The following is a 56,641-nucleotide window of genomic DNA, read 5'->3' on the forward strand; positions in this document are numbered from 1 at the left end:
CCATCCTTTCAAATGATGCTAGTGCACATGCACAACAGCAAGCATTAGTTCAAACATCTGCCTATTTAGTTCATTTAATTAAACAAGGGCATCGGTTGATTGTTTCACATGGCAATGGTCCACAAGTCGGTAATCTATTATTGCAACAACAAGCAGCTGATTCTGAAAAAAATCCAGCGATGCCGTTAGATACATGTGTTGCTATGACACAAGGCAGTATCGGCTACTGGTTGTCCAATGCACTTAATCAAGAATTAAACAAAGCAGGCATCAAGAAACAAGTGGCTACTGTTTTAACACAGGTGGTGGTGGATCCAGAAGATGAGGCATTCAAAAATCCAACAAAACCGATCGGTCCATTTTTAACAGAAGCTGAAGCCAAAGAAGCAATGCAAGCAGGTGCTATTTTTAAAGAAGATGCAGGACGTGGCTGGCGCAAAGTCGTTCCCAGTCCTAAGCCAATTGACATCCACGAGGCTGAGACTATTAATACCTTAATAAAAAATGATATAATTACTATTTCATGTGGGGGTGGCGGCATCCCTGTCGTAGGACAAGCATTAACAGGCGTCGAAGCAGTAATCGATAAAGATTTTGCTTCTGAAAAACTAGCAGAATTAGTGGATGCGGATGCACTAGTTATTTTAACTGGCGTGGATTATGTGTGCATTAATTATGGCAAACCAGATGAAAAACAATTAACCAATGTCACTGTAGCAGAGTTGGAAGAATACAAACAAGCGGGCCATTTTGCACCAGGCAGTATGTTACCGAAAATTGAAGCCGCCATTCAGTTTGTAGAAAGCCAACCTAATAAACAAGCAATTATTACTTCTTTGGAAAACTTAGGAAGTATGAGCGGCGATGAAATCGTAGGAACGGTTGTGACAAAATAAAGTATAGTATTTAGGAGAATTAAGATGATGATAGAGAAAATAATCACTAAAAATAATCAAGATTTTCAATACTTTTCTGAATCAGAACTAACAGAATTGCGCAACGAGAGTTTCGTTCGCTCCTATAAAAAAGGCCAAGTTCTTTTTTATCCAGGTGACCCGAGAAATCATTTGATTTTATTGGTTTCAGGTGTCATTAAAATTGAAAAAAATGATCGCAGTGGTAATTTTTCCTATCTGCATTTTATGAAAAAGCAGGCGCTTTTTCCGAGAATCGGACTGTTTCAAGATGAGGTTCATTACGACTCTGCGATTGCCTATACGGATATTGAGGTTGTGTTTGTGCCAGTTAAACTGTTTGAGCGTTTTCTCCAAAATAATCCCCAGCAATTGATTCATTGGATTCAAGAACAATCGATCCTTTTAAAAGAAAGCATGATAAAAATCCAAAAAGGAACAACCAATGATGCATGTGAACGGATTGTGACATCACTGGCGATGTTATTAAATGATTTAGGAGAACGAATTGACAACAGAGAACGCGTTGCAATTGCTTGTCCAATTACCATTAATGACATTGCACGGATGAGTGGAACCACGCGGGAAACAGCAAGCAGTGTTATGAAAAAATTAGTCCAAATGAACCGTATTAGCTACAGTCATAAATTCTTAACTTTTCTAGATACGCCATTCTTTATTGATCGATTGAGTAATTAATCATAGAGAAGGGAGATACAGGAAAGTAGGTTCCTGTATGAAAGGATATGGCAGAAAAAAAGAAGAAAAACAAAAAACAGCTTTCGTCTTTTAGTATTTTATTTATTATTTTAATTGTTTTAGGTATCGTAACGGTCTTGCTAAATGGCCAGCCATTTACCCCAAGAGAAATTGACGGCAAAATGGTTGACCACGTGGTAGGAGCAAAATTATCGGATATTATCATGGCTCCATTCAATGGGTTTAAAGATGCCATTGAAATTAATATTTTTATTTTAGTACTCGGTGGCTTTTTAAATATTGTGACACAAACTGGGGCTCTTGAAGCAGGCATTCAATCAGTCGTTAAAAAGTTAAAAGGGAACGAATTGAAAATCATTCCGATTTTAATGATTTTATTTTCTATTGGTGGTTCGACTTATGGAATGGCAGAAGAAACAATTCCTTTTTATGGTTTATTAAGTGCCACCATGGTCGCCGCTGGTTTTGATACGTTTGTCGCAGTGGGTACTGTGCTATTGGGTGCAGGATCAGGTGTTATCGGTTCAACGGTTAACCCCTTCTCAACAGGGGTAGCGATGGACGCGTTACGAGGTATTGGCATTCAACCGAATACAGGAATTATTTTAATTGTCGGTGCCATTTTGTGGGTGGCCTCTATCAGCTATTCTATTTTCATTGTGATGCGTTATGCGAAAAAAGTGAAGGCTGACAAAGGTTCAACAATTTTATCTTTACAAGAACAAGAGGATATGGAAAAAACGTATGGACAAGCAGCGTCGAAAGAAATGCCCTTTACGAATCGTCATAAAAAAATCTTAATGGTATTCGCTTTCTGTTTTGTCATTATGATTGTTTCCTTAATTCCATGGAACGACTTTGGAGTGACGATTTTCAAAGGATGGACGTCTGTTTTAACAGGCAACAGTTTCGGTGACTGGTACTTTGGCGACTTAGCGATGTGGTTCTTCCTTTTAGGGATCATTGCTGCCTTGATTGGTCGCTTTACTGAAAAAGAAACCATTGAAGCATTTATCGATGGTGCCAAAGATATGTTATCCGTTGTTTTAATCATTGTAGTTGCTCGTGGGGCATCTGTTTTGATGTCTAAAACGTATTTAGATTCATTTATCCTTGATAAAGCGGCAGGCTTATTACAAGGGCTTTCCCCAGTCTTATTTGTCATCGGTGCCTTTGTTTTATACTTAGGTTTATCTTTCCTAATTCCTTCAACTTCTGGCTTAGCGTACGTTTCCATTCCTGTAATGGGTGCGTTAGCTAAAAACATTGGTTTAAGTCCAGAAGTGATGGTTATGATTTTTGCTTCAGGTTGTGGCTTGATTAATTTGATCACGCCAACATCTGGTGTCGTAATGGGTGGTTTGGAAATTTCCAAAGTTCAATATGCCACTTGGACCAAATTCATGGCCAAACCAATGATTGTCTTAGGCTTAATTAACCTAATTATCTTAATTGGCGCGATGTTACTCTTTAGCTAATCAAAAATTTTTTATGTTAGGGCTTCGGCTTTCGGAAAAAAGAAGAAGCAATGAAACAACAGCGACTACCTAAAAGTAGTCGCTGTTGTTTCATGTTGATAATTGTTGAATTAACAATCTTGCAACAGCGCGGACAGAAAAAGGATTTTGCCCAGTGATTATACGGCCATCTTGATACGCAAATTCTTTATAGGGGCGTTTCTTCGCAAAAGTAGCACCATGTTCTTTGGCAATTGTTTCGTTTAAGAAAGGAACAACTGCTTTTTTCATGGCTAAAATTTCTTCTGCCGTAGTGAAGCCAGTAATGGTTTTATCTGCAATCAAATAATTTCCTGATGCATCTTTGACATTTAAAAGACCAGCAATTCCGTGACAAACAGAAGTTAGGTATTTGCCCTGTTCGTAAAGGCTGCGAGTGATTGCTTGCAACTGAGGATTATCAGGAAAGTCCCACATAACGCCATGGCCTCCTGTAAAGTAAATTGCTGCGTATTCATCTGGCTCAATTTCTTCAAGAGAGAGGGAATGCGCTAGCGCTCGTTCTTGAAAATCAGCACTTTCGTAAACCGCCATAATGGATGAATCTACATATTTCATACTCCGGGGGTCCAAGGGGACATAGCCTCCTTGGGGACTAACATAGTCAACTGAAAATCCTGCTTTGGTTACTTCTTCCACGAACTCCGTGGCTTCACCAAGCCAGAGGCCAGTCGGTTCTTCGGTGCCGTGATAACGAGAAACGTTTGTAAGGACTATGAGAATTTTTTTCATGCTTGCTTCCTCCCTGGCATAATCGACGTAATGTGGGTCAATAGTTGTTGGAGTTGCTTAATTTTGGTGATATCGTGAGAAAGTGAGTAATAATTTTTAGTTCCTTCACTGCGACAATCAATTAATTTGGCTTGTTTCAAAATTTTTAAGTGGTGAGAAACCGCGGGCCGTGAGAGCTGTGTCGCCTCTGTTAACTCAGTGACACGACGGCCAACACAGGCTTGGTCTTCTAGCAGTGCAATAATAATTGCTTGACGTTTTTCATCACCCAACGCGATTAAAAAATCACTAAGCGCAGTAAATTCTGTTTGAATTTCTTCTAACTCTTTCATATTTTCCCGCCTCTTTGGTTCGTATTTTTAAACGATTAAACCATTTTTCGTGTTTTTTGTCAATGAAATACGCTGAGGGCTGAAACTTGACGTGGATTCCATTCTTCGTTAAGATACTAATTGATTAAAGGTTTAAACTTTTAAACCAATAAAAGTGATAGAAAGAGAGGAAAGATTCAATGATGAAAGCCGCTTTAATTCATAAATACGGGCAAAAAGAATTAGCAATCGAGGAGGTGCCCTTACCCACCATTCATGACAATGATGTTTTGGTCAAAATTATCGCTGCCAGTATTAATCCGATTGATTTAAAAACAAAAGATGGCAAAGTAAAGATGCTTTTAAATTATCAAATGCCACTGATTTTAGGCAGTGATTTTGCTGGGATTGTTGTCTCTGTTGGAAAAAATGTTCAAAATTTTAGGCTGGGCGATGCAGTTTACGGGCGAGTACCCAAAAATCGCGTGGGAACTTTTGCTGAATATATTGCAGTGGATCAAGCGGCTGTAGCTATGAAGCCGAAAAATTTGACGTTTGAAGAAGCTGCGGCCATTCCGTTAGTCGGTTTGACAAGTTATCAAGCGCTACATGATATTATGCATGTGCAGCTAGGCCAGAAAGTCCTGATTCAAGCAGGTTCAGGAGGGATTGGAACCATTGCGATTCAATTAGCAAAACTAGCGGGCGCTTACGTTGCCACCACAACGAGTAGTAGAAATAAAGAATGGGTTCAAGCGTTGGGAGCAGATGAAGTGATTGACTATCGGACGCAAAATTTTGAAGAAGTTTTATCCGACTACGATTATGTGTTTGATACAATGGGGGGTACAATCTTAGAAAAAGCTTTCTCAGTGGTTAAACCTCAGGGAAAAGTCGTTACATTGTCAGGCATTCCTAATGAACGTTTTGCTAAAGAGTATGGCTTGCCGCTTTGGAAACAATGGGCCTTTAAAATAGCCACTCGCAAGATTCATCGCTTGGAGCAAGCCACAGATGTTAGTTATCATTTTTTATTTATGCGTCCAGATGGCGATCAATTAGCTTTACTCACTGAGTTCATTGAACAGGGAAAATTACAGCCGATAATTGACCGAGTCGTTCCTTTTAGCCAAATTCAAGAAGCGGTAGATTATTCATTGACAGGACGAGCGCAAGGGAAAATTGTTGTGAAAATCGCCGATGTTGATCACGACTAAGTAAAGGAGACTTGCAAGAAAAACAGGCCTATTTTTCTTGCAAGTCTCAAAGTTTACCATTTAAACGCCGTCTAACGAAAGTGATTTTAGACGGGGAAAGATTTTTATAGAAAATCCTCATTTTTCCAGTTTCTATTTTGCAAATTCGTTATTTTTTGTTATTCTATTGATGGTTGTGTATGCGCTTTCTTTTTGGGCGGATACACAAAAATGAACGGAGTGCAGAAAGGAATGGTGTTCAAAGTGGGGAACAATTTATCGACAAGAAGAGGAGAAAACAGAGAAACAATTGTCAGTTGGCTGGGTCTTTCGTTATTGGTTGGCTTGGCGTTTATCTTATTTAGTTTGTTTCATCAACCGATGGTCAGCCAAGCCAATGAGCCGACCCAAGAGAAACATTTTATGGTTTACTATCGGGCCTGGCGTGACAAAACGATGCAAGGGGTTAATACAACATTGCCAGATGAAAATTGGCTAACGATGCACGATATTCCTTATGGTATTGACATTGTGAATGTCTTTAGTTATGTGCCAAAAGGACAAGAAGCACTTGCACAGCCATTTTATGATACGTTAAAAAATGAGTATGCGCCAGCACTGCATGCACGAGGTGTTCGTTTAGTTCGTGGAATTGATTACAGCGAACTATTAAAAGTTCCTTATGCAGGAGCAACGCCTACAGAAGCAGAATTTGATGCTTATGCGAAAGAGTTGTTAACCAAATTTGTCGATGATTTAGGAATTGATGGGTTAGATATTGACATGGAAACTCGTCCAAGTGAAAAAGATATTGTTCTATCTAATGGTGTCATTCGTGCATTATCAAAATACATTGGACCGAAGTCGGGAACGGATCGTCCATTTTTGTATGATACCAATGCAGAATATTTACCACCTTTACAAGATGTCAGTGACTGTTTCGATTTTCTCGCGTATCAACAGTATGGTAGCGATGACCAACGCACGCAACGAGCATTAAATAATTTAAGTCCGGTTCTCAATGGGGAACGATTTGTTCCAGGATTAACTTTCCCAGAAGAGCAAGATCGCAACCGCTGGTATGACACAAAAGAGCCGTATATGGAAAGTAACATGTATAAAGTAGCTCGTTATTCTTATGAAAATAATTTAGGGGGCATGTTCCTCTATGCCTTAGATCGCGATGGTCGCACCTATAATGAAGACGATTTAAATCAGATAAAACCTTCCAATTTACTTTGGACAAAAACGGCCATTGCAGAGAGTAAAGGCGTTTCTCTTGCAGAGATGAAAGCGGCTGCGCAACACTATTTAAAACGAATTAGCTACGCCAACACAGACCTTGAAGCACAAAATAAAGCCGCAGAAGCAGTGACACAAGCAACAACGCTTTATGATGTGAATAAAGCTATTTTAGGTGGCGATTATGGCCAAGGGATTTCAAATACCTATGATGCTGAATTAGAAAAAGGCCTGTTAGCCATTGACTTAACCACTTTATATCGTGCGTTGGATCAAGCAGTTACAGCCATTGAAAAGGCAGAAAACTATACACCAGAAACGATTCAAGCACTACAAACAACAAAAGAGACAGTCGCAACAGAACTTGCGGGAAAAACGTATACAGCCGCACAAGTGACTACTTGGCAAACGGAGGTCCAAACAGCTTTGGATAATTTAAAAGAGAAACAAACACAACCTTTAAAAAGTGTCTTTTCCATTGATGCGGGAAGAAAATATTTTTCCGTGGAACAACTGGAAGAATTAGTGGCCAAAGCCAGTCAAAATGGGTACACAGATGTCCAATTAATTTTAGGTAATGATGGCTTACGGTTTATCTTGGATGATATGTCGGTCAATGTGAATGGTAAAAAATACAACCACAACCGGGTTTCAAAAGCAATCCAACGAGGCAACAACGCGTATTACAATGATCCTAATGGCAACGCGTTAACACAAAAAGAAATGGATCGGTTGTTGGCTTTTGCGAAAGCGCGCAACATCAACATCATTCCCGTGATTAACAGTCCAGGACATATGGATGCGTTGTTAGTGGCTATGGAAAAACTAGCGATTAAAAAGCCCGCTTTTGATGGCTCAAAACGAACAGTAGATTTAGGGAACCAAAAGGCAGTGAATTTCACAAAGGCGATTATCAGTAAGTACGTGGCTTATTTTTCCGCGCATAGTGAAATTTTCAATTTTGGTGGCGATGAGTATGCAAATGATGTCGACACAGGCGGCTGGGCAAAACTGCAATCTTCTGGGCGCTACAAAGATTTTGTCGCTTATGCGAATGATTTAGCTAAAATAATTAAAGATGCGGGCATGCAGCCAATGAGCTTTAATGATGGCATTTATTACAACAGCGACGATTCTTTCGGTACATTTGACCCAGAGATTATTATTTCTTACTGGACAGCAGGTTGGAGTGGATATGACGTAGCCAAACCTGAGTACTTTGTTCAAAAAGGACACAAAATTTTTAATACCAATGATGCGTGGTATTGGGTAGCTGGCAATGTTGATTCTGGCATTTATCAATATGACGATGCTTTAGCAAATATGTCGAAAAAAGCGTTTACGGATGTGCCAGCAGGTAGCCCAAATCTTCCAATTATTGGAAGTATTCAATGTGTTTGGTATGATGACCCTCGTCGTGACTATGATTTTGAACGAATTTATACGCTAATGGATACGTTCTCGGAAAATTATCGTGAGTATATGGTTGTTAAATAAAACTAGTTAAAGGCAACGAGTTATCTATAAAGACTGATCCTGGGACAAAACCTGATAAACGGCGGGAACAGAACCAACACTACGCGTTGCTCCGATCTCAACAACTTCTAAGAGCTAAAGCTCTAAGAGTTGAAGGTCCTTCGGAAATAAGCCGAAATTGACTTTCTCACACAAGTGTTCGGCGCATCTTAATCCTTCCAAGTGTTGAGAATCACGAAGAACGTAGTGATTCGATGATGAACAATACCTACTTCGCAGAGCTCCGATCTCATCAATCTCTAAGTGATAAATCACTAAGAATTGAAGGACTTGGTCTCCAAAAATTAAAGAACACAGGGTCCTTCAATTCTAGCATGTTCCATGCGTAGAAATTGATGCGAACGAAACGGAGTGTAGTGTATCATGCAACATCAACTCGTACCTCGTTGTGTTTTATGACAATTTTCGGAAATTTCTTCTTATTTCTCGGAGCTAAACGGTTCTTTCCCGACCTCAGCCTTCTTTAACTGAAGAAGATTTGTTTGAGTGCCAACAATCAATTTAGGAATGCCTTATTGAAATGTTCCTGTTCTTATTGTAGACTGAAAGAAGTGGTGGTGGAAAGCTATCACCACTAATAGAAAAGCAGGAAAATAAAAAGGAGCTTGTTGGAAGTTTAATGTTTGAAAATGTAAGCGGAATCATTTTTGTTGGAATGCTAAAAAAGGAGTAGAGTTATGAGTAATGAAAATATCGTCTTAGCAAGAAATACAGAGCGTGCACCAAAGCATCCTCTCGCAGCCCAAACAGTCGCATTTTCCCACTATAATCATTTGTCGGCACAGTTACCTATTGAGCCAACCTCTGGACAATTGGTAGAAGGTGGCATTCGGGCCCAAGCGACACAATGTTTGAAAAATATCCAAGCGGTTGTTGAAAGTATCAACCATGTGATGAGTGACATTGTCAGAATGACCATTTTTGTCAAAGATATGCGGGATGCTGCCGCAGTTGAGGAGGTCTATGCGGCCTTTTTTACCCATTATTATCCAGCTAAAACAGTGGTCGCCGTCGCAGATTTGCCGTTAGGCGCTTCTATTCAAATGGAGGCACTTGTTTCAAATGGGGAAGGAACTATCCCTAATGCACCTCAAGCTGGGGATTTAATTAAATTAACAAATCAGACTGTTCAGGCACCAATTGATGCTCTAGCCAGTCAAACGGTCGCGTTTTCTCACTATAACAATCTGTCTGCACAATTGCCTATAGATCCTCAAACGGGCAGAGTTGTGGCTGGCTGTGTTAAAACGCAAACAAAACAATGTTTGAAAAACATAAAAGCCATTTTAACCAGTATTGATGTGCCTTTTGATGATATTGTGAAGGTCAATATTTATTTAAAAGATTTATCTAAGCTAGAAGCTGTCAATCAAGTATATGCCGCTTTTTTCCCAGATTCAGGAATTGCGCGTACGGTCAATTACATGCCAGCACGAACAGTGATTGCTGTTGCTGATTTACCAATGGGCGCGGTGGTTCAAGTAGAAGCGGTGGTTTCTCATGGGGATGGTACGCCACCACAAGCGATTGAAGATCGACATGGATTAATTATTGAAGCAAATAATACAGATCACGCACCGAAGTGTCCATTTTCGACACAAACTGTTGCTTTTTCTCATTACAACCATCTATCAGCTCAGCTACCATTGGACCCTAAAAAAAATGCGTTAGTCGCTGGCGGAATCAAGGAACAAACGACGCAATGTTTAGAAAACATCAAAGCGACTATTGAAAGTGTGGATCACAGCTTAGCTGATCTGGTGAAAGTGAATATTTTTGTGAAAGAGATTGAAGAGCTGGCGGCAGTGGATGACGTCTACCAAACGTACTTCCCTGAAGGCACGCCTGCCAGAAGAGTGATTGGTGTGACGGATTTACCAAAAGGTGCCCAGATTCAAATCGAAGCGATTGCTGGGAACGCAGAAGGTACGCCACCAATTGGCTAAACAGTAAAATAAACGAGGTCGGGACAGAAGCGTTTAACTCCGAGAAATAAGAAGGAATTTTCGAAAATTGTTCTGTAATTTTTGGAGAATTTCGGCTTATTTCCGAAGGACCTTCAACTCTTAGAGCTTTAGCTCTTAGAAGTTGTTGAGATCGAAGCAACGCGTAGTGTTGCTTCTGTTCCCGCCGTTTATAAGTTTTTGAGCGTGGAGCAAAAATCCAAAGTGATTTTTGTCCCACGCTCTTAGTATTTAGATAAATCAGTAAAGTAAGTTAGTTGCCATTTTTGTGTTTTTTTCGCGGTTTGATTAAGATTTTGGCACCAAGAAGGATAAAAACGGGCCGCCATTTTGCCTTTTTGTTGGTGCGTTTTGAGAATTTTTTGTTGGATTAAACATTCTTTCGGCAGAAGAAAGAGACCTTGCTTTTCTTGGTCGTCAATGACAATTGCTAACATTTCAGGGGCTTCCGTTGCATCAAAGGCTTCGTTCTGATTTTGTTGATTTTTTTCCCAGAAGGCTACAAAATAGCCTTCTTTTTTCGGCGTTTTTTTGGCTAAGCGACTGCGGATAAGTTGTTGCGATTCATTAACTTGGCATAAAAAGCCTTCATATTCGGCATTTTGTTGTTCTTCGGAAAGCAGCGTGATTGCGCCCACGGCTTTTTCTAGTATTGGCAATGAATTCATAGTGAGTGTCCTTTCTTTTCGTTTAACGTTGGTAAGAGTTCTTGAATAATGGTTAATCCTTTCGCCAATACTTCAAGCTGATTGGAGGCCAAGGAAATTCGTAAAAAAGCATCTGGCTGATTTTGCACAGTAAAGCGGCTCGAGTGAAAAAGACGCACTCCATTTTGAAGAAATACTTGTTCAATTTGCGGCGCCGTTTTTTTGGTAGAAAGGGGAATAATTCGGTAGTACGGCAAAGGATTGCTAGGTCTAGCTAACCCAAAAATGGTATCAAATAAGTCATTAGCTTGTTTTGTTAAAGCCAATTTTTCTATCGCCAATTCTTCTGCAACTGGTGAGCGTAAGACTTGGGTGACAATTTCAGCATCAAAGCCAGAAGTTTTAACATTAATGTTAAAAATCGCACGCTCGATTTCTTGACGAAGAAGTGGGGGGAAAACAAGGTATGCAATGCGTAAGCCTGTACAGACAAATTTTGTCATCCCCGCTAAGTAAATCGTTTGTTGAGGTAAGAGTTCTTGAAACGTTGGTAAAACTGCTTGCTGCGCATAAGTTGTTAAAAAAGAATGAATGTCATCTTCAATTACCCATAAGTGTTCTTGCTGAATGATTTCAGCTAACGTCATTCGGCGGGCGCTAGACATTTGGAAACCAATCGGATTATTACATGCGGGCATTAAGAAAATGCCGTGTATTTTTTTCTTTTTGCATTCTTGCAGTAAATGCTCTGGGTCCATCCCCTCGGAATCATAGCCAATCGGGACGATTTCTAGGTGATAAAGCTGGGCGAGTTCAATAAAATTTGAATATGTGTATCGATCTACGGCAATCCGCTGACCTGGAGAAAAAGCAGCGGCTAACGTCACGGCTAGCCCATTCTGGACACCAGATACAATGGCAATCTCTTCAGCATTGGTTCGAACGCCTTGTGTCTGAAGCCATTCGGCAGCGGTTGCTCGTTGAAAGTACGTACCTAAAGGATCGCGATAATTTAGCAAACTGTTAAGGGCCGCATTTTTACTAACGGATTCAACAAAAGGCAAAATCCGCTGATTACACATATCAAAGGAACTAACCAGCCCTAAATCAATTAGATGATCCGCTACTTGGTTGGTAGAGATTGTAATTGAGTGAAACGCGTTGGGAGAAACGAAAGTGCCGCTACCGATGTTGGTATAAAGTAAGCCTTTTTCCATAGCGTGTTTATAGGCTTGACCAATCGTCGTGAAATTCAGATCCAAGTAATCAGCTAATTCTCTTTGCGAAGGCAATTTCACATTTTTTTGAAGTGCACCAGATAAGATATCTGCTTCTAATTGTTGAACCAATGATTGGTAATAAGGTCTTGTTAAACGTTCTTTAACAGGGCGCCATGACAACGCATAGTTCTCATAGGAATTAATCGGCATGAGGGGAACTTCCTTTCTATAAAATTGTATTCCATACAATTATAGCATTGAGTGTATTGTTTGTCTGGTTTATGATAGCGCAAAGGGAGGAATTCAGATGGACATTATTTCTTACGAGAGGGTTATTCAACAATTGTCGTTTTCCGAAGCAATTCAAGTGATGAAACGTTGCTTTGCTGAGTTGGAAAAAGGCAAAATTTCGCAAAGTGAGCGCCATGTAGAGGTTTTACCAGATGGAGAAAATCAGAATCTTTTTGCATTAATGCCTGCTTACTTAGGGAAAAATCGCTTTTTTGGGGCAAAAATCATTACAGCTTTTCCAGAAAATCCGCAAAAAAATTTGGCCTCACATCTTGGTCAAATTCTATTGTTTGATAGTTCTACTGGAAGTCCAGTCGCGATGATGGATGCCAATGCGATTACGTGGCTTCGCACAGCAGCTGTTTCTGCTTTGGCAACTGATTATTTAGCAGCTCCAAGGGCAAAAAGTATCGCTTTGATTGGTGCGGGCCAACAAGCTTCGTCTCATCTCGCAGCGCTACAAAGCGTTCGGGCGATTGAAAAGGTTTTTATATATGACCGAACGGCAGAACGCGCACGAAAATTAATCGCTAAGCAACAGCACAATTACCCCGCATGTACCTTTATTGGTTGTTCTTCTGTCCAAGAAGCCGTCCAGGAAGCAGAAATTATCTGTACACTAACTTCCAGTCAGGATGCCTTTTTAGAAGAAAAAGACGTTTTGCCGAACGCACATATCAATGCGATTGGTACATTCACGCCGACTTCCAGAGAATTAACAAGTGACCTTGTTAAAAACAGTCAAGTGTTTGTAGATGAGTACGCGGCTGCATTAAAAGAAAGCGGGGATCTTTTAATTCCGATTTCAGAAGGTGCCTTTTCAGCTGAAAAAATTGTAGGTTCTCTCGGCGAATTAGTGACTGGCAAAGTTAAACTAAAGGCGGAGCAGAAAGGCCTCACGATTTTTGATGCGGTTGGCTTAGCAGTTGAGGATTTATGTTGCGCGGAATATATTTATCAAAAAATGCAAGGAGAGAAATAAAATGAGTTATCCCTATTATATTGTCGATGCTTTTGCGGAGGAAGTTTTTAAAGGCAATCCCGCAGCTGTGTATGTTTTGGAAAAATGGTTACCAGAAGCGGTGATGCAAAACATTGCGATTGAAAATAATTTGTCAGAGACTGCTTTTACGGTCAAAGAGGGACAGAGTTATGCCTTGCGTTGGTTTACGCCGGAACGAGAAATCGATCTGTGCGGGCATGCTACATTAGCGACGGCTTTTGTGTTATTTAATTATTATTCTGTTGCGGAAGAAACGCTTCATTTTATTAGTCAAAGCGGACCGCTCGCAGTGACTAAAAAAGAGGAATACTATTATCTAGATTTTCCTTATATCCTGCCGGAAAGAATTCCAATTTTGCCAGAGTATGAAGCCGCTTTAGGAGCGGAAGTTTATGAAGCTTATTTAGGCCGCGATTTATTTTTTGTCTTAAAAGACGAAGAGACAGTGGCAAAAATCACACCAGATTTTTCTGCATTAAAAGCATTGGATTTAGGCGTAGGAGTCATTATAACGGCACCAGGGGACTCGGTGGATTTTGTTTCACGGACTTTTTTCCCGAAACTAAGAATTAATGAAGATCCAGTTTGTGGTTCTGCGCACGCCAATTTAATTCCTTATTGGGGAAAACGGCTCAATCAAACGACCCTTTCGGCCTATCAAGTGTCCCCAAGAGGCGGCTTTTTAACTTGTGAAATGAAAGAAGACCGAGTGATTATTGGGGGTACTGCTAAACTATTTGCAAAAGGGGAAGCTTACTTGCTTGTATAAAAATACACCGTCCGCTAGCAATTCGTCGTTAGCGGACGGTGTACTTTTTAAACAGAATAGTTGCGAGAAACAAAGGGGACTTCTTCACCATTTTCGAGCTGATTTAGATACAAAGCTAACATGAAAAAATAACCTGAGAGTAAGTTGACTACATCATACAGCTGCGGATCAATTTTTTTACCACCATAGTCCATGCGATAAAGTAAACGAACAATATCTTTGGCTTTGGCCCTTAAAATGTGTGCATAAGAGGAACAGATCGTACCCATCGGTAAAACAAAAGGACGATTTTCTTCGTATGTCAGTTCATTCATAGCATTGACACGTTCCAAAAGCCAGGCTATTTCTTCCTCTGTGACTGTTAATTTTGTTCGGGTCGTTGGATTGACATGGTAGATTAACTCGCAAATTTTGGCTAGTTCTTCTGTTAGTGCAGGCTGTTCAGGGACGTCTAATTGTTGCACATATCCTCGTAGAAGACCTGTCATCGAGGCCAATTCATCAGTCATTAACTCAAAATCACATCGTAAATCTTCTGGTTTAGAAGATAGATACGGGTATGCTTCATACGGACTGCGGTACATTTTTTTCATTCAATTTCCCTACTTTCTAAAAAATAAAAAGCCCTCAAAAAGAATGCACGAAAGCCAATCTTTTTGAGCGCCGTTGCTCGACTGTTCACAGTACGCCATTGTACTTGCTAAGGTAATCATAGCCAAGAGTGAAGGGAGAGTCAAGGGGGAATCAAAGTTGGAGAAAGAAAATGAAGCTAAGAATTACCAGAAGTAAACCAATCAATAAACTGACAAGACCAGAGATTTGACCTACTCGTTGTTGGGTAGAAGAAGACTGGTCGGTAACTGTGAGCAAATTTGAGAAAAAGTTCATTTTTTTCACGAGTATTAAATACGCAACAATAAGCAAAAGAACACCCGAAAAAAAGTACGAAAGGGGCTCAGAAATAACTTTTTGGGCACGAAGTAAAAAAATTCCTATGAAGAGGACGACAAAACTATACTTAAGAAAAGTTTCTTTTGACATGTTGAAATCGCTTCCTTTTTATTGATGAATTTTATTAATAGCCACTATTCTTATGATTAAATTATAGGACTTTGAGGGCGGTGGAGCAAAGGAAAAATGGAGAATGGCGGGAGGAAAGTGTGACCAAGCAGTGATCAATAAAAAATAAAACCTCTAGAAAACCTATTATATAGGCGTTTCTAGAGGGTTGGTTGTTATTCCCATTCCACAGTTGCAGGTGGTTTTGAAGTAATATCGTACACGATACGGTTTACATGTGCAACTTCGTTCACGATGCGCACAGAGATTTTTTGTAAAACATCCCAAGGGATACGGGCAAAGTCAGCGGTCATACCGTCGATAGAAGTCACAGCACGGATACCAACGGTGTAATCGTAGGTACGGCCGTCACCCATAACGCCTACTGAGCGGATGCCAGGTAAGACAGTAAAGTACTGCCAAATGTCACGATCTAAGCCAGCTGCCGCGATTTCTTCACGAAGGATAGCATCTGAATCACGAACGATTTGTAATTTATCTTCTGTAATTTCACCAAGCACCCGAATACCTAATCCTGGTCCTGGGAATGGTTGGCGCCAAACGATTGCATCAGGCATGCCAAGTTCAGTTCCTAAGGCACGAACTTCGTCTTTAAATAATGTATTTAAAGGTTCAATTAATTCAAATTGCATGTCTTCAGGAAGACCACCAACGTTGTGATGTGATTTAATTGTTTGCGCAGTTTCTGTACCAGATTCGATGACGTCTGTGTAAAGAGTTCCTTGTGCTAGGAATGAAACGCCTTCTTCCCCGGCAAGTTTAGTTGCTTCGTCATCAAAAACATACACAAATTCGTTACCGATGATTTTACGTTTTTGTTCAGGGTCAGAAACGCCTGCTAATTTGCTTAAGAAGCGTTCTTTCGCATCTACTTTAATAATGTTTAAGCCAAATTTACCGCCTAAACTTTCCATTACTTGTTCCGCTTCACCTTTACGTAGTAATCCGTGGTCAACGAAGATACAAGTTAATTGGTCGCCAATGGCTTTTTGTAAAAGCACACCGACAACGCTTGAGTCAACGCCACCTGATAAACCAAGTAAGACTTTTTTATCGCCTACTTGTTCACGGATTTTAGCGACTTCCATATCGATGAAGTTTTCCATGCTCCAGTCACCAGTACAGCCACACACATCAAAAGCAAAGTGACGTAATAAGTCGTTACCATATTCTGAATGACGAACTTCTGGGTGAAATTGTACACCGTAGAATTTGCGGTTGGCATCTTCGATAGAAGCGATTGGACAGTCGTTGCTTGTCCCAACTTTTTCGAATCCAGGAGCGATTTCTGTTACTAAATCACCGTGGCTCATCCAAACGGTTTGTTTCGCAGGTGTTCCTTGGAATAAGGTCGCATCACCAAGGATTTCTAATTCTGCTTTTCCGTATTCACGGTTTGCGGCAGGTTCTACTTTTCCGCCTAAGTTATGAGTCATTAATTGCATACCGTAGCAGATGCCAAGAATGGGAATTCCTAACTCATAAATTTCTGGATCAATGCTAAAAGCATCTTTGTCATACACGCTGTTTGGTCCACCTGAGAAGATGATTCCTTTAGGCGCGATTTTGCGAATTTCTTCTGCCGTAGTTCGGTGGCTTAATAACTCAGAGAATACGCCAAATTCACGAATACGACGAGTAATCAATTGGTTAAACTGACTACCAAAGTCTAAAACAATAATTTTTTCGACAGATGTCAAATCGGCAACGTTAGTCACGTCTATTACCCCTTATCCATTTAAATTTATCTAAAGAAAAGGCGGTTAAAAAGTGGTCAGCGCCAAGAATTAAGAAAGGATTTTCAAAAATTGTTTTATGATTTTTAGAAAATTTGGGCTTAATTCCGCAGGGGCTACTTTCAAACAGCCGAAAATCAGGCGGTTAAAAAGTGGTTCACTTTTGTTCCGTACTCTTCTTTGTCTAGCTATACTTATTAAAACATTTTACTCCTTGAAAGTCATGCATTCTGCTGAAAATTTTCAAGGATATTTCTACAAAAGATACAGGATATTTCTTAGCTCGTCAACCCTTAATATTTACGTAGATAGATTTGGTCAATCAAATGATTTTCCGTTTTATGCAAAATAATGTCCGCACGTCCGCGCGTTGGCAAGATATATTCCTCCAAGTTCGGCAAGTTCACGGTTTTCCAAACATTCCGTGCCATGGCGAAAGCATCTTCTCGTTTGCCAATTGCATATTGGTAATAATAATTATTAGGATCTAAGAAAGCCGTATCTAATAAGGCCCCAAAACGTTCTAGGTACCATTTTTCAATTAAGGCTGGATCGGCATCCACAAAAATAGAAAAATCAAAAAAATCACTCACATAAATTTGTTGATTGGCGGGCAACTGTAATGTGTTAATGCCTTCAACAATCAAAATATCTGGTTGTTGAATCAACTCATATTCGCCTTCGATAACATCGTAGACACTGTGAGAATAGACGGGTGCTTTAATTTCGTCTTTGCCGCTTTTGACTTCGTTTAAGAAATTAATTAGCTTCTCCATGTCATAACTTTCAGGAAACCCTTTTCGGTCCATAATTCCCTGTTCTTCTAACACTTTATTGGGATACAAAAATCCATCCGTTGTAATGAGTTGAACGTTTCTTCGTTTAAACGTTCGGGCCAGAATTCTTTGCAAAAGACGAGCGGTGGTGCTTTTACCAACGGCGACACTGCCGGCAATTCCAATGATGAATGGTGGTACAGAGACATATTCATGTAGGAATAATCCTTTGCTAAGTGTGAGCGATTCAAATTCTTTCATGTATAAATGAATAAGATGCGTTAAGGGCACATAAATTTCTTGTACATCTTTTAGTGAAATTTGGTCGTTCACACTTTTAATGTTATCCAATTCTGCTTCGGTTAACGGTGCTTTGCCGTCATGATAAAACCCATGCCATTCTTCTCTGGAAATTGGGTAGTAATTCATTTTATCGTCCATTGTTCCTCCACCAAACCCTGTTCAATCTTTGTACATTTTACCATAATTTCACAAGGGAAACACAGGATTTTACAAAAGAATTCCCTTCTTCGCCAATTTATGATGAAAATGGTATCATGAAAAGAGAAAACTGTTAGAAATGAGGGGAAAAGCCATGAGAAAAATTGTATTATTTGGTGATAGCATTACTGCTGGTTATTTAGACGAAGCCGTCTCACCTGTTCTTGTTGACTTAGTGAAGCGGGATATTGCTGCGATGGGTCTAGAAGAAGTGGCCATTATTAATGCTGGAATGCCTGGCGATACAACAGAAGATGGTTTAAAACGATTAAATAAAGAAGTGCTAATTGAGAAACCTGATGAGGTGGTGATTTTCTTTGGCGCCAATGATGCGTCACTGGATCGAAATATAACAGTAGCTACGTTTAGAGAAAATCTTGAAACAATGATTCGCGAAATTGGTTCAGAAAAGGTGATTTTAATTACGCCACCATATGCGGATAGTGGCAGACGTCCAGAACGTCCACAAACGCGTATCAAGGAATTGGTCAAGGTTGCACAAGAAGTCGGAGCGGCACATAACCTGCCAGTTATTGATTTGTATAAAGCGATGACTGTTTATCCCGGAACGGATGAGTTTTTACAAGCGGATGGTTTGCATTTTTCACAAGTGGGCTATGAATTATTAGGTGCCTTGATTGTTCGAGAAATAAAAGGTAGACTAAAACCAAAACAAGCATAGATAGGAAGAACAAAATGGCGAATCATTATTATACAGAAAATCCAGAATTAGCACATGATTTAGAAAGCTGGTCTTTTCCATTACGTGGTCGGACCTTTCAGTTTACGACCGATAGTGGGGTCTTCTCAAGAGGAACAGTGGATTATGGTTCTCGTGTGTTGATTGATGCTTTTGAATGGGAAAATTTACCAGCAGGCCGTTTGTTAGATGTTGGTTGTGGCTACGGACCAATTGGGTTGTCCTTAGCGGCGGCGACTGGTCGACTGGTGGAAATGGTAGATGTCAACCAACGGGCGGTTGGGCTAGCTCAAATGAACGCCCAACGCAACCAAATTACTACTGTGGATATCCACTCCTCCAATGTGTATGACACCTTAAACGAAACGACCTACGCGGCAATTGTTAGCAATCCGCCCATTCGTGCAGGAAAAAAAGTTGTCCATGGCATTTTAACAGGGGCTTTTCCGTTGTTGAAAGTTGGTGGCACATTGACGGTGGTTATTCAAAAGAAACAAGGTGCACCTAGTGCAGAAAAGAAAATGGCTGAAGTATTTGGCAATGTTGAAATTGTGACAAAAGACAAAGGCTATTATATTTTACGAAGTGTGAAAGAAGCAGAGTAAAAAAGAACCGCCACTTTAGTGGAGGTTCTTTTTTAGAATAGATACGCTTGATCAATTTTTTGGTTCAACAGTTTTTTTTCGTCTGGCGATAAAAAAGCACCTGCAAGCGCATTTTTGGTGAGTTGCTTCATTTCGTCATAACTTAATTGATACCAAGTGGCCAATTTCATGAATTCTTTCGTTAACGTAGTATCTGAAACAGTGCGATTATCGGTATTGATGCAGACGGCTAAGCCAGCCTCTATAAATTGTTGAAAAGGGTATTCAGCCAATGTTTTGACGGTGCCTGTTTGGAAGTTGCTAGTTGGACACATTTCTAAAAGGACCTTTTTTTCTTTTAAGAGCGCCAAGTATTCGGGTGTATCTTTCAAAGCAATACCGTGACCAATCCGAGTGGCACCTAAAGTGACAGCATCAGCGACATTTTTGCCACAGCCGCATTCCCCAGCGTGGAGTGTTAATGGAATTGACAATTGGTTGGCTAAAGCTAATACGTCTTCAAATGTGTATGGAGGAAAATCGACTTCATTGCCAGCTAAATCAAAGCCGACAACGCCTGTCTCTCTGAAATCATGCGCTAAGTGAACGATTTTTTCTATGGCTTGTTGTTGGTCATGCCGCATGCCACATAACAGTGCATTGCTTTTTACACCAAAATCTTCTTCGCCTTGTTTTAAGCCAGTTAAAACAGCAGTCACGATTTCCGGTAACCGTAAGCCTTTTTCTGTATGTTGCGAAGGCGCAAAACGCACCTCTATGTAAGCCACGCCATCTTCGGCAGCTTGGCTAATCACGTCATACGCCGCTGCTTGCAAAGCTTCGGCTGTTTGTAGACAGGTTAGCACGAAGTCGAACCGAGTTAAATAATCATTCAAATCGGTGCATTTTTCAGGGGCAACCACTAACTCTTTCAAGGTTTGTTCGTCTTGGGGTAATGGAATGTTTTGTTTTTCAGCAATGGTGCGTAAAGTGGTTGGTCGAATCGACCCATCTAAGTGACAGTGCAGCTCGATTTTTGGTAATTGACGGACACGGGATTCTTCCATGGAAAAATAGCCTCCATTTTCTTTTGTTTTTTAATCTTTTTAGTCTATTTCTTTTGTCTTTTTTTTGTTAAAATGTAAAAGATTCGATAAGTATTTTGAAGACTGTAACACGTCGACAAATGTCTGTCAATGCAAAAGGAGACGTTGGGAGGGGCGCGATGAAACTAACGATTAAAGAAATTGCTGATATGGCTGGTGTTTCTGTCACAACCGTCTCACAAATTCTGAATAATAAAGGGAGTCGTTTCAGTGAAAAAACCCGCAACAAGGTGTTGGCGGTAGTCGCTGAAAATCATTACAAACCAGATTACTTTGCTTCGAATGTAATCAACCGTCATTCCAAAACCATTGGGATGATTGTGCCAGATGTGACGGATTTCTTTTTCTCAAAAGTAATTGAAGGTGTGGAAACATATTTAAATTCGTTAGGCTACATGATTTTATTATGCAATTCAAAACATGATTCCGAGCAAGCGATGCAATATGTTAGCGAGTTGATTCATCGGTCGGTGGACGGCATTATTTTTGCCACGCCGAATGTTTTGCCAGAAAATCATATTTTAAAAGACCGACGAGAACATCCGATTCCTGTCATTCTTGTCGATCGCGGGATTAATCCACGAGATAACGGACGACTAATCGTTAAAGAGTATGAAGGTGCTTATCAAGCGGTCCATCATTTGATTCAACAAGGGCATCAGCATATTGGTATGTTGCGCGAAAGTGCCGGCTATTATCGTTTGACGGAACGAGTGACGGCGTATCAGCATGCGTTACAGGACAACAATTTACCTTTTTGTCCACATTATGTTTGTGCAGGGGAGCTGAACTTACATGGTGGCTATGCTGCGGCGAAAGAAGTCTTGAAAAATGAAGAAATCACAGCAATTTTTTGCGGCAATGATGAAATGGCGATGGGGGCCTATCAAGCCATTGAAGAAGTGGGCAAGAAAATTCCAGACGATATTTCGGTGGTTGGTTTTGATGGCTTGGAAATTTCCGAATATTTGGTGCCGAGTTTAACAACCGTCTATCAGCCGAGTTTTGATATTGGCTATTATGCAGCAAAATTTTTGGTGGAAGCTATTGCAGATCCAACAGGGAAAGTCCCGAATAAAGTATTTGATGCGACGTTTATTGCTAGAAAAAGTACAAAACCGATTTAAAAAACAGCTTAGAAATAGAACGTTCGTGTTGTTTGCGTTTTCACAAGAAAAAAATAATAGTAAACTGGTTTACTAAATGGTTTAAAGCTGAACGATTTTGTTGTATAATACATTATCGGGAAATCGGAGGGAACGAATTCATGAGAATGGTAGACATTATTGAAAAGAAACGTGACGGGCATCAACTAACAAGCGAAGAAATTCAATTTATTATCAACGGATACACAGATGGTTCAATTCCAGATTATCAGGTAAGTGCCTTTTTAATGGCTGTTTTTTACCAAGATATGACAGACGAAGAAATTACACAAATGACGTTAGCAATGGTCCATTCAGGCGAAATTGTGGATCTTTCTTCTATAGAAGGAATCAAAGTCGACAAGCATTCTACAGGTGGCGTAGGCGACACTACGACGCTTATTTTAGCGCCGTTAGTTGCTAGTGTCGGGGTCAATGTAGCAAAAATGTCTGGTCGTGGCTTAGGCTACACGGGTGGTACGTTGGATAAATTAGAAGCGATTCCTGGCTTTAAAGTTGAATTGACAGAAGAACGTTTTATTCAATTGGTGAACGATACAAAAGTGGCAGTGATTGGTCAGTCAGGTGATCTGGCACCAGCAGACAAAAAACTTTATGCGTTACGTGATGTGACCGCCACTGTTGACTCAATTCCATTAATTGCAAGTTCCATTATGAGTAAAAAAATTGCCGCAGGGGCAGATGCGATTGTTTTAGACGTGACTACTGGTGAAGGGGCCTTTATGAAAGACCTAGCAAGTGCTCGTCGATTAGCGGAAACAATGGTTCGCATTGGGAAACTGGCAAATCGCCAAACGATGGCAGTAATTTCAGACATGTCACAACCTTTAGGGGAGGCCATCGGAAATAGTTTAGAAATCGTTGAAGCAATCGAGACCTTGCAAGGAAATGGGCCAGAAGATTTAGTGGAAATGTGCTATGTCTTAGGGAGTCAGATGGTCGTTTTAGCTAAAAAAGCTGAGACATTAGACGAAGCACGGGCTTTATTAGAAGAAGCTTTAACAAGCGGTCGAGCGCTCGCAAAATTCAAAGAAATGATTGAAAATCAAGGCGGCGACGGTTCCGTTGTTGACCAGCCAGAAAAATTATTAACCGCGACTTATCAATTTGATTTACCTGCCAAAGAAACAGGCGTGGTACAAAAAATCGTTGCCAATGAAATTGGTGTTGCCGCAATGTTGCTGGGCGCTGGTCGTGCTACGAAAGAAGATACGATTGATTTTGCAGTTGGCTTGAAACTTCACAAAAAAGTAGGGAGCCCAGTTGAAAAAGGCGAATCATTATTAACCATTTATGCCAATCGTGAAGACGTGACAGAAGTCGAACAATTGCTTTATAAAAACATTGAAATTGGACCAACCGGCGAAGAGCCTATTTTGATTCATGATATTATTACGGAATAAAACAAAAAGAAAAGAGGAATTCTCATCATGGAATTAAACCGCATGATTGACCACACTATTTTGAAACCAGAAGCGACAGAAGCCGCTGTCCAAAAAATTATTGACGAAGCTAAGGAGTACAACTTTTTCTCTGTATGTATCAATCCTTGTTGGGTCGCTTTTGCTAGCGAGCAATTAGCAGATACCGACGTCGCTGTGTGTACTGTTATTGGCTTTCCTTTGGGGGCAAATACACCAGAAGTTAAAGCATACGAAGCAGCTGATGCGATTAAAAATGGTGCGAATGAAGTGGATATGGTGATTAATATTGGTGCATTAAAATCACAACAATACGATCAAGTACGTCAAGACATTCAAGGCGTAGTAGATGCAGCCAAAGGAAAAGCGTTAGTCAAAGTGATTATTGAAACAGCATTATTAACAGACGAAGAAAAAGTTAAAGCGTGTGAATTAGCCAAAGAAGCGGGTGCCGATTTCGTTAAAACATCTACTGGTTTCTCAACAGGCGGCGCTAAAGTAGCAGACATTCGTTTAATGCGTGAGACAGTTGGTCCTGATATGGGCGTTAAGGCTTCTGGTGGCGTGCATAACGCAGAAGAAGCGCTAGCAATGATTGAAGCGGGGGCAACACGTATCGGTGCAAGTACGGGTGTAGCAATTGTTTCTGGAACAACTGGCGAAGGGTATTAATTCGTATTTCAAATAGAACGAAGGTGTGGCGAAAAAGATGACAGTAAAACAAGAATGGCTTGATTGTGCCGGAGAAGCATTGGCACACGCCTATGTACCGTATTCTAACTTTCCCGTGGGCGCTTGCTTAGTGACTGCAGACGGGAAAATGTATCAAGGAGTCAACATTGAAAATGCCTCCTTTGGTTTAACAAATTGTGCAGAAAGAACGGCGATTTTTAAAGCCATTTCAGAAGATGAACGGAGCTTTCAACATTTAGTGGTAGCAGGTAATACAGAGGCACCCATTTCTCCATGTGGCGCTTGTCGTCAAGTAATGGCTGAATTCTTTGATCCACAAATGCCGGTCACGTTAGTTGGCAAAGATGGCGCGACCAAAACAATGACAGTTGCGGCATTATTGCCCTATTCATTTACAGATAAAGATTTTTAAAAAAAGGACATAAGGTTTCGTTGGGCTCAAAGTAGATTTCAATAGCATAAATGCGAATGAAATAATAGATAAAATAGTAGGGGGCTTTTCGGAAAGTGAAACAAGTAAAATTTTTAGGTCTAGGATTAGCGGCAGTTGCCTTAACCATTGGGTTAGCTGCATGTGGCGGCAATAGCAAAAAGAACGCCAATACAAAAGGTGATCCACAACATAGTGTCGTAATGGTCACAGATACAGCCGGTATTGATGACAAATCTTTTAACCAATCTGCGTGGGAAGGAATGCAAGAGTGGGGCAAAGAGCACAAACTTCCAGAAGGACCTCAAGGGTATGCGTATATTCAATCAAATGAAGCATCTGATTATACATCAAACATTGACCAAGCCATTTCAAGTCAATTTAAAACGATTTTTGGCATTGGCTATTTACTAAAAAATGCAGTAGTAGATGCAGCGGACGCCAACCCAGAAACGAATTTCGTTCTGATCGACGATACAGTTAACGGGAAAAACAACGTCGCTTCTGCAACGTTTAGAGATAATGAATCTGCGTATTTAGCAGGTGTAGCAGCAGCCAACACTACAAAAACCAACAAAGTAGGATTTATCGGTGGGGTAGAAGGACCTGTTATTGGCCGTTTCCAAGCTGGTTTTGAAAAAGGTGTAGCAGACGCTGGCAAAAAATTAGGCAAAGATATTCAAATTACGTCTACTTATGCAGGGACATTTGCAGACGCTTCAAAAGGACGGGCCTTAGCTTCTTCTATGTATCAAGCAGGTGCCGACATTATTTATCACGCAGCGGCGACTACAGGACAAGGAATCTTCCAAGAAGCCAAAGCGCTAAATGAAACAGGTTCAAAAGGTAAAGTTTGGGTGATTGGTGTTGACCGTGACCAAAACGAAGACGGTAAATATACAACCAAAGATGGCAAGGATGATAACTTAACGTTAGCTTCAACTATTAAAGGTGTAAATATTGCTGTGAAAAAAATCTCTGATCTTGCCTTAGAAGATAAATTCCCTGGCGGCGAACATTTAACTTATGGATTGAAAGATGGCGGTGTTGATTTAACAACAGAAGCCCTAAGCGATCAAGCCAAAACGGCAGTTAAAGAAGCCAAAGAACAAATCATCTCTGGTGACGTAAAAGTTCCAGACCAACCTTAGAAACAACTTAGTTGTTTAAATACATTAAACTATTTTTAGGAGGCTTTACAGAAATGAAAAAAGCAAAATTATTCGGTTTTAGTTTGATTGCATTAGGTTTATCAGTTTCACTTGCAGCATGTGGTGGTGGCAAAGGCAAAACTGCTGAAAGCGGCGGTGGCAAAGGGGATGCAGCGCATAGTGCTGTAATCATTACAGATACAGGCGGCGTGGATGACAAGTCGTTCAACCAATCTTCTTGGGAAGGATTGCAAGCTTGGGGTAAAGAACATGATTTACCAGAAGGTTCAAAAGGGTATGCATATATTCAATCGAATGATGCAGCTGACTATACAACCAATATTGACCAAGCGGTATCAAGTAAATTCAACACAATCTTTGGTATTGGCTACTTGCTAAAAGATGCAATTTCTTCTGCAGCAGATGCCAACCCTGATACAAACTTTGTTTTAATCGATGATCAAATCGATGGCAAAAAGAATGTCGTTTCTGCAACATTTAGAGATAATGAAGCAGCTTATTTAGCCGGTGTTGCCGCTGCGAACGAAACAAAAACGAACAAAGTCGGTTTTGTTGGTGGTGAAGAAGGGGTCGTAATTGACCGTTTCCAAGCTGGTTTTGAAAAAGGTGTGGCTGATGCTGCGAAAGAATTAGGTAAAGAAATTACTGTTGATACAAAATATGCGGCTTCATTTGCTGATCCTGCCAAAGGGAAAGCTTTAGCTGCTGCAATGTACCAAAACGGCGTTGATATCATCTTCCATGCTTCTGGTGCGACTGGACAAGGAGTCTTCCAAGAAGCAAAAGACTTGAATGAATCAGGTTCTGGCGACAAAGTTTGGGTAATCGGTGTTGACCGCGATCAAGATGCTGATGGTAAGTACAAAACAAAAGACGGCAAAGAAGACAACTTCACGTTAACTTCAACGCTTAAAGGTGTCGGCACAGCGGTTCAAGATATTGCCAACCGTGCATTAGAAGACAAATTCCCTGGTGGCGAACATTTAGTTTATGGATTAAAAGATGGTGGCGTTGACTTAACAGACGGCTATTTAAACGACAAAACAAAAGAAGCTGTTAAAACAGCAAAAGATAAAGTAATCTCAGGTGACGTAAAAGTCCCAGAAAAACCAGAATAATTTAAGCTCCTAAAAGAAAAAAGAAGGGATCATTATTGTTCCTTCTAAAAATAAAGTGGTCCTTGGCAGCGACGGCTGCCAAGGAACCCCTTTATGATGTTTGGATTTTTAACTAAATAGTTGAGGTTCTTCAACTACTTAGTTAAGGGTCAAAATTACCCTCTAAAGTATTGCCAATATAATTTTGTTAGGAAGTGAATAGACCTTGTCTCAAGAAGAAAACGTAATTGAGATGCGTAAAATCACCAAAGAATTTGGGACGTTCAAAGCCAACGACCAAATTGATTTACAAGTAAAACCTGGTGAAATCCACGCACTGCTAGGTGAAAATGGTGCAGGCAAGTCGACCTTGATGAATATCTTATCAGGGCTATTGGAACCGACCTCAGGTGAGATTTATATGAATGGCGAAAAAGTCAACATTACAAGTCCTACTGCAGCCAATCGTTTAGGAATCGGAATGGTCCATCAGCATTTTATGTTAGTTGAAGCCTTTACTGTGACTGAAAATATTATCTTAGGTAGTGAACCTACCCATGGCGGTATTTTAGACCGGAAAAAAGCGAAAAAAGAGATTGAAGAAGTGTCTAAGCAATACGGGTTGGATGTAAATCCCAATGCCTATATTCGCGATATTTCTGTGGGTATGCAACAACGGGTTGAAATTTTAAAGACCTTATATCGTGGTGCGAACGTTTTAATTTTTGACGAACCAACCGCAGTATTAACGCCACAAGAAATTGATGAATTAATGATTATTTTGAAAGAACTAACCGATGAAGGCAAATCGATCATTTTAATTACACATAAGTTAGATGAAATTAAAAAAGTGGCGGACCGTTGTACGGTTATTCGCCGGGGGCAAAGTATTGGCACCGTCAATGTGAAAGACGTTTCTTCGCAACAGTTAGCCGATATGATGGTGGGTCGTTCTGTTTCCTTCAAAACAGAGAAAAAACCAGCGCAACCGAAAGAAACAATTTTATCAATTAAAGATTTAGTAGTGAAAGAAAGCCGCGGCTTAGATGCAGTGAAAAATCTTAGCTTAGATGTCCGAGCAGGGGAAGTTGTTGGGATTGCGGGGATTGATGGCAATGGACAAACAGAATTAATCCAAGCCTTAGCAGGATTAACCAAAGTCGAAAAAGGCTCCATTCATTTGAATGAAAAAGAGATTACTAATCGCAAACCTCGGGAAATTACGGAAATGGGTGTCGCCCACGTTCCTGAAGACCGACATAAATATGGCTTGGTATTAGAGATGACATTGGCTGAAAATATTGGCCTACAAACGTATTACCAAAAACCATACAGTTCAACAGGTATTTTAAACTATCGAATGATTAACAAACACGCCCGTGAATTAATTGAAGAATACGATGTACGGACTCCTAATGAATTAGTACCAGCTCGGGCGCTTTCAGGTGGGAATCAGCAAAAAGCGATTATTGCCCGAGAAGTTGACCGCGATCCAGATTTGTTGATTGTTTCTCAACCAACACGCGGTTTAGATGTCGGAGCTATTGAATACATTCATCGTCGACTAATTGAACAAAGAGATAAAAATAAAGCTGTTTTATTAGTAAGTTTTGAATTAGATGAAATTTTAAACGTTTCTGATCGTATCGCTGTTATTCATGCGGGGGAAATTGTCGGAATTGTTGATCCGAAAGAAACGACAGAAAATGAATTGGGCTTGTTAATGGCTGGCTACTCATTGGAAGAAGCCCGTGCTGAGTTATCAAAAGTAGAGGCAGGTGAAACTGTTGAATAATCGTTCTGAAAAAATAAGAAATATTTTAGTCCCTGTATTATCTGTTATTATGGGTTTCCTCTTAGGGGCAATTATTATGGTTATCTTTGGCTATGACCCAGTGGCTGGGTATCAAGCGATGTTTGAAACAGCTTTCCAAGGAAAGAAAAGTATTGGTGAGATTTTTGTCACCGCAGCACCGTTGATTTTTACCGCTTTAGGATTCTCGGTGGCAAATTCGGCTGGATTCTTTAATATCGGGCTTTCTGGACAAGCCTTATGTGGTTGGGTGGCTAGTATTTGGGTCGCTTTATCCATGCCTGATGCTCCTCGGATGATTGCGTTGCCGGTGGCGATTATTGTTGGCGCGGTTGCAGGAGCTTTAGCAGCAGCCATTCCAGGTTTCTTGCGTGCCTATTTTGGGACGAGTGAAGTTATTGTTACGATTATGTTGAATTATATTTTATTGTACACAGGAAATCATATTGCTAATAATGTCATGAAACCAAGTATTATGGCGAACAAAGGGATCACCAAAATGATTGGTGCAAATGCTTCATTACGCTCACCGTTTTTAACAAGTATCAGTGATGGCTCTCGTTTGAACATCGGCATTTTCTTGGCCTTCATTTTCCTTATTCTTGTGTGGTTCTTGATGAAAAAAACAACGCTTGGTTTTGAAATTCGGTCGGTGGGGTTAAACCCATTTGCTTCTGAATATGCTGGAATGAGCAGCAAGCGAACAATTATTTTATCCATGATGATTTCAGGAACACTGGCTGGTTTAGGTGGTGCGGTCCAAGGATTGGGGACTTTCCAAAACTTCTTTATTCAAAACACATCGTTGAGCATTGGGTTCGATGGTATGGCCGTGTCTCTATTAGGAGCAGGTAGCTCAATCGGGATTTTACTTTCCGCATTACTGTTTGGAATGTTAAAACTTGGTGGACAAGGAATGCCGTTGATAGCTGGTGTACCAACCGAATTAGTTGATGTTGTTATTGCAGCGATTATTTTCTTTGTGGGAATTAGTTATTTAATTCGTTTCTTGTTAGCAAAAGCGTCTGGTAGTAAAAAAGAAGTAGCGATTGTAGAAACAATTGAAGCGGCGCCAGACAAAAACAATCAAGAGGGGGGAGACATCTAATGGATTTAGCAACAATTTCCTCAATCATCACGCAAACATTAGTGTATGCAACTCCGCTCATCTTGACAGCATTAGGCGGAACGTTCTCAGAACGAAGTGGTGTGGTTAATGTTGGTTTGGAAGGTATTATGGTAATGGGCGCTTTCAGTTCGGTCATTTTTAACTTGACGTTTGCTGATACATTTGGCGCAGCCACACCATGGATTGCTTGTTTAGTAGGAGGCCTTGTCGGGATTGTCTTTTCTCTCTTACATGCTGTTGCAACCATTAACTTACGAGCAGATCATATTATCAGTGGTACTGTCATTAACTTGATGGCACCGGCGCTAGGGGTTTTCCTAGTAAAAGTTATTTATCAAAAAGGACAAACAGATATGATTACACAATCATTTGGTTATTTTTCTTTCCCAGGATTGTCAAAAATTCCAGTGATTGGTGAACTATTCTTTGCGAAAACCTCTTTGCCAGCTTTCGTAGCAATTTTGATTGCGATTTTAGCTTGGTTTGTCATTTATAAAACACGTTTTGGCTTACGGTTACGTTCTGTGGGGGAACATCCACAAGCGGCAGATACATTAGGGATTAATGTCTACTTAATGCGTTATTCTGGCGTCTTGTTATCCGGCTTCTTAGGCGGTATGGGCGGAGCTGTCTTTGCTCAAAGTATTGCGGGTCGTTTTGGGATTACCACAATTGCAGGACAAGGGTTTATTTCAATGGCCGCAATGATCTTTGGTAAATGGAATCCACTTGGGGCAATGGGCGCAGCCTTATTCTTTGGCTTTGCACAAAACTTAAGTATTGCTGGGGAAAACCTACCAATTATTTCAGAAATTCCAAAAGTTTATCTACAAGCAGCACCATACGTATTGACCATTTTAGTCCTAGTTGTGTTCTTCGGAAAATCATCGGGACCAAAAGCGAACGGGAAAAATTACGTCAAAACGAAATAAGAAAAAAGACCTTCGTCATAAATTGACGAAGGTCTTTTTTCTTAAAGATAATTAAGCAAATAGCTTAAAAAGAAGAGTGTGAAGAGACACCTCTATTAGCGACCTTTAAGCACCGCTAAAATCGAAGGAAGCAGTGAAAATTTTAATGCTCTTTCAGGCAATAATAGCGGATTCATGGTATAATTGAAGAGCTGAGAATAAATAGATTATTCTGTTTGATTCTCGAGACTATTTAAAAGGCTAGCGTAAAATAATTGTCATTCTTGACGTATTTACGACCTTAGAGGAGGAAGCAAGTGTGTTTAAACGTGTTCATTTAATCGTACTAGATTCAGTCGGTATTGGTGAAGCACCAGATGCTGAAAAATTTGGAGATGTCGGCAGTGATACACTGGGTCATATTGCCAAAGAAGCGGGACTAACCATTCCTCATTTAGAAAAACTTGGATTGGGAACTATTGCTCCTTTAACAGGTGTTAAAGCAGTGGCAGACCACGATGGCTATGCCACCAAATTAGAAGAAATTTCTGTTGGAAAAGATACTATGACCGGTCACTGGGAAATTATGGGTTTGAACATCAAAAAACCTTTTCGGGTATTTCCAAACGGCTTTCCTGAAGAGTTGCTGAAACAAATTGAAGATTTTTCTGGGCGAAAAGTTGTTTGTAACAAACCATATAGCGGGACAGCAGTCATTGATGATTATGGCGAACATCAAATGAAAACAGGGGATTTAATCGTTTATACTTCAGCAGACCCTGTTTTACAAATTGCGGCGCATGAAGACATTATTCCATTAGAAGAATTGTATAAAATTTGTCAATATGTTCGTGACATTACGAAAGACGAACCTTATATGATTGGGCGGATTATCGCCCGCCCGTATGTTGGCGAACCAGGTAATTTCACTCGAACCAGTAACCGTCATGACTATGCTTTAGATCCTTTTGGCCATACTGTTTTAGATTCGTTGAAAGAAAATGGCAATGATGTGATCGCTGTTGGGAAAATTAACGACATCTTTAATGGACAAGGAATTACTGAAGCTATCCGCACGAAGAGCAATATGGATGGGGTGGATCAATTATTAACAGTCATGAACAAAGATTTTACAGGTTTAAGTTTTACTAACTTAGTGGATTTCGATGCGCTGTATGGCCACCGTCGTGATGTAAAGGGCTATGCAAAAGCTATCGAAGATTTTGATGGTCGTTTGCCAGAGATTATGGCAGCTATGGCCGAAGATGATTTACTTTTAATTACAGCAGATCATGGGAATGACCCAACTTTCCCAGGAACAGACCACACACGTGAATATGTGCCTTTATTGGCTTATAGTAAAAAAATGACAAAACAAGGCAGCCTGCCACAAGGATTTTATTCAGATATTTCAGCAACGATTGCTGAAAACTTTGAAGTTCCTGCAACGGAAAACGGGCAAAGCTTTTTAAATCAATTACAATAATTCGAGGAGGCAACACATGACAACGTTAACGAATCATTTAAACGAAACAACTGAGTTTTTGAAAGAAAAAGGGGTACAACAAGCAGACTTCGGTCTAATCTTAGGTTCTGGGTTAGGTGAATTAGCCAATGAAATAACCGATGCGATTGCTATTCCTTTCTCTGAAATTCCCCATTTTTCTGTTTCAACAGTCGTTGGACATGCTGGACAATTAGTTTACGGAACGCTTTCTGGAAAAAAAGTTTTGGCGATGCAAGGACGTTTTCATTATTATGAAGGACATTCGATGCAAACGGTCACTTATCCCGTTCGTGTGATGGCTGCTTTAGGCATTCATTCAATGATTGTAACCAACGCAGCTGGTGGCGTAAATGAAACATATACACCGGGGAATTTGATGTTAATCAATGACCACATTAATTTTACAGGCGATAATCCGTTAATTGGTGAAAATGATGAAGAAATCGGGCCGCGTTTTCCAGATATGAGTCATGCTTACACGCAAGAATATCGGGAAGTGGCAAAAAAAGTGGCTGCGGAACAAAATATTGATTTAAAAGAAGGCGTGTATATGGGCTTTTCTGGTCCAACATATGAAACGCCTGCAGAAATTCGGATGTCACGGACGTTGGGTGCAGATGCAGTTGGGATGTCAACTGTTTCGGAGGTCATCGTAGCTGTGCATAGTGGCATGAAAGTATTAGGCATCTCTTGTATTACGAATTTAGCAGCTGGTATGCAAAGTAGCTTAAATCATGCAGAAGTAGTTGAAACAACTGAACGCGTTAAAGGACAATTCAAAGAGTTAGTGAAAGCAACACTAGCAGCTTTATAAAAAAGGAGTAAATCAGAATGAGTGTGCATATCGAAGCAAAACCAGGTGAAATTGCCGATAAAATTTTACTACCAGGGGATCCCCTCCGAGCAAAATATATTGCGGAAACTTTTTTAGAGAATCCTGTCTGCTATAATCAAGTTCGTGGGATGTTAGGTTATACAGGAACGTATAAGGGACAGCGTGTTTCGGTTCAAGGGACAGGGATGGGGATGCCTTCAGCAGGTATTTATGCCCATGAGTTAATTAACTCTTACGATGTGAAGAAGTTAATTCGTGTTGGTACGTGTGGTTCTATTTCAGAAAAAGTCAACGTTCGTGAATTAGTTATCGCACAAGCAGCAGCGACACCTTCTTCCGCGATTCGCAATGATTTTCCTAAATATGATTTTCCGCAAATTGCGAGCTTTGATCTTTTACTCAAATCTTACGAAATTGCCAAAGCAAAAGGCTTTACTACCCATGTTGGTAACGTATTGTCAGATGATGTTTTTTACAAAGATAGCTTAGATGATGTCTTTCGTTTAGGTCGATACGGGGTATTAGCGATTGAAATGGAAGCGGCAATGTTATATTATTTAGCAGCAAAATTTGATGTAGAAGCATTGGCGATTATGACGGTGAGTGATAGCTTGGTGACAGGTGAAGAAACAACGGCAGAAGAACGCCAAACGACGTTTAATGAAATGATTGAAGTTGGTTTAGAAACGGCAATTGCTAATTAAAAAAATGCTTGGATGAAAACAATCATCCAAGCATTTTTTTAATTTAAGAGCGCTTTTTTTACATCTTCAACAATTTGGGTATTCGCAATAGGTCCGTTGTATAACCAACTACTTTTTTTATCATAGGTATGAACTTGGTTATTTTTCACAGCAGGTAAGTTCTTCCAAATTGCTTCTTGGAAAAGAGGTGCTGATTCATCACTATTTACAAGGAAAATATGGTCTGCGTCAAGCTCAGCTAATTTTTCTAAAGAAACTTGATTCCAATCTGCAGTAGCATTTTTAGAAATTTCTTCCACTAATTTTGGAACTTGGAGACCTAAATCCTGATAGAGCACGGTTCCGCTTGAGCGATTATTGCTAACCATAAAGACTTGGTTGTTGGTTACCCATAAGACTGCCGCAGATTTGCCAGCATCCTTTTTTCCAAGGTCTTCTTGGACGCCTTTGGTTAAGGTATTATAATCTTCTACCACTTTTTTCGCTTGTTCTTTTTTATCTAAAACAGTGGCAATATCTTCCAATTGATCACGCCAGGTGACATTTTCGCCGTTTTTGACTACATAAGTTGGCGCAATTTTGCTGTATTCTTTGTATTTACCGCCTTCAACTAGAGCAGATGAACTGATTAATAATAAGTCAGGTTCAAATTTTAGAACCGCTTCATATGGCAAGTCATAGGAAATAGTGGGGACATCTTTCAATTCTTTCGCTAAATAATCTTGAATGCTGCCTTGTCCAACTGTCCATTGTGCCACTGGTTTTTCTCCTAATGCAACTAGATAATCTTCTAAATAGCTCGCAATAATCCGTTTGGGTTTCGCGGGGACGGTTACTTTATTGCCTAAGGTATCTGTTACTTCATGTGTTTTGTCAGCGTTGTTGGCTTCTTTATTCGTGTTACCACAAGCTGCGAGTAAGAATGAACCAAGAAGAAGGGTGGTACCAATTAGGACCGTCTTTTTTAAAAGTTTCATTGTGTAACTCCTTTATTTTTAGTTGATAACGATTCTCATTATCAGTTAAAAACGACCGTTTGTCAATCAGCGCTTGCTTTTTTGAGCAAATAAGTTGCATTTTTTAGATAATTCGTTTTTTTGATTGGAAGAAACATTGCTTTTTAAGGAAGGGTCTTTTATAATCAAGGAACAATGAGTGAGAACGATTCTCAATAAATGTAAAATAACGACAGAAAAATTAAAGAGGAATGGTTATGAATTATTTAGAGGCAGAGGACTTAACTACAGGATATGGTCGTCAAGTGATTAGTGAAGCGCTGAACTGTTCATTTGAAGCGGGAACTATTACAAGTATTATTGGACCAAATGGTTGTGGCAAATCGACCTTGTTAAAAACACTTGCGCGCATTTTGCCAGCCGAGAAAGGCAAGGTGTTCATTAAGAACCAAGAACTTCAACATTTTTCTTCAAAAGAAGTGGCGCAAGAACTAGCGATTTTATCACAAACGCCAGAAAATACAATCGATTTATCTGTTTTTGACCTCGTCTCTTTCGGGCGGTATCCATATCAATCGGGCTGGAAAAGCGTCACCACAGAAGATCAAGAGTACATACAATGGGCATTAGAATTAACAGGCTTAACTGAGTTAGCTAGAGAGTCTGTGGCAATTTTATCAGGTGGACAACAGCAACGGGTTTGGATTGCTATGGCGCTAGTGCAGGATACAGATATTTTAATTTTAGATGAACCAACCACCTATTTGGATCCAGCGCATCAGCTAGAAATTTTAAATGTGTTAAAACGAATTAATCAAGAACATCAGAAAACCATCGTGATGACGATTCATGATATTAATTTAGCTTCTCGTTTTTCTGATCGTGTGATTGCGATGAAAGAGGGAAAGATTATCAATGAGGGAACACCGCAAGAAGTGATTACTGTTACTGGCTTAGCAGATGTTTTCGCTATTCAAGCAGAAATTAGTTATCATAGTCAGACACAGCGGCCACTAGTGCTTTCTTATGAGTTGATGGAAATGGAGCTGGATGGATGAAAGGCATAAGCGGATTTTATAGACACCAATGGCAAGTGTTACTTGTCTGTCTTTTTTTGCTAATGGGGACAATGCTTCTGTCGCTGATGTTTGGTGCGACGTCGGTTTCGATTCACACGATTATTGAATCATTTACGCACTTTGATGCGACCAATCAAGCACATCAAGTCATTCAAACGGTTCGGTTGCCGCGGATTTTAGGAGCCGCTTTTGTGGGAGCAAGTTTAGCGGTGAGTGGGGCGTTAGCGCAAGGGATTACGCAAAACCCATTGGCAGATTCTGGCTTGCTGGGTATCAATGCTGGGGCTGGCTTGGGCTTAGCGCTTGTTTTTGCATTCCTCCCTCAGGCAAGTTATGGGTGGCTTTTAGTTGTTTCTTTTCTTGGCGCCGGCGTGAGTGTAGCACTGATTTATTATCTTTCTAATCATTCAATTCGAGGAGCAAGCCCCATGCGTCTGACCTTGGTGGGAGCTGGTATTAGTGCCCTTTTTTTATCATTTAGTCAATTCTTAGCCATTCAGTTCAATTTGAGTCAAGAGTTAACGTTTTGGTTTCTTGGCGGTGTCAGCGTTATTTCTTGGGCACAATTAAAAATAGTCGTCCCGATCTTTCTGGGTGCATTTGCATTAGCAATTCTGATTAGTCCGTCGGTGACTATTTTACGGTTTGGCGATGATGCAACAATTGGTTTGGGGCGAAATCCGCAGCGTATTCGGTTGTTCGCCAGTATAACGATTTTGCTTTTATCAGGATTGTCTGTGGCGCTGGTTGGCTCGGTCAGTTTTGTTGGCTTGATGGTGCCTCATGTGATGCGAACAGTTTCTGGAGAAAATTACCGTCGCTTGATTCCGTTCTCGGCGTTAGGCGGTGCACTCCTCGTTTTGGTGGCAGATTTAATCGCTCGAATGGTGAATCCGCCTTTTGAAACACCATTTGGGATTATCACGGCCTTAATTGGCATCCCATTCTTTCTTTATTTATTTCGTAAAGGAGGGCAACTAGGATGACACAGAAAAAAGTGTCCCGTTGGGTGGCTATCTTAATAGTTGGGATTATCCTAACTGCTTGTATCAGTTTAACGCAAGGGGAATTATCTGTTTCCTTCATAGATTTAAAAGCCCTTCTTTTGGGACAGGGAAGTCAGGCCAAACAACTGTTAGTTTGGGATTTTCGGTTACCACGGATTGTGCTTGCGGTCCTAGCGGGCGCAGCTTTAGGCTTAAGCGGCGCTATTCTTCAAGGAATTACTCGAAATCCGTTAGCAGATACTGGGATTTTAGGCATTAATGCGGGTGCGGGTTTGGCAGTGATTTTGTTTATTAGTTTTATTGAAACGACAAGTATCACGACGTTTGCACTTCCGCTCGTGGCCTTAGTTGGCGGCTTGCTAGCGGCTGTTGGGATTTTGGTAATCGCGTATCATCATCGTTTAGGATTGACCCCAGTTCGAATGGTCTTAGCGGGTGTCATTTTGAGTACGGGTATTTCAGCACTCACCTTATTAATTACATCAAAAATTGACACTGAAAAGTACCGTTTTGTTACAATGTGGCAAGCAGGCAGTATCTGGGGCAGTAATTGGTTCTTTGTGGGCGCTTTGTTGCCTTGGCTAGTCATCGGGTTCTTTTTTGCGATGAAGCGTCATCGTCTGTTGGATATTTTACAATTAGGGGACGAAACAGCTATGTCTGTAGGTATTGCTGTGAAAAAAGAACGAATCGTTTCGTTGCTATTAGCGGTGATGTTGGCGGCTTCAGCGATTTCCGTTACAGGGGGAATTAATTTTTTAGGTTTACTTGCGCCACATATTGCTCGCAAATGTGGTTTTACGCAACAAAAACAGGTATTGCCATTGGCGGCGTTGTTTGGGAGTTTACTTTTATTGGTTAGTGATACGATTGGTCGGCTATTGCCTGGCAATGGAGAAATGCCTGCAGGGATTATTGTTGCGATCATCGGTGCGCCTTATTTTCTTTATTTGTTAATCAAAACAAGCGATTCGTTATAAAAAAGAATCAAAAGCTGGGTCAAGCGATCATTGTGAAAGCAACTGTCATTTGCTCGGCTTTTTTATTGGCGGATTTTTGAAAAAATAGTATGATAAATGCGTAAGAGGATTGAATGGAGGATGAAAGAATGGAAAACTTTAATTTTTATGTACCAACAGACATCCGTTTTGGGAAAGATCGTTTAGACGAATTACCTGCTGTGTTAGATCAGTTTGGCAAAAATGTCTTACTTGTTTATGGTGGCGGTAGCATCAAACGTAATGGCTTGTACCAACAAATTACTGATTTGGCCCAAAAAAACGGGCATACACTGATTGAGTTGAGCGGTGTCGAACCAAACCCACGCATTGAAACAGTTAGAAAAGGAATTGAGTTGTGTAAAGAAAACCAAGTCGATGTTATTTTAGCAGTTGGCGGTGGTTCAACCATTGATTGTTCCAAAGCAATTGCTGCGGGCTTTTATTCAGAAGAAGATATCTGGACAGTCATTGCAGCCAGAAAAGGGTATACCGGTCCTGCTTTACCAATCGTGACCATCTTAACTTTAGCAGCAACAGGTAGTGAAATGAACGCAGGTGCTGTCATTTCTAACTTAGAAACCAATAAAAAATTAGGCTTTGGTGGTCCGAATATGATTCCAAAAGTTTCGTTCTTGGATCCAACGAATACTTTTACGGTTCCTCAAAATCAAACAGCAGCTGGCTCAGCGGATATTTTCAGTCATTTGATTGAAAACTATTTTAGTATTTCGACAGGCACGGACGTCCAAGATTTTGTGTCGGAAGGCTTAATGCGAACGGTTATCAAAAATTGTCCCATTGCTTTAGAAAATCCAGAAGATTATGATGCACGTGCTAATTTAATGTGGGCAAGTAGTTTAGCCTTAAATGGTTTAACAGGGCGCGGCAAACAAGGTGTTTGGTCTTGTCACCCCATGGAACATGAATTAAGTGCGTTTTATGACATTACGCATGGGATTGGCTTAGCAATTTTAACGCCTCGTTGGATGAATTACGTTTTGTCTGAACAAACCGTTGGCAAGTTTGCACAGTTTGCTCGAAATGTTTGGGGAATAGTCGAACAAGAAGAGGAAGTAGCAGCGAAAAAAGGTATTCAAGCATTGTACGATTACTTTGTGGCTTGTGGCATTCCAATGACATTACCAGAAGTTGGCATCGAAGCAGATAAATTTGAAGAAATGGCACAACAAGCTGTGGCCCATAGTGCAATTGCTGAAAAGGCTTATGTACCATTGGATGTAGCTGATATAGTAGCGATTTATAAAGATTGTTTAACCGAAAGTCAATTTATTTAATCCATAAAAAAGCGGTTTGCCTTGGCAAACCGCTTTTGTTAATAAGAAACATGTTCTTATAAGTAGTATTTTTCTTTCACAGTTAAATCATCGTTTAATTCATAAACTAATGGTTTACCTGTTGGGATTTCAAGATCCATAATATCTTCATCAGAAATGCCTTCGATGTGTTTAGCTAAAGCACGTAATGAATTACCATGAGCCGCTACTAAGACAGTTTTGTTGTCTTTTAAAGCTGGCGCAATTTCATCTTGCCAGAATGGTAATGCACGTTCCAAAGTAACTTTCAAGTTTTCGCCACCAGGAATATCGCGTTGGTCTAACATTGCATAACGACGGTCGTTTGCTGCAGAACCTTCATCTGTTGCTTCCATTAATGGAGGAAGAGTATCGTAAGAACGACGCCAGATGTGGACTTGTTCATCTCCATATTTTTCAGCAGTTTCTTTTTTGTTTAGCCCTTGTAATTTACCATAATGACGTTCGTTTAAGCGCCAAGATTTGATTTGAGGTACCCATAATTGATCTGAGTATTCTAGTAAATAGTTACAAGTTTTGATGGCACGAGTTAAAACAGAAGTATAAGCAACATCGAATTCGATGCCTGCTTCTTTAATTTTACGGCCGCCTTCTTTTGCTTCTTCAACACCTTCAGGTGCTAAATCTACGTCAGCCCATCCAGTAAATTGGTTTAAGGCATTCCATTCGCTAAGTCCATGACGAGAAAAAACTAATTTTGGCATGTATAAGCTCTCCTTTGAGTTTAGTTTTCTGAAAATAAGATTTCCACGTTTATTGTACACCGTTTTGCGTAAGATTTCCAATGGAAAATAGTAAAAAAACGTGAAAGTTGCTGAAAAGTTAGAGTGAAATTGAATCAAAAAAGAAGCCCTATCTGAAGGACTTCTTTTTATTCTTAGGAATACAGCCGTTCGACATCTGTCTCAGGTAAATTGATGTACTTATAACAAGTGCCCACCGAAACGCCGCATTTATTAGAAATAAATTGGATTGTTTCTTTGTTTTCGTAATATAATGCACGGATTTTGCGGACGGTACGTCCGTCAATTTTTGGACGTCCACCTACTTTTCCGTTTTCACGAGCTTTGTGGAGCCCGACGAGCGTGCGTTCTTTAATTAGTGCACATTCCATCACAGATAAGCTCTCCATTAATTGGAAATAGGCTTCACCTGTTGGAAGGTGAGTATCAATTCCTTCTGAAATGCTGACAAAATCAACTTGTTTTTCCTTTAACATTTTCATAAAGTCTGTTAATTGGCGGGTTGTTTTACCTAAATGGTGCAATTTACAAACAATAAGTGTATCCCCAGCAGAAAGAAGTTTTTCGACTTCGTCTAAGACACTGATCTCCGCTTGAGGATCAAATGTCTCTTGGAAAATATCATCACAACCAAACGATTGGAGAGTGGTTAGTTGATTTTTTAAATCGTCTTCAATAATAGTTGTGCGTGCATAACCAATTCGTTTCATATATTATCCTTCCTATATAAATAATCTTTTTTCACACATTCTTAACGTGCGGGAACATGTAAGGTTTTCGGTCCATCTTCATAACCGACGATTACCATAGAAACCATATTTAAAAATAAGCCGTGTTCAACGACGCCAACCAAGTTGTCTAAATAAGAACCTAAAGCTTCTGGATCTGTAATTTTTTCTAAATGTAAATCGATGATATGGTGGCCTCCATCTGTTATTAATGTTTCGCCAGCAGCGTTTAGACGAAGTGTAGGGTGATAGCCTTTTTCTTCAAATAAATGTACTAGTTGGCGGCTGCCATAAGGAACAACCTCAACTGGAAGTGGGAAAGCCCCTAAATCGTCCACCATTTTTGATTTATCCACAATCCAAATACATTTCTTTGAATAAGTGGCCACAATTTTTTCAAAAAGTAAGGCAGCGCCACCGCCTTTGATTCCTTGAAAATCAGCGCTGATTTCATCGGCGCCATCAATCGTAAGATCCACATATGGAACCTCATCAATACTTTTTAAAGGAATGCCCAAGGCCAAGGCTTGTTTCTCTGTTTCTTTTGAAGTAGTAACCCCCACGATTGACAATCCTTCTTCTTTTACGCGACGACCAATTTCGTCTACCATAAATTTTGCTGTTGAGCCAGTACCCAAACCGACAATCATGCCGTCTTCTACATATTTTGCAGCTTCGATTCCTACCATTTGTTTCAGATTCATCGCTGTTTTCCGCCCCCTTCAATAGTCAAAGATATTGTACCGTTATTTAACTAAAAAAGATAGAAAGTTTTTGAAAAAGTCATAAAAATTTTTAAAGGAAAAGTACGTTTAAATAGAAGGAAAAGCTTTTTTTCGAAAGGCGAAAGAAGAGGGTTGACAGCTGATACTTATCGTGGTATCCTAACAAAGGTGCTTTATCTACAGGTTCCTTATAGGGACGTGCTGACTGTCTATCAAAGCATATTTGATAAAGAGTGCAGAGATTGCATTATTTTTTATCGCGAAAAAAGAACCACCTGGATGTGTGGAACTAGAAGCGAAGTAAGGAAGGAGGAGAACAAGGAATGCCTACAATTAACCAATTAGTACGTAAACCTCGTAAATCTAAAGTAGAAAAATCTGATTCACCAGCCTTAAACAAAGGATATAACAGTTTTAAGAAAACTCAAACAAACGTTAACTCTCCGCAAAAACGTGGAGTTTGTACACGTGTGGGTACGATGACACCTAAAAAACCGAACTCAGCTTTACGTAAATATGCCCGTGTTCGTTTGTCAAACTTAATCGAAGTTACAGCTTATATCCCAGGTATCGGTCACAACTTACAAGAACACAGCGTGGTATTATTACGTGGTGGACGTGTAAAAGACTTACCAGGGGTACGTTACCATATCGTTCGTGGTGCGCTTGATACTGCCGGTGTTAACGACCGTAAACAAAGCCGCTCTAAATACGGTACTAAACGTCCTAAAGCTTAATTATAATAAGACAATAACAACTTGAAAAATCATATTTCGGAAGGAGGAGTTACGGATGCCTCGTAAAGGTCCTGTTGCAAAACGTGATGTTTTACCAGATCCAATTTATAACTCAAAATTAGTAACTCGCTTAATCAACCGTGTAATGGTTGACGGTAAACGCGGGATTGCTGCTAACATTATCTATAATTCATTTGATATCATCAAAGAATCTACAGGTAACGATCCATTGGAAGTTTTTGAACAAGCAATGAAAAACGTTATGCCTGTTCTTGAAGTTAAAGCACGTCGTGTTGGGGGTTCTAACTACCAAGTACCAGTTGAAGTTCGTCCAGAACGTCGTACAACTTTAGGTTTACGTTGGGTAGTTAACTACGCACGTCTACGTGGTGAACACACAATGGAAGAACGTCTAGCGAAAGAAATCATGGATGCTGCTAACAACACTGGCGCTTCTGTTAAAAAACGCGAAGACACACACAAAATGGCAGACGCGAACCGCGCATTTGCTCATTATCGTTGGTAAGATCCTCTCTGTCTGTCGCGTAAAGTGGCAGCAGAAAGTCAATTTACAATCGATTTAAACAAAGAGAGGAGTAAACATACAAAATGGCAAGAGAATTTTCACTTGAAAAAACTCGTAACATTGGTATCATGGCCCACGTTGATGCTGGTAAAACAACAACAACTGAGCGTATCTTGTACTACACTGGTAAAATCCATAAAATCGGTGAAACGCACGAAGGTGCTTCACAAATGGACTGGATGGAACAAGAACAAGAACGTGGTATCACGATTACATCCGCTGCGACAACTGCACAGTGGAAAGGCTACCGTGTAAATATCATCGATACTCCAGGACACGTGGACTTCACAATTGAAGTACAACGTTCTCTACGCGTATTAGATGGTGCGGTAACAGTTCTTGACTCTCAATCAGGTGTAGAACCTCAAACAGAAACTGTTTGGCGTCAAGCGACTGAATATAAAGTTCCTCGTATTGTATTCTGTAACAAAATGGATAAAATCGGTGCGGACTTCTTCTATTCAGTAGAATCATTACATGATCGTTTACAAGCAAACGCTCATCCAATTCAAATTCCAATCGGAGCCGAAGAAGACTTCACTGGAATCATTGACTTGATTAAAATGAAAGCTGAAATCTACACAAATGATTTGGGAACAGATATCCAAGAAACTGATATTCCTGAAGATTATTTAGAAAAAGCGCAAGAATGGCGCGAAAAATTAGTTGAAGCTGTTGCTGAAACTGACGAAGACTTAATGATGAAATATCTTGAAGGTGAAGAAATCACTGAAGAAGAATTAGTCGCTGGTATCCGTCAAGCAACAATCAACGTTGAGTTCTTCCCTGTATTAGCTGGTTCAGCATTCAAGAATAAAGGGGTTCAATTAATGTTGGACGCTGTTCTTGATTACTTACCATCTCCATTAGATATCGATGCTATCAAAGGGATCGATACTAAAACAGACGAAGAAACAACTCGTCCAGCTGATGACGAAGCACCTTTCGCTTCATTAGCATTTAAAGTTATGACTGACCCATTCGTAGGTCGTTTAACTTTCTTCCGTGTTTATTCTGGTGTCCTTGAAAGTGGTTCATACGTATTGAACGCTTCAAAAGGCAAAAAAGAACGTATCGGTCGTATCCTACAAATGCACGCCAACACTCGTCAAGAAATTGACAAAGTGTACTCTGGTGATATCGCTGCTGCTGTTGGTCTGAAAGACACAACAACTGGTGATACATTATGTGCATTAGATGCACCAGTTATTCTTGAATCTATTGAATTCCCTGATCCAGTTATCCAAGTCGCTGTTGAACCTAAATCAAAAGCTGACCAAGATAAAATGGGCGTGGCTCTACAAAAACTTGCTGAAGAAGATCCATCATTCCGCGTTGAAACAAACGTTGAAACTGGTGAAACAGTTATCTCTGGTATGGGTGAATTGCACTTAGACGTTTTAGTAGACCGTATGAAACGTGAATTCAAAGTTGAAGCTAACGTAGGTGCTCCTCAAGTATCTTACCGCGAAACATTCCGTGCTGCGACTAAAGCAGAAGGTAAATTCGTTCGTCAGTCTGGTGGTAAAGGACAATACGGTCACGTATGGGTTGAATTTACACCAAATGAAGAAGGTAAAGGCTTCGAGTTTGAAAACGCAATTGTCGGTGGTGTGGTTCCTCGTGAGTACATCCCAGCAGTTGAAAAAGGGTTAGAAGACTCTATGAACAACGGTGTTCTTGCTGGTTATCCATTAGTTGATATCAAAGCAAAACTTTACGATGGTTCATACCACGATGTCGATTCAAATGAAACGGCCTTCCGTGTAGCTGCTTCTATGGCATTGAAAGCTGCGGCTAAAAATGCAAACCCAGTTATTTTAGAACCAATGATGAAAGTTACAATTACTGTTCCTGAAGATTACTTAGGTGATATCATGGGACACGTAACAAGTCGTCGTGGACGTGTTGAAGGTATGGAAGCACACGGTAACTCTCAAATCGTTAATGCGATGGTACCTTTAGCTGAAATGTTTGGTTATGCTACAACATTACGTTCAGCAACACAAGGACGCGGTACATTTATGATGGTATTTGACCACTATGAAGACGTACCTAAGTCTGTTCAAGAAGAAATCATCAAGAAAAACGGCGGCAACGCATAATTTTCCTTGAGAATAAAAGGTTTGTTTTTAGAACTATCCTTTTTTCAAGATTTCGTGTAAAATAGCTTATGATGATCAGACGGTTTTTAGTAACGTCTATCACATATAAAACAAACAATAAAATTTATATTTTTAGGAGGAACATTCAAAATGGCAAAAGAAAAATTTGACCGTTCTAAATCCCATGTTAACATTGGTACTATCGGACACGTTGACCATGGTAAAACTACATTAACAGCTGCAATTGCTACTGTATTATCAAAACACGGTGGCGGGGAAGCACAAAGCTACGATTCTATCGATAACGCTCCAGAAGAAAAAGAACGTGGAATCACAATCAACACTTCTCATATCGAATATGAAACTGAAACTCGTCACTATGCACACGTTGACTGCCCAGGACACGCGGACTACGTTAAAAACATGATCACTGGTGCTGCTCAAATGGACGGAGCTATCTTAGTAGTTTCTGCTGCTGATGGTCCTATGCCTCAAACACGTGAACATATCTTATTATCACGTAACGTTGGTGTACCATACATCGTTGTATTCTTAAACAAAATGGATATGGTTGATGACGAAGAATTATTAGAATTAGTAGAAATGGAAGTTCGTGACTTATTATCAGAATACGATTTCCCAGGCGATGATGTTCCAGTTATCGCAGGTTCTGCTTTGAAAGCTTTAGAAGGCGACGAGTCTTATGAAGAAAAAATCTTAGAATTAATGGCTGCAGTTGACGAATATATCCCAACTCCAGAACGTGATACTGACAAACCATTCATGATGCCAGTCGAAGACGTATTCTCAATCACTGGACGTGGTACTGTTGCTACAGGCCGTGTTGAACGTGGTGAAGTTCGCGTTGGTGACGAAGTTGAAATCGTTGGTATTAAAGACGAAACATCTAAAACAACTGTTACAGGTGTTGAAATGTTCCGTAAATTATTAGACTACGCTGAAGCAGGCGACAACATCGGTGCTTTATTACGTGGTGTAGCACGTGAAGATATCGAACGTGGACAAGTATTAGCTAAACCAGCTACAATCACTCCACACACAAAATTCAAAGCTGAAGTATACGTATTATCAAAAGAAGAAGGCGGACGTCACACTCCATTCTTCACTAACTACCGTCCTCAATTCTACTTCCGTACAACAGACGTTACTGGTGTTGTAGAATTGCCAGAAGGTACTGAAATGGTAATGCCTGGTGATAACGTTGCTATGGACGTTGAATTAATTCACCCAATCGCTATCGAAGACGGAACTCGTTTCTCTATTCGTGAAGGCGGACGTACTGTAGGTTCAGGCGTTGTTACTGAAATCGTTAAATAATTAACTTTTTAACTATAGTTTTAACCAGCGTAAAAAACTGGGGTATTCGGACGTAAGACCAGAGAATTTATTCTCTGGTCTTTTTTTTACGTAGCTATTTCAAATATATAACTATGATTAAAAAAAATTAGGTAATAAAAAAACTTTTTTGAAATCGGATTCATAGCGTGGTATAGTGAAAGAAATGGAAAGGTGGAGGTTTAATTATAAAAATAGTTTATTTATTAGTAGTTGGTTGTGTTTTTGTGAGTAGTTTATTTTTTTTGGTAGAAGCGCATAAGCAGGTGAAAATTGATGGTGTTGTAACTGAGGTTTCTGAAGATTCTATAATTTTTGAAGATAAATTTGGTTCTTTATATATTGTATATAAAGAAGATAGAGTTGAATTTAATAACCAAATATTAAAAAAAGGAGATAGTATTTCTTTAGAAGTTGAGGGAGTTGTTAGTGAGACATCTCCTGCTAGATTTGAAAAAGTTGAAAGTATTATAAAAAATGGAAGTTAATTTTTCTATGAAAATGAATAGGTTATTAGTTATAAGTATGGGTTTTGTTTTTAGTGTTTGTTTTCTTATTCCTGTCCAGGGTTATGCTGAAGTGGAGCCGTTGGTGCCAAGTGCTGTAGATATAAATGTTTCTAATGAATTATCAGCTTCTGGGATCAGTTCTTATGATTTAGAAACTAATATTGAAGTTGAGCAGCCTTTGCCCATTTCTGCTAGGGCAAGAATGGATTATGAGACAAATAGTTTTGTGCCTGAAGGTATTTCTAAGGAACGTTCTGATAGGCAAATAATAGGTGCCGATACAAGAACAAGAATAACTAACACAGTCAGTTTTCCTAATAGTACTATTGGGAAAATGGTTATGACTTTTCCTAATGGACAAACGTATGTAGGGACAGGTTGGATGTATGGTAATAAAGTAGCAATTACAGCAGGGCATTGTGTGTATTCTAAAAGAGATGGAGGCTGGGCTAGAAGTGTAGCATTTTATCCTAGGAAAAACGATTCTTATAATCCATTAGGTGTTTATTATGCTACGAGTCTATTTACCGATACAAAATATATTGCGACTGAAGATTCAAATTATGATTGGGGAATGCTTAGATTTTCAAGTAATGTAGGTTACAAAACAGGGTATTTAGGAGCGGAGTGGTCTACAGGAAGTCAAGTAGGTACAACAGTGACTGTTAGGGGATATCCTGGAGAACGACAAAATCAAATGTGGACTTCTAGTGGTCGGATTACAGGTAGCGGTAGTAGTAAGACGAATTATTCTATAGATACAACAGGAGGTCAAAGCGGTGCTCCTGTTTATCGATATAGTTCGGGAAGCTATCGTGCTTTGGCGATTCATACAAATTCTTATGGGTCTTATAATCAAGGTGAGCGAATTGATCGCTCGTTATTTAATATAATGAATTCAGCTAGAAGTTGGTAATGATTTAGAAATTGGCTGGCTAAAAAATAAGCCAATTGGCTGTTTTAGCAGACTTGTTTCTTCAGTATACTTGGAGAAAAAGGTTAGGTGATTTAATGGAAAAAGTATTGACGATTGCAGGCTCCGATTCAACTGGAGGGGCAGGGATTCAAGCAGATTTAAAAACATTTGAAGAGTATGGAGTTTTTGGATTTTCAAGTTTAACCTCGATTGTGACGATGGATCCTACGACAGGCTGGTCGCATGAAGTGACTGAATTGCCAGAAACGCTCTTAGAAAAACAATTGATTTCGGTTTTTGCAGGCGGTCCAGTAGCGGCCTTGAAAACAGGGATGATGGGCAATGAACAAAATATTAAAATGGCTAGCAAATACATTAAACAAGAAAAAATTCAAAAAGTCGTGATTGACCCAGTCATTGCTTGTAAGGGAACGGCACAAATTCTGCAACCCAAAAGTGTGGAAGGCCTAAAAAACGATTTACTGCCATTAGCATTAGTTGCCACGCCTAATTTAATTGAAGCGGGTATCTTATCTGGATTAGGCGAAATTTCTTCCGTGGCGGAGATGGAAGAAGCGGCAAAACGAATTGTACAAATGGGAGCCAAACATGTCGTGGTTAAAGGAGGACATCGCTTAGCTGGAGAGAAAGCACTGGACTTATTTTATGATGGTCACACCGCGCATCTTTTGGAAAATGAACTATATCCTACTGATTATAATCATGGTGCAGGTTGTACTTTTTCAGCGGCGATCACAGCTGGTTTGGCGAAAGGTTATTCGGTGTTAGAAGCAGTAACTTTAGCGAAAAAATTTGTAGCAGCGGCGATTAAACATGGTATTCAAGTTAATCCTTATGTGGGGCACGTGTGGCATGGCGCTTACACCCATGCGGAACAACGGATGCGTAAGAAAGCATAATGTATAGAACTAGAGGAGTCTGTCAAGGACTGGCTCTAGTTTTTTTGTGATAAAGAATAACAATAGTAGGTATTACGTTAAAAGAATGTTCAAATTTTTAAAAGAGGAGTAGAATAGAACTGTAATTGCAAAAAAAGAAGCGGAACATAGAAGGGGTGTTAACTTTTCTGTGCTTCAGTTTAGAACGGACTGTGGTGTTTGTTTTGACGAACTACCGGAAAGCGACTTCTTTTTGTTTTGGCTTCAAATGGTATTTAATGGAGGGAATGCAATGTTAGAAAAAGAAACGTACAGTCAACTGTTTAAATGGTCTTTTTCAAAAAAGACACAAGTCACATACTGGGATGGTACCGTCAAAGAGTATGGGCAAGGGTCGGGGGATCCGGTTTTTAAAATTGTATTCAATGAAAAAATTCCTGTGAAGGATTTACTGAATAACGCTTCGTTAACTTTAGGGGAAGCCTACATGGATCGCAAAATTGAAATCGAAGGCGATATCCAAGCGCTGATTTATGATGTGTATAACCAAAAGGATAGCTTTTTACACAATGCTAAATTTATTAAATGGCTTCCTAAAGAAAGTCATTCAAAAAAACGTTCGCAAGAGGATATTCACAGCCATTACGATCTGGGGAATGATTTTTACAAAAAATGGCTTGACCAAACAATGACGTATTCGTGCGCCTATTTTAAAACGCCTGAAGATACTTTAGAGCAAGCACAAGTAAATAAAGTTCATCATATTTTAGATAAATTGTTTATCAAAGAAGGTGACACTTTACTGGATATTGGCTGCGGCTGGGGCACGTTAATTTTAACTGCGGTGAAAGAATACGGAGCAAAAGCAACTGGGATTACATTAAGTGAAGAACAATTTCATCATATTCGCCATATTATAGAAAAAGAAGGCCTACAAGATCGAATGACTGTCAAATTGATGGATTATCGTGATTTAAAAGGAGAGCCTTTTGACCATATTACGAGTGTCGGGATGTTTGAACATGTCGGTGCAGAAAATCTACATGAATATTTTGATGTCGTTCAGCGAAATTTAGCGCCTAAAGGTACGGCATTGATTCATGGGATCAGTCGCCAACAAGGTGGGGCTAAAAATGCTTGGATTAATCGTTATATTTTCCCAGGTGGCTATATTCCTGGTGTCACTGAGTTAGTCGGCCATATGACAGAAAATGACTTACAAGTGATCGACTTGGAAAGTTTGCGCAGAGATTATCAATTGACATTGGAACATTGGACAAAAAACTTCCATAATATAGAAGCAGAAATTGTTGACGAAAAAGGTGAGCGCTTCTATCGAATGTGGGACTTATATTTGCAAGCATGTGCAGCCTCATTCCAAGCAAGCAATATTGATGTTATTCAATATTTATTGGTTCATCCAGATAACAATGATATTCCAATGCGCCGGATTGGTTAATAGAATAAAAAAGAGAGAATTTGGGCTTCTGGTAAAAGAGGAAGCCCAAATTCTTTTTTTATAAAAATAGAATGAAAAGAATTGAAAAACAAAACAAATACTTTTCAAAACAAGAAAAAATTCTTTTAAAAAAACACAGAAAATCCTTGCTAACACTATCCTTTCATAGTATAATCAAAAAGGTGCTGTTTACAGGAGTGTAAAAAGCATTGGTAGATCAACGATTTGATTTGCCGGCTGTGAAGCGAGAGGTTGCGACACGCTCGGACGCTTTGCCATGAACGAGCATGCCGGATAAATTTTCGTGGAGCTATGTCTACTTTTAAAATAGGCGAAGGAGGGAACAAGATGGCAAAACAAAAAATTCGTATCCGTTTAAAAGCGTATGAACACCGTATTTTAGATCAATCAGCGGATAAAATTGTGGAAACAGCAAAAAGAACTGGAGCTGACGTATCAGGTCCGATTCCATTACCAACAGAACGCTCACTTTACACAGTTATTCGTGCGACTCATAAATACAAAGATTCTCGCGAACAATTCGAAATGCGTACTCACAAACGTCTAATTGACATTGTGAACCCAACACCAAAAACAGTTGACGCTCTAATGAAGCTTGACTTACCGTCTGGTGTTAATATTGAAATCAAACTATAAAATTAAGATGGAGGTGTACTCATGACCAAAGGAATCTTAGGGAAAAAAGTGGGAATGACACAAATCTTTACTGAGTCTGGTGAATTAATTCCAGTAACAGTAGTTGAAGCTACGCCAAACGTGGTTTTACAAGTGAAAACTGTTGAAACTGACGGATACGAAGCTATCCAAGTTGGTTACCAAGACAAACGTGAAGTTTTATCAAACAAACCTGCGAAAGGTCATGTTGCAAAAGCAAACACGGCTCCTAAGCGCTTCATTAAAGAATTCAAGAATGTTGAGCTAGGAGAATATGAAGTAGGTAAAGAAATCAAAGTAGATGTTTTCCAAGCAGGAGACGTTGTTGATGTTACAGGTACTACGAAAGGTAAAGGATTCCAAGGGGCAATCAAACGTCACGGCCAAAGCCGCGGACCTATGTCTCATGGTTCTCGTTATCACCGTCGTCCTGGGTCAATGGGTCCAGTAGCGCCTAACCGTGTATTTAAAAATAAACGACTAGCCGGCCGTATGGGTGGCGACCGCGTAACAATTCAAAACCTTGAAGTTGTTAAAGTGGACGTAGAAAGAAATGTTATCTTAATCAAAGGAAACATTCCTGGAGCGAAAAAATCTTTAATCACAATCAAATCAGCTGTGAAAGCTAAATAAGTGTAGGGAAAGGAGGAACTAAGGAATGCCGAATGTAGCATTATTCAAACAAGATGGAACTCAAAACGGTGAAATCACTTTAAATGAAGAAATCTTCGGAATCGAACCTAATGAAAGTGTTGTCTATGATGCAATCATCATGCAACGTGCTTCATTAAGACAAGGAACACACGCAGTTAAAAACCGTAGCGCTGTTCGTGGCGGTGGCCGCAAACCATGGCGTCAAAAAGGAACTGGTCGTGCTCGTCAAGGTTCAATCCGTTCACCACAATGGCGTGGAGGTGGCGTAGTCTTTGGACCAACACCGCGTTCATACAGCTACAAACTTCCTAAAAAAGTTCGTCGCTTAGCAATGAAATCTGTATTATCAGATAAAGTTGCTGAAAATAACTTGGTAGCAGTAGAAGGTTTAAGCTTCGATGCACCAAAAACAAAAGAATTCAAACAAGTTCTTGCTAACTTGTCTATCGATACTAAAGTATTAGTTGTTTTAGAAAATGGTAACGACTTTGCAGCTTTATCAGCTCGTAACTTACCAAACGTTTCTGTAGTAACTTCTGATAACGTTAGTGTGTTAGATGTTGTGTCAGCTAACAAAGTCTTGGCAACACAAACAGCTCTTACTCAAATTGAGGAGGTGCTTGCATAATGGAATTACTAGACGTAATCAAACGCCCAGTGATCACTGAAAAATCCATGTTAGCTATGGACGAAAAGAAATATACTTTCGAAGTGGACACTCGCGCAAACAAAACTTTAGTAAAACAAGCTGTTGAATCAGCATTCGATGTTAAAGTAGCAAACGTAAACATCTTAAACGTGCGTCCAAAATTTAAACGCATGGGTAAATATGCAGGTTATACAAAAAAACGTCGCAAAGCGATCGTTACATTAACTGAAGATTCAAAAGAAATTCAATTATTCGAAGCTGCTGAATAAGCAGTCCTGAACAATATCAACGTAGGAGGGAAATAAGACGTGGCGATTAAAAAGTACAAACCTACCACAAATGGCCGTCGTAACATGACAAGTTCTGATTTCGCTGAAATCACAACTTCAACACCAGAAAAATCATTGTTACAGCCATTAAAAAACAATGCCGGTCGTAACAACAACGGTCGCATTACGGTTCGTCACCAAGGTGGCGGTCACAAACGTCAATACCGTGTGATTGACTTCAAACGTAATAAAGATAACGTCGCAGCGGTTGTTAAAACGATCGAGTACGATCCAAACCGTTCTGCTAACATCGCGTTAGTTCATTACGAAGACGGGGTTAAGGCATACATCTTAGCACCAAAAGGATTAGAAGTAGGCATGCGCCTAGTATCTGGTCCAGAAGCAGATATTAAAGTAGGTAACGCATTACCATTGGAAAACATTCCAGTCGGTACAGTTATCCACAACATTGAAATGAAACCTGGTAAAGGTGGACAATTAATCCGTTCAGCTGGAACAAGCGCGCAAGTACTTGGTAAAGAAGGCAAATACGTATTAATCCGCTTAAACTCTGGCGAAGTTCGTATGATCTTAGCAACTTGCCGTGCAACAATCGGTTCAGTTGGTAACGAACAACACGAATTAATCAACATTGGTAAAGCTGGCCGCTCTCGTTGGATGCGTAAACGCCCAACTGTTCGTGGTAGCGTAATGAACCCTAACGATCACCCACACGGTGGTGGTGAAGGTAAAACACCAATCGGACGTAAAGCACCAGTATCTCCATGGGGTCAACCAGCAATTGGATACAAAACACGTAATAAAAAAGCTAAATCAGACAAACTTATTGTTCGTCGTCGTACTAAATAATTTTTTTGACCATGTGTCGTACATTTTGAGAGGAGGTTCACCATGGGTCGTAGTTTAAAAAAAGGACCTTTCGTCGATGATCATTTGATGAAAAAGGTCGAAGCACAACAAGGTGCCGAAAAGAAAAAAGTAATTAAAACTTGGTCTCGCCGCTCTACAATTTTTCCATCATTCGTAGGTTTCACAATCGCTGTATATGATGGACGGAAACATGTCCCTGTTTACATTCAAGAAGACATGGTAGGACATAAATTAGGTGAATTTGCACCAACTAGAACTTATCGTGGCCACGTTGCTGACGATAAAAAAACTAAACGCTAATTTTGAGGGGAGGATATGCAAATGTCAGAACAAATTACATCAGCTAAAGCAACTGCAAAAACAGTTCGCACTTCACCTCGTAAAGCACGTTTAGTAATCGATCTTATCAGAGGGAAAAGCGTTGCGGATGCAATTTCAATCTTGAAATTCACACCGAACAAGTCTGCTGGAATCATTGAAAAAGTTTTAATGTCAGCAGTTGCTAACGCAGAAAACAACTTTGACTTAGACGTTGAAAGCTTAGTCGTATCTGAAGCATTTGTTAACGAAGGACCAACAATGAAACGTTTCCGTCCTCGTGCAAAAGGTTCAGCTTCACCAATCAACAAACGTACTAGTCATATCACAGTAGTTGTAACAGAGAAATAAGTCTCATGAAATAGGCTGTTTTCTTTATGAAAGCAGAGCTTAAACATTTAAGAGGAGGGACAATCAGTGGGTCAAAAAGTACATCCAATTGGAATGCGTGTAGGCATCATCCGCGACTGGGATGCGAAATGGTATGCTGAAAAAGAGTATGCTGAATTCTTACACGAAGATTTAAGAATCCGTAAATTTATCGCAACAAAACTTGCTGATGCTGCTGTATCTACAATTGAAATCGAACGCGCTGCAAACCGTGTAAACATTTCAATTCACACAGCTAAACCAGGTATGGTTATCGGTAAAGGCGGATCTGAAGTCGAAAACCTAAGAAAAGAATTAAACAAATTAACTGGCAAACGAGTTCACATCAACATCGTTGAAATCAAAAAACCAGATTTAGATGCAAAATTAGTAGGCGAAGGAATTGCACGTCAATTAGAAAACCGTGTTGCTTTCCGTCGTGCTCAAAAACAAGCGATCCAACGCGCAATGCGTGCTGGCGCTAAAGGAATCAAAACTCAAGTATCAGGTCGTCTAAACGGTGCGGATATCGCTCGTTCAGAAGGATACTCTGAAGGAACTGTACCACTTCACACATTACGTGCGGACATTGATTACGCATGGGAAGAAGCGGACACTACTTACGGAAAACTAGGAGTTAAAGTGTGGATCTATCGTGGAGAAATTCTTCCAACGAAAAAAAACACTGAGAAAGGAGGGAAATAATCATGTTAGTACCTAAACGTGTAAAACACCGTCGTGAATTCCGCGGAAAAATGCGCGGTGAAGCTAAAGGCGGAAAAGAAGTAGCATTTGGTGAATGGGGTTTACAAGCAACTGAATCTCACTGGATTACTAACCGTCAAATCGAAGCAGCCCGTATTGCAATGACTCGTTACATGAAACGTGGCGGGAAAGTATGGATTAAAATTTTCCCTCACAAGTCTTACACAAGTAAAGCTATCGGCGTACGTATGGGTAAAGGTAAAGGGGCACCTGAAGGCTGGGTATCACCAGTTAAACGTGGTAAAATCATGTTTGAAATCGCAGGCGTTCCTGAAGAAGTAGCTCGTGAAGCTCTTCGTCTTGCATCTCACAAATTGCCGGTAAAAACTAAGATCGTAAAACGTGAGGAAATGGGTGGTGAATCGAATGAAGGTTAAAGAAATCAGAGAATTAACCACTGCCGAAATGCTAGATAAAGAAAAACAATTAAAAGAAGAATTGTTCAACTTAAGATTCCAATTAGCAACAGGTCAATTAGAAAACACTGCACGTATTAAAGAAGTACGTCAATCGATTGCACGCATCAAAACAGTATTGCGTGAACAAGCTAACTAATAGTGGAAGGAGGCCAAACGCGTATGACTGAAGAAAGAAATCAACGTAAAGTTTACCAAGGTCGCGTGGTATCAGACAAAATGGATAAAACAATCACAGTTGTCGTTGAAACAAAGAAAAACCACCCTATCTATGGCAAACGTATGAAATATTCTAAAAAATATAAAGCGCATGATGAAAACAACACAGCGAAAGTTGGAGACATCGTAAAAATCATGGAAACTCGTCCATTATCAGCTACAAAACGTTTCCGTTTACTAGAGGTAGTCGAAGAAGCAGTTATTATCTAATAAAACGAGAATTTCCTAATAGATTGAAGCACAAAATCTGAAAGGGGGATACACATCGTGATCCAACAAGAAAGTCGTTTAAGAGTCGCTGACAATTCTGGCGCACGTGAAATTTTAACGATCAAAGTCCTAGGCGGATCTGGTCGTAAAACTGCTAACATCGGTGACGTTATTGTTGCTACTGTCAAACAAGCAACGCCAGGTGGGGTTGTTAAAAAAGGTGAAGTAGTTAAAGCCGTTATCGTTCGTACAAAATCTGGCGCTCGTCGTGCTGACGGTTCTTACATCAAATTTGATGAAAATGCTGCGGTAATTATCCGTGACGATAAAAGCCCACGCGGAACACGTATCTTCGGACCAGTTGCACGTGAATTACGTGAAAACAACTTCATGAAGATCGTTTCTCTAGCACCAGAAGTATTATAATCTCGAGCCCACGTTAAAGGAGGTGCGAAACAGTAATGTTTGTTAAAAAAGGCGATAAAGTAAAAGTTATCACTGGTAAAGATAAAAACAAAGAAGGCGTTGTCTTAGCAGCGTTTCCTAAACAAGATAAAGTTATCGTTGAAGGTGTCAACGTCGTTAAAAAACACCAAAAACCAAACCAAGCAGCCCCACAAGGTGGAATCCTTGAAGTGGAAGCGCCAATTCATGTTTCTAATGTAATGGTGATTGATCCTTCAAACGGAGAAGCTACTAAAGTTGCGTTTAAAGAAGTCGACGGCAAAAAAGTCCGCGTTTCTAAAAAAACAGGTGAAGTTTTAGATAAATAAAAATTGCGGAAGGAGGGCTTACTGAATGAACCGCCTGAAAGAAAAATATATTAAAGAAGTAACACCATCATTGGTGGAAAAATTTAATTACAGCTCAGTTATGCAAACACCTAAAGTTGATAAAATCGTTATCAACATGGGTGTGGGTGATGCAGTATCAAATGCTAAAAACTTAGACAAAGCTGTTGAAGAATTAGCATTAATCACTGGTCAAAAACCACTTATCACAAAAGCTAAAAAATCTATCGCTGGATTCCGTTTACGTGAAGGAATGCCAATCGGTGCGAAAGTAACGCTACGCGGCGAAAGAATGTACGAATTTTTAGATAAATTAGTAACAGTTTCTTTACCTCGTGTACGTGACTTCCACGGTGTCAGCAAAAAAGCTTTCGATGGTCGTGGTAACTATACTTTAGGTATTAAAGAACAATTAATCTTCCCAGAAGTTGATTATGATTTAGTAGATAAAGTACGCGGTATGGACATCGTAATTGTTACAACAGCGAACACTGACGAAGAGTCTCGCGAATTGTTGGCACAATTAGGTATGCCATTCCAAAAATAATATAAGGAGGCGAACTACGTGGCTAAAAAATCAATGATTGCTAAAAACAAACGTCCTGCTAAACATTCAACACAAGCATATACTCGTTGTGAACGTTGTGGACGTCCACATTCAGTTTATCGTAAATTTCATCTTTGCCGTATTTGCTTCCGCGAACTTGCCTATAAAGGTCAAATTCCCGGCGTGAAGAAAGCTAGCTGGTAAACAAGTAAACTCGCATAAAGGAGGTAAATAGTTCAATGGTCATGACAGATCCAATTGCAGATTTTCTAACTCGCATTCGTAATGCGAACATGGTTAAACAT

At 39.9% G+C, this 56,641-nt stretch carries 63 protein-coding genes (2 of these 63 only partly in view); 50 read left to right on the forward strand and 13 right to left on the reverse strand.

The window, feature by feature from the left end; genetic code table 11:
* The 3 genes in view from arcC to IGL49_RS00515 are tightly spaced (at most 47 nt apart) and all read left to right on the forward strand, a layout consistent with a single transcriptional unit that may run on beyond the window.
* A protein-coding gene (arcC, locus tag IGL49_RS00505; protein WP_104854652.1) for a carbamate kinase crosses the window boundary here: on the forward strand, positions 1-896 show its 3' portion. 37 nt of this gene lie to the left of the window's left edge; only the last 896 of its 933 coding nucleotides appear in the window; the start codon falls outside the window, past its left edge; it ends in the stop codon at positions 894-896.
* A gap of 24 nt (positions 897-920) precedes the next feature.
* On the forward strand, positions 921-1,613 hold the full coding sequence (locus tag IGL49_RS00510; RefSeq protein WP_104854651.1) for a Crp/Fnr family transcriptional regulator: 693 nt from the start codon (positions 921-923) through the stop codon (positions 1,611-1,613).
* Between the two features lie 47 nt (positions 1,614-1,660).
* Positions 1,661-3,112 (forward strand): YfcC family protein, encoded by a 1,452-nt coding sequence (locus IGL49_RS00515; protein ID WP_104854650.1) that lies wholly within the window; start codon positions 1,661-1,663, stop codon positions 3,110-3,112.
* Positions 3,113-3,202: 90 nt separating this feature from the next.
* Here the strand turns inward: IGL49_RS00515 and IGL49_RS00520 are convergent, their stop codons facing one another.
* Together IGL49_RS00520 and IGL49_RS00525 are read right to left on the reverse strand one after the other, a co-directional pair.
* Complete coding sequence (locus IGL49_RS00520; protein ID WP_104854649.1) at positions 3,203-3,883, reverse strand: type 1 glutamine amidotransferase domain-containing protein; 681 nt, start codon at positions 3,881-3,883, stop codon at positions 3,203-3,205.
* Positions 3,880-4,215, reverse strand: coding sequence for an ArsR/SmtB family transcription factor (locus IGL49_RS00525; RefSeq protein WP_104854648.1), 336 nt, complete (start codon positions 4,213-4,215; stop codon positions 3,880-3,882). Before IGL49_RS00525 ends, IGL49_RS00520 begins: the two co-directional genes overlap by 4 nt.
* Before the next feature lie 179 nt (positions 4,216-4,394).
* Here IGL49_RS00525 and IGL49_RS00530 point away from each other — a divergent pair, with 179 nt between their 5' ends.
* The 3 genes from IGL49_RS00530 (at position 4,395) to IGL49_RS00540 (ending at position 10,114) form a co-directional block, all read left to right on the forward strand.
* Positions 4,395-5,411, forward strand: coding sequence for an NADP-dependent oxidoreductase (locus tag IGL49_RS00530; protein ID WP_162782659.1), 1,017 nt, complete (start codon positions 4,395-4,397; stop codon positions 5,409-5,411).
* A gap of 210 nt (positions 5,412-5,621) precedes the next feature.
* Positions 5,622-8,129, forward strand: coding sequence for an EndoS/ChiA family endoglycosidase (locus tag IGL49_RS00535; protein WP_104854647.1), 2,508 nt, complete (start codon positions 5,622-5,624; stop codon positions 8,127-8,129).
* A gap of 716 nt (positions 8,130-8,845) precedes the next feature.
* Entirely contained in the window at positions 8,846-10,114 is a 1,269-nt protein-coding gene (locus IGL49_RS00540) for a RidA family protein (RefSeq protein WP_104854646.1), read from the forward strand.
* A 242-nt stretch (positions 10,115-10,356) separates the two neighbouring features.
* On the opposite strand, the gene IGL49_RS00545 is transcribed toward IGL49_RS00540, so the two are convergent.
* Both IGL49_RS00545 and IGL49_RS00550 read right to left on the reverse strand, forming a co-directional pair.
* Positions 10,357-10,800: a MepB family protein gene (locus tag IGL49_RS00545; RefSeq protein ID WP_104854645.1), complete on the reverse strand. Its 444-nt coding sequence runs from the start codon at positions 10,798-10,800 to the stop codon at positions 10,357-10,359.
* Positions 10,797-12,209: a PLP-dependent aminotransferase family protein gene (locus tag IGL49_RS00550; RefSeq protein WP_104854644.1), complete on the reverse strand. Its 1,413-nt coding sequence runs from the start codon at positions 12,207-12,209 to the stop codon at positions 10,797-10,799. Before IGL49_RS00550 ends, IGL49_RS00545 begins: the two co-directional genes overlap by 4 nt.
* Before the next feature lie 97 nt (positions 12,210-12,306).
* Between IGL49_RS00550 and IGL49_RS00555 the strand changes: the two genes are divergently transcribed.
* A complete protein-coding gene (locus IGL49_RS00555; protein WP_104854643.1) occupies positions 12,307-13,272 on the forward strand; it encodes an ornithine cyclodeaminase family protein in 966 nt (321 codons plus the stop codon).
* A gap of 1 nt (position 13,273) precedes the next feature.
* A complete protein-coding gene (locus tag IGL49_RS00560) occupies positions 13,274-14,062 on the forward strand; it encodes a PhzF family phenazine biosynthesis protein (RefSeq protein ID WP_104854642.1) in 789 nt (262 codons plus the stop codon).
* 47 nt (positions 14,063-14,109) lie between these two features.
* Here IGL49_RS00560 and IGL49_RS00565 read toward each other — a convergent pair whose 3' ends face one another.
* From IGL49_RS00565 to coaA, 4 genes are all read right to left on the reverse strand, one after another.
* Positions 14,110-14,655 (reverse strand): ATP:cob(I)alamin adenosyltransferase, encoded by a 546-nt coding sequence (locus IGL49_RS00565; RefSeq protein ID WP_162782658.1) that lies wholly within the window; start codon positions 14,653-14,655, stop codon positions 14,110-14,112.
* Positions 14,656-14,806: 151 nt separating this feature from the next.
* Entirely contained in the window at positions 14,807-15,103 is a 297-nt protein-coding gene (locus IGL49_RS00570) for a hypothetical protein (RefSeq protein ID WP_104854640.1), read from the reverse strand.
* Positions 15,104-15,297: 194 nt separating this feature from the next.
* A complete protein-coding gene (guaA, locus tag IGL49_RS00575; protein WP_002356158.1) occupies positions 15,298-16,860 on the reverse strand; it encodes a glutamine-hydrolyzing GMP synthase in 1,563 nt (520 codons plus the stop codon).
* A gap of 311 nt (positions 16,861-17,171) precedes the next feature.
* The gene (gene coaA / locus IGL49_RS00580) at positions 17,172-18,095 is read right to left on the reverse strand and encodes a type I pantothenate kinase (protein ID WP_002356160.1); all 924 of its coding nucleotides are present in this window, start codon (positions 18,093-18,095) and stop codon (positions 17,172-17,174) included.
* A gap of 154 nt (positions 18,096-18,249) precedes the next feature.
* On the opposite strand from coaA, the gene IGL49_RS00585 reads away from it, so the two are divergent.
* Both IGL49_RS00585 and IGL49_RS00590 read left to right on the forward strand, forming a co-directional pair.
* Positions 18,250-18,837 carry an SGNH/GDSL hydrolase family protein gene (locus IGL49_RS00585; protein WP_104854639.1) on the forward strand — a complete coding sequence of 196 codons (588 nt, stop codon included), beginning with the start codon at positions 18,250-18,252 and terminating at the stop codon, positions 18,835-18,837.
* A 14-nt stretch (positions 18,838-18,851) separates the two neighbouring features.
* Positions 18,852-19,460, forward strand: coding sequence for a class I SAM-dependent methyltransferase (locus IGL49_RS00590; RefSeq protein WP_104854638.1), 609 nt, complete (start codon positions 18,852-18,854; stop codon positions 19,458-19,460).
* A gap of 32 nt (positions 19,461-19,492) precedes the next feature.
* Here the strand turns inward: IGL49_RS00590 and add are convergent, their stop codons facing one another.
* A complete protein-coding gene (gene add, locus IGL49_RS00595; RefSeq protein WP_104854637.1) occupies positions 19,493-20,506 on the reverse strand; it encodes an adenosine deaminase in 1,014 nt (337 codons plus the stop codon).
* Between the two features lie 158 nt (positions 20,507-20,664).
* Here add and IGL49_RS00600 point away from each other — a divergent pair, with 158 nt between their 5' ends.
* The 12 genes from IGL49_RS00600 (at position 20,665) to deoD (ending at position 33,423) form a co-directional block, all read left to right on the forward strand.
* Positions 20,665-21,672, forward strand: a complete 1,008-nt coding sequence (locus tag IGL49_RS00600; RefSeq protein WP_104854636.1) for a substrate-binding domain-containing protein — start codon at positions 20,665-20,667, stop codon at positions 21,670-21,672.
* Between the two features lie 140 nt (positions 21,673-21,812).
* Positions 21,813-23,114 carry a pyrimidine-nucleoside phosphorylase gene (locus tag IGL49_RS00605; RefSeq protein ID WP_104854635.1) on the forward strand — a complete coding sequence of 434 codons (1,302 nt, stop codon included), beginning with the start codon at positions 21,813-21,815 and terminating at the stop codon, positions 23,112-23,114.
* A gap of 27 nt (positions 23,115-23,141) precedes the next feature.
* Positions 23,142-23,804 carry a deoxyribose-phosphate aldolase gene (deoC, locus tag IGL49_RS00610; protein WP_104854634.1) on the forward strand — a complete coding sequence of 221 codons (663 nt, stop codon included), beginning with the start codon at positions 23,142-23,144 and terminating at the stop codon, positions 23,802-23,804.
* Positions 23,805-23,841: 37 nt separating this feature from the next.
* A complete protein-coding gene (locus IGL49_RS00615; protein WP_104854633.1) occupies positions 23,842-24,237 on the forward strand; it encodes a cytidine deaminase in 396 nt (131 codons plus the stop codon).
* Between the two features lie 95 nt (positions 24,238-24,332).
* Positions 24,333-25,406 carry a BMP family lipoprotein gene (locus IGL49_RS00620; RefSeq protein ID WP_104854632.1) on the forward strand — a complete coding sequence of 358 codons (1,074 nt, stop codon included), beginning with the start codon at positions 24,333-24,335 and terminating at the stop codon, positions 25,404-25,406.
* A gap of 53 nt (positions 25,407-25,459) precedes the next feature.
* Complete coding sequence (locus IGL49_RS00625) at positions 25,460-26,545, forward strand: BMP family lipoprotein (RefSeq protein ID WP_002356169.1); 1,086 nt, start codon at positions 25,460-25,462, stop codon at positions 26,543-26,545.
* A gap of 205 nt (positions 26,546-26,750) precedes the next feature.
* Positions 26,751-28,319 (forward strand): ABC transporter ATP-binding protein, encoded by a 1,569-nt coding sequence (locus tag IGL49_RS00630; protein ID WP_002383844.1) that lies wholly within the window; start codon positions 26,751-26,753, stop codon positions 28,317-28,319.
* Positions 28,312-29,445, forward strand: a complete 1,134-nt coding sequence (locus IGL49_RS00635) for an ABC transporter permease (RefSeq protein WP_002356171.1) — start codon at positions 28,312-28,314, stop codon at positions 29,443-29,445. Before IGL49_RS00630 ends, IGL49_RS00635 begins: the two co-directional genes overlap by 8 nt.
* Positions 29,445-30,398 (forward strand): ABC transporter permease, encoded by a 954-nt coding sequence (locus IGL49_RS00640; RefSeq protein WP_104854631.1) that lies wholly within the window; start codon positions 29,445-29,447, stop codon positions 30,396-30,398. The genes IGL49_RS00635 and IGL49_RS00640 overlap by 1 nt, the downstream gene beginning before the upstream one ends.
* A 298-nt stretch (positions 30,399-30,696) precedes the next feature.
* Positions 30,697-31,863: a phosphopentomutase gene (deoB, locus tag IGL49_RS00645; RefSeq protein WP_002356179.1), complete on the forward strand. Its 1,167-nt coding sequence runs from the start codon at positions 30,697-30,699 to the stop codon at positions 31,861-31,863.
* 16 nt (positions 31,864-31,879) lie between these two features.
* Positions 31,880-32,698: a purine-nucleoside phosphorylase gene (locus tag IGL49_RS00650; protein WP_104854630.1), complete on the forward strand. Its 819-nt coding sequence runs from the start codon at positions 31,880-31,882 to the stop codon at positions 32,696-32,698.
* 17 nt (positions 32,699-32,715) lie between these two features.
* On the forward strand, positions 32,716-33,423 hold the full coding sequence (gene deoD / locus IGL49_RS00655; RefSeq protein ID WP_002359338.1) for a purine-nucleoside phosphorylase: 708 nt from the start codon (positions 32,716-32,718) through the stop codon (positions 33,421-33,423).
* 38 nt (positions 33,424-33,461) lie between these two features.
* Here the strand turns inward: deoD and IGL49_RS00660 are convergent, their stop codons facing one another.
* A complete protein-coding gene (locus tag IGL49_RS00660; protein ID WP_104855108.1) occupies positions 33,462-34,400 on the reverse strand; it encodes an iron-hydroxamate ABC transporter substrate-binding protein in 939 nt (312 codons plus the stop codon).
* A 230-nt stretch (positions 34,401-34,630) separates the two neighbouring features.
* On the opposite strand from IGL49_RS00660, the gene IGL49_RS00665 reads away from it, so the two are divergent.
* The 4 genes from IGL49_RS00665 (at position 34,631) to IGL49_RS00680 (ending at position 38,761) form a co-directional block, all read left to right on the forward strand.
* Complete coding sequence (locus IGL49_RS00665; protein ID WP_164982944.1) at positions 34,631-35,437, forward strand: ABC transporter ATP-binding protein; 807 nt, start codon at positions 34,631-34,633, stop codon at positions 35,435-35,437.
* Positions 35,434-36,444, forward strand: coding sequence for a FecCD family ABC transporter permease (locus IGL49_RS00670; RefSeq protein WP_104855110.1), 1,011 nt, complete (start codon positions 35,434-35,436; stop codon positions 36,442-36,444). Before IGL49_RS00665 ends, IGL49_RS00670 begins: the two co-directional genes overlap by 4 nt.
* Positions 36,441-37,445: a FecCD family ABC transporter permease gene (locus IGL49_RS00675; protein ID WP_104855111.1), complete on the forward strand. Its 1,005-nt coding sequence runs from the start codon at positions 36,441-36,443 to the stop codon at positions 37,443-37,445. Before IGL49_RS00670 ends, IGL49_RS00675 begins: the two co-directional genes overlap by 4 nt.
* A 113-nt stretch (positions 37,446-37,558) precedes the next feature.
* A complete protein-coding gene (locus tag IGL49_RS00680) occupies positions 37,559-38,761 on the forward strand; it encodes an iron-containing alcohol dehydrogenase (protein ID WP_174108273.1) in 1,203 nt (400 codons plus the stop codon).
* A gap of 56 nt (positions 38,762-38,817) precedes the next feature.
* Here IGL49_RS00680 and gpmA read toward each other — a convergent pair whose 3' ends face one another.
* The 3 genes from gpmA to rpiA form a co-directional block, all read right to left on the reverse strand.
* Positions 38,818-39,504, reverse strand: coding sequence for a 2,3-diphosphoglycerate-dependent phosphoglycerate mutase (gene gpmA, locus IGL49_RS00685; RefSeq protein ID WP_002359343.1), 687 nt, complete (start codon positions 39,502-39,504; stop codon positions 38,818-38,820).
* 173 nt (positions 39,505-39,677) lie between these two features.
* A complete protein-coding gene (locus IGL49_RS00690; protein ID WP_104855113.1) occupies positions 39,678-40,253 on the reverse strand; it encodes a recombinase family protein in 576 nt (191 codons plus the stop codon).
* Between the two features lie 41 nt (positions 40,254-40,294).
* Positions 40,295-40,975 carry a ribose-5-phosphate isomerase RpiA gene (gene rpiA, locus IGL49_RS00695; protein WP_002363468.1) on the reverse strand — a complete coding sequence of 227 codons (681 nt, stop codon included), beginning with the start codon at positions 40,973-40,975 and terminating at the stop codon, positions 40,295-40,297.
* A 344-nt stretch (positions 40,976-41,319) separates the two neighbouring features.
* Between rpiA and rpsL the strand changes: the two genes are divergently transcribed.
* The 24 genes from rpsL to rpsH form a co-directional block, all read left to right on the forward strand.
* Positions 41,320-41,733, forward strand: a complete 414-nt coding sequence (gene rpsL, locus IGL49_RS00700) for a 30S ribosomal protein S12 (RefSeq protein WP_002356190.1) — start codon at positions 41,320-41,322, stop codon at positions 41,731-41,733.
* 55 nt (positions 41,734-41,788) lie between these two features.
* Positions 41,789-42,259 carry a 30S ribosomal protein S7 gene (gene rpsG, locus IGL49_RS00705; protein WP_002356191.1) on the forward strand — a complete coding sequence of 157 codons (471 nt, stop codon included), beginning with the start codon at positions 41,789-41,791 and terminating at the stop codon, positions 42,257-42,259.
* Between the two features lie 83 nt (positions 42,260-42,342).
* Positions 42,343-44,424, forward strand: a complete 2,082-nt coding sequence (gene fusA / locus IGL49_RS00710) for an elongation factor G (RefSeq protein ID WP_002356192.1) — start codon at positions 42,343-42,345, stop codon at positions 44,422-44,424.
* Positions 44,425-44,574: 150 nt separating this feature from the next.
* Complete coding sequence (tuf, locus tag IGL49_RS00715; protein ID WP_002356194.1) at positions 44,575-45,762, forward strand: elongation factor Tu; 1,188 nt, start codon at positions 44,575-44,577, stop codon at positions 45,760-45,762.
* Between the two features lie 245 nt (positions 45,763-46,007).
* Complete coding sequence (locus tag IGL49_RS00720) at positions 46,008-46,268, forward strand: hypothetical protein (protein WP_141409959.1); 261 nt, start codon at positions 46,008-46,010, stop codon at positions 46,266-46,268.
* A complete protein-coding gene (locus IGL49_RS00725; RefSeq protein ID WP_104855115.1) occupies positions 46,258-47,205 on the forward strand; it encodes a trypsin-like serine peptidase in 948 nt (315 codons plus the stop codon). Before IGL49_RS00720 ends, IGL49_RS00725 begins: the two co-directional genes overlap by 11 nt.
* Before the next feature lie 95 nt (positions 47,206-47,300).
* The gene (gene thiD, locus IGL49_RS00730; RefSeq protein WP_002364530.1) at positions 47,301-48,125 is read left to right on the forward strand and encodes a bifunctional hydroxymethylpyrimidine kinase/phosphomethylpyrimidine kinase; all 825 of its coding nucleotides are present in this window, start codon (positions 47,301-47,303) and stop codon (positions 48,123-48,125) included.
* Between the two features lie 271 nt (positions 48,126-48,396).
* Positions 48,397-49,563: an SAM-dependent methyltransferase gene (locus tag IGL49_RS00735; protein WP_033596649.1), complete on the forward strand. Its 1,167-nt coding sequence runs from the start codon at positions 48,397-48,399 to the stop codon at positions 49,561-49,563.
* Positions 49,564-49,911: 348 nt separating this feature from the next.
* Complete coding sequence (rpsJ, locus tag IGL49_RS00740) at positions 49,912-50,220, forward strand: 30S ribosomal protein S10 (protein ID WP_002389727.1); 309 nt, start codon at positions 49,912-49,914, stop codon at positions 50,218-50,220.
* 21 nt (positions 50,221-50,241) lie between these two features.
* On the forward strand, positions 50,242-50,871 hold the full coding sequence (gene rplC, locus IGL49_RS00745) for a 50S ribosomal protein L3 (protein ID WP_002356199.1): 630 nt from the start codon (positions 50,242-50,244) through the stop codon (positions 50,869-50,871).
* Positions 50,872-50,896: 25 nt separating this feature from the next.
* Positions 50,897-51,520, forward strand: coding sequence for a 50S ribosomal protein L4 (gene rplD, locus IGL49_RS00750; protein ID WP_002356200.1), 624 nt, complete (start codon positions 50,897-50,899; stop codon positions 51,518-51,520).
* Positions 51,520-51,810, forward strand: coding sequence for a 50S ribosomal protein L23 (locus IGL49_RS00755; protein ID WP_002356203.1), 291 nt, complete (start codon positions 51,520-51,522; stop codon positions 51,808-51,810). The genes rplD and IGL49_RS00755 overlap by 1 nt, the downstream gene beginning before the upstream one ends.
* Before the next feature lie 39 nt (positions 51,811-51,849).
* Positions 51,850-52,680, forward strand: a complete 831-nt coding sequence (rplB, locus tag IGL49_RS00760; protein WP_002356204.1) for a 50S ribosomal protein L2 — start codon at positions 51,850-51,852, stop codon at positions 52,678-52,680.
* A 42-nt stretch (positions 52,681-52,722) separates the two neighbouring features.
* Positions 52,723-53,001: a 30S ribosomal protein S19 gene (gene rpsS / locus IGL49_RS00765; protein ID WP_002356205.1), complete on the forward strand. Its 279-nt coding sequence runs from the start codon at positions 52,723-52,725 to the stop codon at positions 52,999-53,001.
* A gap of 21 nt (positions 53,002-53,022) precedes the next feature.
* Entirely contained in the window at positions 53,023-53,370 is a 348-nt protein-coding gene (gene rplV / locus IGL49_RS00770) for a 50S ribosomal protein L22 (RefSeq protein WP_002356206.1), read from the forward strand.
* A gap of 66 nt (positions 53,371-53,436) precedes the next feature.
* On the forward strand, positions 53,437-54,093 hold the full coding sequence (gene rpsC / locus IGL49_RS00775; RefSeq protein ID WP_002356207.1) for a 30S ribosomal protein S3: 657 nt from the start codon (positions 53,437-53,439) through the stop codon (positions 54,091-54,093).
* Between the two features lie 2 nt (positions 54,094-54,095).
* Positions 54,096-54,530, forward strand: a complete 435-nt coding sequence (gene rplP / locus IGL49_RS00780; RefSeq protein ID WP_002356208.1) for a 50S ribosomal protein L16 — start codon at positions 54,096-54,098, stop codon at positions 54,528-54,530.
* Positions 54,520-54,708: a 50S ribosomal protein L29 gene (rpmC, locus tag IGL49_RS00785; RefSeq protein ID WP_002383858.1), complete on the forward strand. Its 189-nt coding sequence runs from the start codon at positions 54,520-54,522 to the stop codon at positions 54,706-54,708. The genes rplP and rpmC overlap by 11 nt, the downstream gene beginning before the upstream one ends.
* A 23-nt stretch (positions 54,709-54,731) precedes the next feature.
* Positions 54,732-54,998 (forward strand): 30S ribosomal protein S17, encoded by a 267-nt coding sequence (gene rpsQ / locus IGL49_RS00790; protein WP_002359348.1) that lies wholly within the window; start codon positions 54,732-54,734, stop codon positions 54,996-54,998.
* 57 nt (positions 54,999-55,055) lie between these two features.
* Positions 55,056-55,424 carry a 50S ribosomal protein L14 gene (rplN, locus tag IGL49_RS00795; protein ID WP_002356211.1) on the forward strand — a complete coding sequence of 123 codons (369 nt, stop codon included), beginning with the start codon at positions 55,056-55,058 and terminating at the stop codon, positions 55,422-55,424.
* Positions 55,425-55,459: 35 nt separating this feature from the next.
* Complete coding sequence (gene rplX, locus IGL49_RS00800) at positions 55,460-55,771, forward strand: 50S ribosomal protein L24 (RefSeq protein WP_002356212.1); 312 nt, start codon at positions 55,460-55,462, stop codon at positions 55,769-55,771.
* Between the two features lie 25 nt (positions 55,772-55,796).
* On the forward strand, positions 55,797-56,336 hold the full coding sequence (gene rplE / locus IGL49_RS00805; protein ID WP_002356213.1) for a 50S ribosomal protein L5: 540 nt from the start codon (positions 55,797-55,799) through the stop codon (positions 56,334-56,336).
* Between the two features lie 18 nt (positions 56,337-56,354).
* Complete coding sequence (locus tag IGL49_RS00810; protein WP_002356214.1) at positions 56,355-56,540, forward strand: type Z 30S ribosomal protein S14; 186 nt, start codon at positions 56,355-56,357, stop codon at positions 56,538-56,540.
* A gap of 35 nt (positions 56,541-56,575) precedes the next feature.
* A protein-coding gene (rpsH, locus tag IGL49_RS00815; protein ID WP_104855116.1) for a 30S ribosomal protein S8 crosses the window boundary here: on the forward strand, positions 56,576-56,641 show its beginning. It continues 333 nt past the right edge of the window; only the first 66 of its 399 coding nucleotides appear in the window; its start codon is at positions 56,576-56,578; the stop codon falls past the right edge of the window.

This window comes from Enterococcus sp. DIV1337a, from assembly GCF_051712285.1.
In the GTDB taxonomy this organism is placed as follows: Bacteria; Bacillota; Bacilli; order Lactobacillales; family Enterococcaceae; genus Enterococcus; species Enterococcus faecalis.

Excerpts from the sequence above, each read along its gene's own strand:
- IGL49_RS00510 (WP_104854651.1), top strand. The coding sequence starts at position 921 with ATGATGATAGAGAAAATAATCACTAAAAATAATCAAGATTTTCAATAC.
- IGL49_RS00515 (WP_104854650.1), top strand. The coding sequence starts at position 1,661 with ATGGCAGAAAAAAAGAAGAAAAACAAAAAACAGCTTTCGTCTTTTAGT.
- IGL49_RS00520 (WP_104854649.1), bottom strand. The coding sequence starts at position 3,883 with ATGAAAAAAATTCTCATAGTCCTTACAAACGTTTCTCGTTATCACGGC.
- IGL49_RS00525 (WP_104854648.1), bottom strand. The coding sequence starts at position 4,215 with ATGAAAGAGTTAGAAGAAATTCAAACAGAATTTACTGCGCTTAGTGAT.
- IGL49_RS00530 (WP_162782659.1), top strand. The coding sequence starts at position 4,395 with ATGATGAAAGCCGCTTTAATTCATAAATACGGGCAAAAAGAATTAGCA.
- IGL49_RS00535 (WP_104854647.1), top strand. The coding sequence starts at position 5,622 with ATGAACGGAGTGCAGAAAGGAATGGTGTTCAAAGTGGGGAACAATTTA.
- IGL49_RS00540 (WP_104854646.1), top strand. The coding sequence starts at position 8,846 with ATGAGTAATGAAAATATCGTCTTAGCAAGAAATACAGAGCGTGCACCA.
- IGL49_RS00545 (WP_104854645.1), bottom strand. The coding sequence starts at position 10,800 with ATGAATTCATTGCCAATACTAGAAAAAGCCGTGGGCGCAATCACGCTG.
- IGL49_RS00550 (WP_104854644.1), bottom strand. The coding sequence starts at position 12,209 with ATGCCGATTAATTCCTATGAGAACTATGCGTTGTCATGGCGCCCTGTT.
- IGL49_RS00555 (WP_104854643.1), top strand. The coding sequence starts at position 12,307 with ATGGACATTATTTCTTACGAGAGGGTTATTCAACAATTGTCGTTTTCC.
- IGL49_RS00560 (WP_104854642.1), top strand. The coding sequence starts at position 13,274 with ATGAGTTATCCCTATTATATTGTCGATGCTTTTGCGGAGGAAGTTTTT.
- IGL49_RS00565 (WP_162782658.1), bottom strand. The coding sequence starts at position 14,655 with ATGAAAAAAATGTACCGCAGTCCGTATGAAGCATACCCGTATCTATCT.
- IGL49_RS00570 (WP_104854640.1), bottom strand. The coding sequence starts at position 15,103 with ATGTCAAAAGAAACTTTTCTTAAGTATAGTTTTGTCGTCCTCTTCATA.
- coaA (WP_002356160.1), bottom strand. The coding sequence starts at position 18,095 with ATGGACGATAAAATGAATTACTACCCAATTTCCAGAGAAGAATGGCAT.
- IGL49_RS00585 (WP_104854639.1), top strand. The coding sequence starts at position 18,250 with ATGAGAAAAATTGTATTATTTGGTGATAGCATTACTGCTGGTTATTTA.
- IGL49_RS00590 (WP_104854638.1), top strand. The coding sequence starts at position 18,852 with ATGGCGAATCATTATTATACAGAAAATCCAGAATTAGCACATGATTTA.
- add (WP_104854637.1), bottom strand. The coding sequence starts at position 20,506 with ATGGAAGAATCCCGTGTCCGTCAATTACCAAAAATCGAGCTGCACTGT.
- IGL49_RS00600 (WP_104854636.1), top strand. The coding sequence starts at position 20,665 with ATGAAACTAACGATTAAAGAAATTGCTGATATGGCTGGTGTTTCTGTC.
- IGL49_RS00605 (WP_104854635.1), top strand. The coding sequence starts at position 21,813 with ATGAGAATGGTAGACATTATTGAAAAGAAACGTGACGGGCATCAACTA.
- deoC (WP_104854634.1), top strand. The coding sequence starts at position 23,142 with ATGGAATTAAACCGCATGATTGACCACACTATTTTGAAACCAGAAGCG.
- IGL49_RS00615 (WP_104854633.1), top strand. The coding sequence starts at position 23,842 with ATGACAGTAAAACAAGAATGGCTTGATTGTGCCGGAGAAGCATTGGCA.
- IGL49_RS00625 (WP_002356169.1), top strand. The coding sequence starts at position 25,460 with ATGAAAAAAGCAAAATTATTCGGTTTTAGTTTGATTGCATTAGGTTTA.
- IGL49_RS00640 (WP_104854631.1), top strand. The coding sequence starts at position 29,445 with ATGGATTTAGCAACAATTTCCTCAATCATCACGCAAACATTAGTGTAT.
- IGL49_RS00650 (WP_104854630.1), top strand. The coding sequence starts at position 31,880 with ATGACAACGTTAACGAATCATTTAAACGAAACAACTGAGTTTTTGAAA.
- deoD (WP_002359338.1), top strand. The coding sequence starts at position 32,716 with ATGAGTGTGCATATCGAAGCAAAACCAGGTGAAATTGCCGATAAAATT.
- IGL49_RS00660 (WP_104855108.1), bottom strand. The coding sequence starts at position 34,400 with ATGAAACTTTTAAAAAAGACGGTCCTAATTGGTACCACCCTTCTTCTT.
- IGL49_RS00665 (WP_164982944.1), top strand. The coding sequence starts at position 34,631 with ATGGTTATGAATTATTTAGAGGCAGAGGACTTAACTACAGGATATGGT.
- IGL49_RS00670 (WP_104855110.1), top strand. The coding sequence starts at position 35,434 with ATGAAAGGCATAAGCGGATTTTATAGACACCAATGGCAAGTGTTACTT.
- IGL49_RS00675 (WP_104855111.1), top strand. The coding sequence starts at position 36,441 with ATGACACAGAAAAAAGTGTCCCGTTGGGTGGCTATCTTAATAGTTGGG.
- IGL49_RS00680 (WP_174108273.1), top strand. The coding sequence starts at position 37,559 with ATGGAGGATGAAAGAATGGAAAACTTTAATTTTTATGTACCAACAGAC.
- gpmA (WP_002359343.1), bottom strand. The coding sequence starts at position 39,504 with ATGCCAAAATTAGTTTTTTCTCGTCATGGACTTAGCGAATGGAATGCC.
- IGL49_RS00690 (WP_104855113.1), bottom strand. The coding sequence starts at position 40,253 with ATGAAACGAATTGGTTATGCACGCACAACTATTATTGAAGACGATTTA.
- rpiA (WP_002363468.1), bottom strand. The coding sequence starts at position 40,975 with ATGAATCTGAAACAAATGGTAGGAATCGAAGCTGCAAAATATGTAGAA.
- rpsL (WP_002356190.1), top strand. The coding sequence starts at position 41,320 with ATGCCTACAATTAACCAATTAGTACGTAAACCTCGTAAATCTAAAGTA.
- rpsG (WP_002356191.1), top strand. The coding sequence starts at position 41,789 with ATGCCTCGTAAAGGTCCTGTTGCAAAACGTGATGTTTTACCAGATCCA.
- fusA (WP_002356192.1), top strand. The coding sequence starts at position 42,343 with ATGGCAAGAGAATTTTCACTTGAAAAAACTCGTAACATTGGTATCATG.
- tuf (WP_002356194.1), top strand. The coding sequence starts at position 44,575 with ATGGCAAAAGAAAAATTTGACCGTTCTAAATCCCATGTTAACATTGGT.
- IGL49_RS00725 (WP_104855115.1), top strand. The coding sequence starts at position 46,258 with ATGGAAGTTAATTTTTCTATGAAAATGAATAGGTTATTAGTTATAAGT.
- thiD (WP_002364530.1), top strand. The coding sequence starts at position 47,301 with ATGGAAAAAGTATTGACGATTGCAGGCTCCGATTCAACTGGAGGGGCA.
- IGL49_RS00735 (WP_033596649.1), top strand. The coding sequence starts at position 48,397 with ATGTTAGAAAAAGAAACGTACAGTCAACTGTTTAAATGGTCTTTTTCA.
- rpsJ (WP_002389727.1), top strand. The coding sequence starts at position 49,912 with ATGGCAAAACAAAAAATTCGTATCCGTTTAAAAGCGTATGAACACCGT.
- rplC (WP_002356199.1), top strand. The coding sequence starts at position 50,242 with ATGACCAAAGGAATCTTAGGGAAAAAAGTGGGAATGACACAAATCTTT.
- rplD (WP_002356200.1), top strand. The coding sequence starts at position 50,897 with ATGCCGAATGTAGCATTATTCAAACAAGATGGAACTCAAAACGGTGAA.
- IGL49_RS00755 (WP_002356203.1), top strand. The coding sequence starts at position 51,520 with ATGGAATTACTAGACGTAATCAAACGCCCAGTGATCACTGAAAAATCC.
- rpsS (WP_002356205.1), top strand. The coding sequence starts at position 52,723 with ATGGGTCGTAGTTTAAAAAAAGGACCTTTCGTCGATGATCATTTGATG.
- rplV (WP_002356206.1), top strand. The coding sequence starts at position 53,023 with ATGTCAGAACAAATTACATCAGCTAAAGCAACTGCAAAAACAGTTCGC.
- rplP (WP_002356208.1), top strand. The coding sequence starts at position 54,096 with ATGTTAGTACCTAAACGTGTAAAACACCGTCGTGAATTCCGCGGAAAA.
- rpmC (WP_002383858.1), top strand. The coding sequence starts at position 54,520 with ATGAAGGTTAAAGAAATCAGAGAATTAACCACTGCCGAAATGCTAGAT.
- rpsQ (WP_002359348.1), top strand. The coding sequence starts at position 54,732 with ATGACTGAAGAAAGAAATCAACGTAAAGTTTACCAAGGTCGCGTGGTA.
- rplX (WP_002356212.1), top strand. The coding sequence starts at position 55,460 with ATGTTTGTTAAAAAAGGCGATAAAGTAAAAGTTATCACTGGTAAAGAT.
- rplE (WP_002356213.1), top strand. The coding sequence starts at position 55,797 with ATGAACCGCCTGAAAGAAAAATATATTAAAGAAGTAACACCATCATTG.